Origin of the sequence: Pseudoalteromonas sp. SG44-5 (assembly GCF_014164175.1) — a bacterium.
In the GTDB taxonomy this organism is placed as follows: Bacteria; Pseudomonadota; Gammaproteobacteria; order Enterobacterales; family Alteromonadaceae; genus Pseudoalteromonas; species Pseudoalteromonas nigrifaciens.
Genome location: NZ_JACJES010000013.1, coordinates 1 through 57,671, shown reverse-complemented (window position 1 = coordinate 57,671; position 57,671 = coordinate 1). Strand labels below are relative to the sequence as shown.

The window sequence follows — 57,671 nt, the reverse complement described above, 5'->3', positions numbered from 1 at the left end:
ACACCCCACTGACATTATTTAGTTATTTTGCGGGTGCAATTGTATTAATGGGCGCATGGGAATGGTCTGCTTTTATGGGGCTGTGCAATAAACTTAAGCGCAGCGCTTTTGTACTTTTAGTTGCCGCTTTGCTAGCGTTACTAAACCTGCACTGGCCAATCGAATCACTTTGGCAAGATGGCAAATTGGTAGGTGATGCAAATTACTTATTTACGCTGTCGTTTGCATGGTGGATTGTTGCTAGTTATTTAGTATGGCGCTACCCAGAAATGGCTAAAGCATGGAACGAAGGCATAGTAATGCGCGGTATTGCCGGATTACTAACGTTAGTGCCTTTATGGTTAGCCCTAAATACGCTGCGCAGTGCGCAATATACCGAATCTAGTCATTTTGGCTCTATGCTTATTTTAGTGGTTTTAGGAATCGTATGGAGCGCCGATATTGGTGCCTACTTTACAGGTAAAAGCTTTGGTAAGCGTAAGCTCATGCCAAAAGTAAGCCCAAATAAAACTATTGAAGGTTTAGCCGGCGGCGTTGTCGCTGCAGTTATATTTGTGCTTACATTTTGTCATTTTACCGACGTAGATTTAATTGTATGGCCAATTTACGCCATTATGACTGTGTTTATTGCCTTGTTTTCAGCGGTGGGTGATTTGCTTGAAAGCATGTTTAAACGCGAAGCAGGACTTAAAGACAGCGGTAATTGCTTGCCAGGACATGGCGGGATTTTAGATCGTATTGATAGCCTAACCGCAGCCGCACCTATGTTTGTAATGTGTTATGCGTGGACTTTGAGTTTATGAGTGAAAAGCAGCAACTGGTAATTCTAGGGGCTACAGGCTCTATTGGCCTTAATACCTTAGATGTTGTGGCAAGAAATACTCAGCAGTTTAGTGTTTTTGCATTAGCTGCTGGGAAAAATGCTAAAAAAATGGCTGAGCTATGCATTGCGCATCAGCCACGCTATGGCGTTATGGCAACACAAAGCGCTGCTAAGCAATTGTCGTTATATTTAAGTAATACGCCATGTAAAACGCAGATAATGCATGGTGAGCAGGCTATGAGCGAGCTGTGTGGGCATCCAGAGGTTGATGCTGTCATGTCGGCAATTGTCGGTGCTGCAGGGTTATTGCCGACGTTAAGCGCAGTAGAAGCCGGAAAAAAAGTACTGCTCGCCAATAAAGAATCTTTGGTAATGTCGGGTCAGTTGTTTATTGATAAAGTAAAACAACACAAAGCGACATTGCTACCAATAGACAGTGAACATAACGCTATTTTTCAATGTTTACCGTACTCTCTACAAAATGCGCAAGGCGATCAACACCTGCAATCTCATGGCGTAAGTAAAATATTACTTACCGGCTCAGGCGGCCCATTTTTAACCCGTGATATAAATACCCTTAAAGATGTAACCATAGCAGAAGCCGTGGCGCACCCTAATTGGTCTATGGGACAAAAAATATCGGTAGATTCAGCCACCATGATGAACAAAGGGCTTGAGTTTATTGAAGCTAAATGGCTGTTTAACTGCGACCCGAGTGATATTGATGTGGTTATTCATCCACAGAGTATAATTCATTCTATGGTGCAATATCACGACGGCTCAATTTTAGCGCAAATGGGTAACCCTGATATGCGTACCCCAATTGCCCATGCATTAGCTTACCCTGAGCGCATAAATGCAGGGGTTAAGCCGTTAAACTTTTCAGATATTAGTGACTTTTCGTTCACTAAACCTGACTTTTCTCGTTACCCTAATTTACAACTAGCGATTGATGCGTGTAGCGCAGGGCAAGGCGCAACAACGACAGTGAATGCCGCAAACGAGATCGCGGTAAGTGCATTTTTAAATGGTGAAATTGGTTTTACCGATATATACACAATAAATGCACAGACTCTCGAAGCGGCCACGTACACCAATGTGCAAAGCTTAGATGAAATTTTAGAGTGCGATAGATTAGCGCGTTTAAGCGCATCGCAGTTTATAACAAAAGTGACGCATTAATATGTTCGATTTTTTTTGGAATCTCGGCTCATTTATTTTAGCGCTGGGCATTTTAGTTACAGTACATGAATACGGCCACTTTTGGGTGGCGCGTAAAGCCGGCGTTAAAGTGCTGCGCTTTTCTATCGGCTTTGGTAAACCATTGCTAAAATGGCGTGATAAATACGATACCGAGTACGTTATAGCAGCCATACCTTTGGGTGGTTATGTAAAAATGCTCGATGAGCGGGTTGATGAAGTACCTGCAAATCAGCGTCATTTATCGTTTAATGCTAAGTCGGTACAAGCGCGTATAGCGATTGTTGCTGCGGGGCCCGTTGCTAACTTTATATTTGCTATATTTGCACTTGCCGTTATGTATATGGTGGGTGTGCAATCAGTAAAACCTGTTGTTGGCAGTGTGGTTGAAGGCAGTCGTGCAGCGCAAGCGGGATTAATGCCGAGCCAACAAATTATTAAAATTGGTGATGATGAAATTACCACCTGGCAAGACGCAACCTTTGCGCTTATGTCGAGTTTAGGTGATAAAAGCGTTGCAGTAACTGTACGTAACGAAAACTATCAGCAGCAAACAAAAATGCTCAATTTAGACGGCTGGAAACTTGATCAGCAAGACGTGCCACCATTGAGCTCTCTAGGCATAGTACCATTTAGGCCACAAGCAACACTTAGTATTGCTGCGGTTACTAAAAGCTCTGCTGCAGAGCTGGCAGGGTTAAAAATAAATGATACTATTGTGGCTGTAAATGGCGAAACAATAAGCAATTGGCAGCAATTAGTTAATCTTATTACCCAATCGGCTAACAAATCATTACAATTTAGTGTAAAAAGACAGGACACTATAAAAATAATATCGGTAATACCTCAAGCTAGGGTTAACGCTCAGGGCATAGAGCAAGGCTTTTTAGGGGTTGCACCAATAGTAGAAAAATGGCCGCAAGGTTATATAGAAACTAGACATTATGGCCCGCTCGATAGTATTGTGCGAGGTAGTAAAGAAACGTGGCGATTAATTACCCTTAGCTTTGATATGATAGGTAATTTAATTACAGGCCAAATTTCGGTTAAAAATTTAAGTGGCCCAGTAGGCATTGCCGTAGGCGCGGGGACTAGCGTAAGCTACGGTTTCGTTGCGTTTTTAAGCTTTTTAGCACTGATCAGTGTTAACTTGGGTGTATTTAATTTATTGCCCTTGCCAGTGCTTGATGGCGGACACTTAATGTATTACATAATTGAACTTTTTCGTAAAAAGCCAGTCTCTGAAAAGACACAAGAGTTTGGTTTTAAAGTGGGTGCGTTACTACTCATTTTTTTAACATGTTTCGCTTTGTTCAATGATGTATCGCGTTTGTCGTTTTAACGTGACAATGACTAATTAGAACCACGATTGTACAGCTCGTAAGTTTACTTTTCGATGCTAAGCGGTAATACAGTTGTAAAGGATAAATATAATAAAATGGCTATAAAAAAACATTTGGTAGTTTCAAGTTTATTGGGTGCAAGCTTTGCAGCCCTAGGCCAAAACTCCTTTATTGTTGAAGATCTCAAAGTTGAGGGTTTACAGCGTGTAGCACTGGGTGCTGCATTAACGCATATTCCTATTAACGTGGGCGATAATGTTGATGAGTACACGATTTCAAAAACAATCAAGTCTCTCTACCGCTCAGGTCACTTTGACAATATAAAAGCGCTACGCGACGGTAATAACGTTGTTTTTAAAGTAACTGAACGCCCAACAATTAGCTTTATTGAGTTTGATGGCAATAAAGATATTAAAGATGAGCAGCTTAATCAGTCACTTGATCAGCAAAATATTCGCCAAGGCGAGCCACTAGATAAAACCGTTATTGATAATATAGAAAAAGGCTTAACTGAATTTTTCCATAGTATTGGTAAATACAACGCTAAAGTTGATATTAGTATCACTAAACTGCCGCGTAACCGGGTTAAACTTAAATTAAAATTTGATGAAGGTGATGCTGCATCAATTCGTCAAATTAACTTGGTAGGTAATGAACTTTTTTCTAATGAAGAGCTATTACAACTGGCTGAGTCGCAACAAGACTTACCTTGGTGGCAGTTTATGGGCAGCGACCGCTACCAAAAACAAACCATTGAAGGCGATTTAGAAAAAATTCGTAGCTTTTATTTAGACCGTGGTTACCTACGTTTTAACATAGACTCTACCCAAGTGTCGGTTAGCCCAGAGCGTGAGTCTGTATACGTTACAGCTAACTTAACTGAAGGCGTAAAATATAAAGTTAAAGGTTTTGACTTTATTGGTGACTTACTTGGTCGCGAAGACTTAATTAAAAGTGTTATTCCACTACGAGCGGGTGAGTTATATAACGGCTCAGTGGTTACCTCTTCAGAAGAATTTATAAAAAGCTACTTAGCGCGTTTTGGTTATGCCAATGCTGAAGTACGCACAATTCCGCAAATTGATGACGAAAATCAAGAAGTACAACTAACCTTATCGGTTAACCCTGGTAAGCGTGTTTATGTGCGCCGGATTATTGTTGGTGGTAACCAAAGTACTGCAGATGAAGTGCTACGCCGCGAAATGACACAGCTTGAAGGCGCATGGTTATCTAACCAAAGCTTAGAGCGTTCAAAATTACAAATTCAGCGTTTACCTTATATGGAAAAAGTTGATTTTAACGTTGTGCCAGTCCCAGGTGTTGATGACCAAGTAGATGTTGATTTTACGGTTAAAGAGCAGTCGGCTGGTAGCTTTAATGCCGGCTTAGCGTATGGCTCATACCTTGGTTTACAGTTTAATATTGGTGTAACAGAATCTAACTTTTTAGGTACTGGTAATCAAATAGGCTTTAATATTAATACCTCGCGTGGTTCTGAGCGTGTGAGCGTGTCTTATACCGACCCATACTTCACGCCAGATGGCGTATCGCAAGGTAGCAGTATTTTTTACAGTAACTACGATGCAAGTAAGTTTAGTTTGATCGACTATAAGTCGAAAAGCTATGGATTGGGGACTAATATAGGCTTCCCAATTGATGCGGTTAACCGCATTAACTTTGGTGTTCGTTGGATTCAAGAAGAGCTTTCAGATATTGCAGAGTACGAGCAAACGCGTGTACTGCGTGAAACCTTCTTAGACCAAGACAACCCAGATGCTGGTTTTGACTTTACTAAATATGAGTTAAGTGCTGGCTGGTCTCGCGTTACGGTAAACCGTGGTTTATTCCCAACAGCGGGCTCACGTCAAACGCTAAACTTAACAGCAACAACGCCGAATTCTGACTTAAAATACTTTAAGTTAAACTATGATTCGCGTTTTTACTGGCCAATATCGAACGACCATCGCTGGGTGTTCTCAACCCGTGCGGCGTTAGGTTACGGTAATGGTTATGGCTCAACTAACGGCTACGACCAAGTACTGCCATTCCAAGAATACTTCCGTATTACTGAAATGGAACTACGTGGTTTTGACCGAAATACAATCTTACCACGCGCAATTGCACGTATACCGCAATCAATTCCGGGTACACCTTTACCAGATGGCTCAACCACAGGTAATATAGGCGGCTCATCAGAATTTGATGTGCTAGTACCACAAGGTCGAATTGGTGGTAATGCTAAAGCGGTAGCAGGTATGGAATTAATTGTACCTACACCGTTTTTAGATGAAGAAAATACTAGCTCAGTACGTACCAGTTTCTTTGTTGATGCTGCTAACGTATGGGATACCGAGTTTAACGTAGACCGTTACCAAAATTTAGCAGCCGATGAGCGAGCTAAATTAGATGATTACTCTGATCCAATGCGTTTTAGGGTTTCAACCGGTTTATCATTACAGTGGATCTCTCCAATGGGTCCAATGCTGATTAGTTTTGCGTATCCATTGCAAAAAGAAGAAGATGACGATACGAAGACCATCAGTTTTAATATTAGTAACAGCTTTTAAAGGAGTTTTTTGTGAATAAATTATTTAAATCAACGGCAGTAGCTGTTTTAGCAACACTTATGATGGGCACCTCGGTAAGTGCATTTGCACATAAAGTTGGTATTGTAGACATGCAAGAAATCTACAAGCAAATACCACAAATGGCTAAAATTGAGCAATCTCTACAAACTGAGTTTGCAGAGCGCCGTCAAGAGTTAGAAAAGCTACAAGGCGATATTCGCTTTGAAGCTGAAAAGTTCAAGCGTGAAAGTACCACTATGAGCCAAGCGCAAAAAGATAAACTGCGTGACAAAATTCAGGGTATGCAAAAAAACCTTGCTGAAGTAGGTCGTCCTCTTGAGCAAGAAATTAAAGCACGCCAAAACCAAGAGCTTGCAAAAGTGCAGGGTTTAATTATCAAAACAATTGAAGACATTGCTAAAGATGGCGACTTTGATGAAGTTAAAGTTAAAGATACAACTATTTACTTTAACCCTAAAAAAGTAACTGATCTTTCTAATAAAGTAGTTGCTGCAGTGAGTAAGAAATAATTAAGTTATGCAAAATTATACGCTTTCGCAAATAGCGGAACTTCTAAGCGCCGAGCTGCAAGGTGATGGCGCTTTAGAAATAACAAAAATAGCAACACTTGCACATGCCCGCTCAGGGCATATTGCATTTTTAGCGAATAAGAAATATCGCTCGCAACTTGAAGCGACTCAAGCCAGTGCTGTCATTGTTAGTGAAGCAGATGCTCCTTACTTTAACGGCAATAAACTAATAGTTTCAAATCCGTATGTAAGTTACGCCAAGCTTGCGCAATTAATGGATACGACGCCACGCTCTGCCGCAACAGGCATTCATCCAAGCGCGGTTGTTCACCCAAATGCGACAGTAAGTAAAAGTGCCGCTATTGGCGCTAATACGGTAATTGAAAGCAATGCGATAATTAACGATAACGTACAAATTGGTCCGAACAGTTTTATTGGTGAAGGTGTTAAAATAGGCTCAGGCACTAAGCTTTGGTCGAATGTAACTATTTATCATAATGTTGAAATTGGCTCAGATTGTTTGTTGCAAGCCAATAGCGTTATAGGTAGTGATGGTTTTGGTTATGCTAATGAGCGTGGGCAATGGATTAAAATTCCTCAGCTTGGCTCTGTTATTATTGGTGATAAAGTTGAAATTGGCGCAAGTACTACAATTGATCGTGGTGCACTTGATGATACTATTATCCATAGTAATGTAATTATTGATAACCAATGCCAAATAGCACATAACGTTGAAGTTAACTCAGGCACAGCTATTGCTGGTTGTACTGTACTTGCTGGTAGCGTCACCATAGGTAAAAACTGCCAAATTGGCGGCATGACAGCAATTAATGGTCACATGAGCGTCTGTGATGGTGTTATAATTACGGGTATGAGTATGGTGACAAAATCAATCACCGAGCCAGGTATCTATTCATCTGGCATACCTCATACTACAAACAAAGAATGGCGTAAATCAATCGCTCACTTGCGTAACCTTTCTGAAATGAAAAGCCGTATTAAAGCACTTGAGCAATTAAATAAGCCATAAACGTTGAACACTAATGAGGATGCTATTTTGGCAAACGAATTAAATAGCCTTGATATTCAAGAAATTTTAAGTTTATTACCGCATCGCTACCCGATGTTATTAGTTGATAGAGTAATTGACTTTACACCTGGCAAATCTTTGCATGCTATTAAAAATGTGACTATAAACGAACCCATTTTTACCGGGCATTTCCCAAATCAGCCAATTTTTCCGGGTGTATTAATATTAGAAGCCATGGCTCAAGCAACTGGGTTACTTGGCTTTAAAACGGTTGAAAACCGTAGCGAAAATGAATTGTATTTGTTTGCAGCTGTAGATAATGCACGTTTTAAAAAACCAGTACTTCCTGGTGATACTATGCATTTACATGTTGAGTTTTTAAAAGAACGTCGTAATTTATGGAAGTTTGCAGCAGAAGCAAAAGTCGATGGCAAGCTAGTATGTAGCGCCGAAATTATGTGTGCGAGAAGAGAGTTTTAATTGTGATTCATCCAACGGCAATAATCGAACCAGGCGCGACACTAGGCAGCAATGTTTCAGTGGGACCATATAGTTATATTGGCAATGATGTTGTCATTGGTGATAACTGTATTATTGAGTCTCATGTTGTAGTTAAAGGCCCATCAACTATCGGTTCTGGAAATCATATTTTTCAGTTTGCGTCGGTTGGTGAAGCATGCCAAGACAAAAAGTACAACAACGAACCAACATCGCTCACTATTGGTGACAATAATATTATTCGCGAATGCGTTACAATTCACCGTGGCACAATTCAAGATCAGGGCGTAACCATTATAGGTAGTAATAACCTGTTTATGGCCTATACCCATGTTGCTCACGATGCAGTGATTGGCGATAATGTTATATTTGCTAATAACGCCAGTGTAGCAGGGCATGTACATATTGGTGACTGGGTTATTCTTGCGGGCAACTCAGGTATACATCAGTTTTGTAAGGTAGGCGCACATGCATTTGTAGGCATGTATTCAGCTATTAATAAAGATGTACCACCATTTGTTACCACTATAGGTATACCTGCAGGTCCAGTTGCAATTAATACTGAGGGCATGAAACGCCGTGGTTTTCAAAGCGATGAGATAATGGCTGTACGCCGTGCTTATAAAGTATTTTATCGTAAAAGCCTAGGTGTAGATGAAGCAATTGAGTCACTTAGCGAAGATGCGCAAAAGTATCCAGCAGTACAGTTAATGATAGATTTTGTTAAAAGCTCAGAGCGCGGTATCGTACGATAAACGCTTTTAGCTTATATAAAAAACCACCTAAGAGTAATCGATGGTGGTTTTTTATTGCTTATTATTTATAATTATTAGTGAGTAATTCAGGATCAGCTCAGGCAAGCAGCTGTAGGCTAGTTGCTAATTATATCAATTACATAAGCTATTAAATGATACTTAAAAAACTCACTGTTACTTTTATTGCTATTATCCTTGCAGGTTGTAGTAGTCAACCACTTGTAAAATCAAGCTCAGGGGAGCTGACACAGCTTGGCAAAGCATCATTTTATGCCGATAAATACCAAGGAAGAACCACCGCAAATGGCGAACGCTTTGATCAGCAAGCAGCAACGGCAGCGCATCTTAAGCTGGCCTTTGGTACTAAAGTGAAAGTAACAAACCTAGCAAATAATAAGTCGGTAATAGTGAGAATTAACGACCGAGGTCCTTATATACGCGGGCGTATTATAGATTTATCGAGCAGTATGTTTAAAAAGATAGCCGACCCTAAAGTCGGCGTTATTGATGTGCAAGTTACCGTAATAGATAAAGCGAATTAAAAACGGATAGTAAGTGACGTGTAAGCAGGATCGCTAAGTAATTGCTGATGGGTGCCTTGTGCTATTACGCGCCCATCCTCTAACCAAATAATATTATCCATATGCTCAAGCAGGGCTGGATCATGGGTAATAGTAAGTACACTGGCGTTACTCATAACTTGCATAATGGCATGCATTACACTTTGTTTAGATTGATTATCTAGCCCTTCTGTTGGCTCATCAAGCACTAAAATAGCGGGTTTTTGCAATAAAGCCTGCGCAATCGCAATCCGCCTCGACTGACCTTGTGACACATTACGCCCGCCGGTACCTAAGCGAGTATTTAACCCCGATTTTAACTCAGTAAACCACGGGCTAAGTTGTGCATGCGCTAGTGCATCTAGCATTTGCGCTTTAGTTGCATTAGGCGCTGCATAGCATAGGTTTTCTTTTAAAGTGCCATCAAAAATATGATGCTGTTGAGCCAAAATATTAATTAACCTTGCTCGATTATCATTACTTAATAAATGCAAATCAACGCAGTTGCCTTGCTCACTCAAGGTAATATTGCCTTGTTGCAGTGGCCATAAACCGGTGAGTAAGTTAACTAAGGTGGTTTTACCGCTGCCGCTTCTACCAACAATGGCCACTTTTTGCTGCGGCTTTAGCTCAAAACTCACGTCATTTAATGCTGGGTTTTTATCGTAACAATAACTAATGTTCTTAAGTGTTAGTGAGGGATTTTGCAAAGCCAAATTATTATTTATAGCGGCATCATATTGCGTATTAGCATTTACGGCTTTATCTTCAAGCGTAAATAAACGTTCAGCTGCTTTTAACACATTTGGTAATTCAATAAACGCATTTGGCAGGAGTAACACACTCTCAAAGCTGGCGAGCACAAATAGGCTTAGCATTGCCAGCTCAACATTAACCATGGCATTACTGTAAACCAGGGGCGCTATGGTCACAATACTTGCGATCATGGCCAGTTGTACAACTAATAAGCTTAAACCATCGGTATTAGCCAGCGCCTTGTGGCGAATAAACAGTTGCTGATTATACTGCTCGCTTAAATCATCGCACTTAGCAATTTGCTGCTCCCGAGCTTGGTAAATACTCAGTTCTCTAAGGCCGGTTAAAGTATCGGAAAGCTCAGAGCGCAGCTGTGCACTTAACTGTGTTTCTTTGTGGCTGTTTTTATTTAATTTAGCGCTAAGAAAAGCAGGTAAAACGACGCCAATCAGAACAATGCCAGTAAAACAAATAAGTGCGACATCGGCGTTGTATGCCGACATAAACAGCATAATAATAGGCACGCTTAATAGCGCAACTAACATAGGTAATAATACGTTTAAGTAAAACTTATCTAGCGCGTCTACATCGTTTTGGAGCCGATTAACTAAATCGGCGCTGCGGCTCATTGCTAAGTCAACATTATTGAGTTTACTGAGGGTAGAGAACACACTAACGCGAATTTCACTTAGCATTAAAAACGTAGCATTGTGAGTTACTAAGCGTTCGCCATACCGTGATGCGGTGCGTACAATCGCTAAAAAGCGAATAGTACCCGCTGGAGTAAAGTAATTCATTTGTGTACCGGCAATACCGGCTGCCGCCATTGAGGCTAAAAACCAGCCCGATATAGCCAGTAACCCCACATTAGCAAGTACTGTAAGTGTGGCTAAAAAGGTACCCAACAACATAGCTTTGTAGTGAGGACGGCACAGTTTTAGTAAGCGAATAAAATTATGCATGAACTGCTCCTTGCTGTGCTGTTTGCAGTAAAGTGGCAAACTCACCATCTTCAGCCGCTAAGCTATTAAAGCAACCTTGCTGAGCTATTTTGCCATTGTGCATTACAATAAGTTGCTCAGCATTTTTGACTGTATTGAGCCGATGGGCAATAACTAGCACTAAATTATTTTTTGCATAATCAGCTATAGCATGTTGAATAACTTGTTCGGTTTCGCTATCAAGGTGCGCAGTAGGTTCGTCAAGTACCAATACAGGTGCTTGTTTTATAAAAGCACGCGCAAGGGCAATACGTTGCTTTTGACCACCAGAAAGTCCCTCACCTTGCTCGCCAATTAAAGTATTAAAACCATCAGGCAGTGCCTTTATAAAGCTCAAAGCGCCTGCTTGCTTTGCTGCATGCTCAAGCTCTTGTTGCGTTGCATTAGGCTTTGCTAATTTAATATTGGCAGCAATAGTGTCGTAAAATAACGTGGCTGATTGCGGTATCCACGCAATGTGGCTTTGTAATTGCCCAATATGTGCAGTACTTAAAATTTGCTGATTAATACTTATATGCTTAATGACCTCGGGGTGAAACCCCAATAAACAATCAAACAGGGTACTTTTACCCGAGCCACTAGCACCAACAACGGCAATTAACCCTTTGTTGGGTAGAGATAAGTTTATATTTTTTATTCCTTCGTCACTATTTGGGTAGGTAAAGCTAAGGTTATTAACTGTAATTGAGCTAATAGTAGCGCTAATTTTGTCTGTGGTGTGTTCGCTTTGTTGCTCAGGCAATGGGGCATTTAAAATTATTAGCATGTCGGCGGCGGCACTTATACCTTGCAAGCGCGCATGATAGTGGCTGCCTAATTGACGCAGCGGCAAATAAAATTCAGGCGCTAACAGTAAAACCACAAAACCAGTGGCAAAATCAAGTGTGCCAAAAAACAATCTAAAACCAATAATAACCGCCACTAAGGCCACACTAATGGTTGCTAAAAACTCCAATGCAAATGATGATAAAAAAGCAATTTTTAATACGCTAAGTGTTGCGTGTCTAAAGTCATCAGATATTTTAGCAATTTGTTTTAGCTCTAAGCGAGTGGCGTTAAATAGTTTAAGTTGGGTAAGCCCTTGTACGCGATCAAAAAAGTAATTCCCTAATACCGTCAGTTGTTGCCAACGTTGTTGATTAAGCGCTTCGGCTTTTGAGCCAACTAAAATCATAAAAAAAGGAATAAGCGGCGCAGTTAATAAAAATATTAGCCCAGCTTTGTAATCTGTCGGAAAAATAACGATTAATATAGCCAGCGGAATAAGCGCACTGTAGGCAACGCCAGGTAGGTACTTAGCATAATAATCGTGTAGCGCTTCTACACCATTGTGCAATGTATTGAGGGTAGCACCTTGGCCATGTTGCTCTACATAGCTTGGCCCAAGCAGGCTGAGCTTATTAAGTAGGGTTTGGCGCATTGCCGACTTTATTTTAAGTGCAGCATAAGCGCTAAAGCGTTCACTTAGTGTTAAAAATACCGCGCGCAGTAAAATAATACCGGCCAAAGGCCATAATAAGTAGGTGATTTCAGCCAAACTATACTGTTCAAAAATTACATTATGAATAGCTTGAGCAAGTAAATAAGCACCTGCAATCATGAGTAATGCGTTAACAGTACCCAGTGCAATGCTTAGCTTTAATAGCATTGCAGCGGGTTTACTTTGACGCTTTAAAAAAGCGCGCAAAGACTGCTGTTGCGCGCGATCAGGGCGGGTGTTAGTCGTCATTTTTAGTTGTGTTAGTCTCTTTTAATAAATCATGCATTACTTGCTCGTCATCAGCAATACTGTCTTTATTTTGCTGAAACTCATACCACATTACATTTATTACACCTAAGGTACAGGCTAAAAGTACACCTAAAATCCAAGCGAAATACCACATAGTTTAGTCTCCTTAGTAGCTACCGTGAGGGTTGTTTTCTATTTCTTCTACCGTAACGCGGCGCCACATTTTTACGTAACACCAGGTGGTGTAAGATAAAATAATTGGCACAAAAATAACTACGGCAACAAACATAACGTTAAGCGTCATATGGCTCGACACCGCATCCCAAATAGTTAAACTAATATTTGGGTTATTACTCGATGGCATAATAAAGGGGAACAGTGATACGCCTGCCGTCATAATAATGCCTATTAACATTAAGCTAGTTGAAGCAAGCCCTAATGCGGGTTTATTTAATTTAGAGAACAACAATGCACTGAGTGCCATTGCAAACGCTAAAATAGGGAAGGTCATAGTCCAAGGGCGCTCACTGTAATTAGTTAGCCAAGCACCTTGCGCAGTTGTAACTACTTTTGCCAGTGGGTCGGCATGGCTTTGTGTATCCGGCATAGATACAATTTGATAACCCGTTAAATTAGCAACCCAAAAACCAGCTGCTGCAAATAGCACAATAAATAGAATAAGTGCATAACGACCATATTGCCCTGAGCGCTCTGCAACTAAGCTAGCAGTACGCAATTGTAGCCACATACCTGCATGAGCTATTAACATAGTAATACTAATTACACCTACTAACAGTGCAAATGGGTTAAGTAGTGCAAAAAACGAACCTTGGTAACTTACTCGTAAAAAGTTATCAATGCTAAAAGGCACACCTAAAAATAGGTTACCAAAGGCCACACCAAATACTAATGCAGGAATGGCACTACCAGCAAATAGGCCCCAGTCCCAGTTATTACGCCAGCGTTTTGAATCTACTTTACTGCGGTAATCAAACCCAAGTGGTCTAAAAAATAATGCAAACAATACCAGCATCATAGCAAAATAAAAGCCTGAAAAAGCCGCTGCATATACCATAGGCCACGCGGCAAATAGTGCACCACCGGCGGTAATAAACCATACTTGGTTGCCATCCCAATGCGGGCCAATAGTATTAATAACGGTGCGGCGCTCTGAATCAGTTTTACCCACTAGGCGCAGCAGCATAGCAACGCCCATATCCATGCCGTCGGTAATTGCAAAGCCAATTAGCAGTATGCCTATGATCAACCACCATAGCATTTTTAATGTTTCATAATCAAAAATCATGATTGCTCTCCTCTACCTTCAGTGGTGTTATTAGGTAGTTCAAAGTGATACTTACCGGTATGTAGTGAGCTTGGGCCTTGCTTAATAAAGCGTAGCATTAACCAACCTTCAACAATGGCTAAGCCGGTATAAAATACAATAAACCCAGTTAAGCTAATTAAAATATCCTTTACCGTTAGCGTAGAAGTTGCTAAAAAGGTTGGTAATATTTCAGAAATAGCCCAAGGCTGGCGACCATATTCAGCCACAATCCAACCAAATTCAATGGCTATCCACGGCAGTGGAATACTTAAAACAGTAGCCCATAATAGCCAACGTTTTTGCTCAATAACTCGCTGCGCGTTATAGTAAAAAGCAAGAATAAACACACCCAGCATTAATACGCCACAGCCAACCATAATACGAAAAGACCAAAACATTGGGCCCACTTTAGGAAAAGAGTCTTTAACTGCTTTTTGAATTTGCTCTTCTGTGGCATCTACTACATCAGATGTATAACGCTTCAGTAATAGGCCGTAGCCTAAATCGTCTTTTAGGGTGTTAAATTTAGCGACGTTTTCAGGTGTGTCATCACCAGCGCGCAGTTTTACTAGGTATTCGTACGCAATCATACCGTTACGAATTCGCACTTCGTGTTGTTTTTCTAGATCGTTAATACCGGTCACTTGCTCATCGAGCGAGCGCGTTGCAATAAGCCCTAATGCATACGGGATTTTTACAGCGCCGTGAGTTACCTGCTTTTCTGAATCGGGGAAACCTATAAGTGTAAACGCTGCTGGGGCTTCTTCGGTATGCCATTCTGCTTCAATGGTGGCCAGTTTTACTTTTTGCACTTCGCCTACTTCATAACCCGATTCATCGCCGAGTAAAATAACACAAAAAATAGAGGCTAAACCAAAGCCAGAGGCGACTGAAAACGAGCGTTTAGCAAAGGCTAAGTCGCGTCCTTTTAAAATATAATAACCACTAATACCGAGCACAAACATAGATGCAGCAACATAACCTGCAGATACAGTATGAATAAATTTAACCTGTGCTACAGGGTTAAATACCAGCTCTGCAAAGCTGGTCATTTCCATGCGCATGGTTTGGTAATTAAACTCGGCACCTACTGGGTTTTGCATCCAGCCGTTGGCAATTAAAATCCATAACGCCGACATGTTAGTACCAATTGCCATTAAAAAGGTAGCACCTAAGTGCTGGCGTTTAGAGAGTCTATCCCAACCTAAAAAGAACATACCCACAAAAGTTGATTCTAAAAAGAATGCCATTAACCCTTCAATTGCTAAGGGAGCCCCAAAAACATCACCTACGTAATGGGAGTAATAAGACCAGTTGGTACCAAACTCAAACTCCATGGTAAGACCCGTAGCCACACCAATTGCAAAGTTAATACCAAACAATTTCCCCCAAAACTTAGTCATATCGCGATAAATTTCACGACCGGTCATAACATAAACCGATTCCATAATAACTAAGATCCAAGTCATACCTATGGTTAAAGGTACAAATAAGAAGTGAAAGAGGGCGGTAACAGCGAACTGCAATCGCGATAGATCCACAAAGGTTTCATCTATCATGTTTAGCTCCTAAATATGTGATGTAGTTACAGCACAAAGCAATAATTTGACGGGTGCGTTGGTTTTATAAGGTTTCAGTAATTACTGAAAGTTGCGTTAGTATTTACTTTTGACCATTTGAAGTCAATATTTATATTAGTAAAACTCAATATAAGCGGTTAGTGCTTAATCAGTATCAAAAGCATACAGTACCTGGGCTATTTTTAGCAAATTTAAGCACTTAGTTTTAAGCATTTAATCCAATACGAAAACGCGGTAAACTAGGTTCAATTAACGCCCAGAGCCTGTTAACCCATAAAGGCAAACAGGCCCTAGTTTACGTGTGAAAAAATCAAATGAATAAAGATCAAAAACAACTACGAATTGGTATTGTGGCAGGTGAACTGTCGGGCGATATTTTAGGTGAAGGCTTAATTAAAGCACTTAAAAAGCATTTTCCCGATGCGATTTTTGAAGGTATAGCGGGCCCTAAAATGCAGGCGCAAGGCTGTAACACGCTTTACGACATGGATGAATTATCGGTAATGGGGTTGGTTGAAGTATTAGGGCGCCTACCACGCTTACTTAAAATACGTAAACAACTGGTGCAACATTTTATTGATAACCCACCCGATGTATTTATTGGCATAGATGCGCCCGATTTTAACTTGCGCGTAGAAAAACCCCTTAAAGACGCCGGAATTAAAACAGTACAATACGTAAGCCCCTCGGTTTGGGCATGGCGAGAAAAACGCATTCATACCATAAGTGCTGCTACTAACTTAGTGCTTGCATTATTACCGTTTGAAAAAGAATTTTACGACAAGCACCAAGTACCTTGTACATTTGTAGGGCACACATTAGCAGACGATATAGCGCTTGAGCACGACGATAGCAAAGCCCGCAAAGAGCTAGGTTTAAGCCCAGATGATAAAGTACTTGCCCTGCTACCTGGTAGTCGCGGCTCAGAAGTAGGCTTATTAAGCGAAACCTATATTAAAACAGCCGTGCAGTTACAAGCGCAAAACCCAGCACTTAAAATTGTGGTGCCATTGGTTAACGCCAAACGCAAAGCGCAGTTTACTGAAATTTTAAATGCTACTGCGCCAACGCTTAAAATTAGTTTGCTGGATGGACAATCAAAACAAGCTATGCAAGCAGCCGATGCTATTTTATTAGCGTCGGGTACTGCCACGCTTGAGGGCATGCTGTATAAAAAGCCCATGGTAGTGGGTTATAAAATTAAACCACTGAGCTATTGGATTTTTAAAACCTTATTTACCTTTAATATAAAGTATTTTTCATTGCCGAATTTATTGGCCGATGAAGAACTCGTACCCGAGTTTTTGCAAAGTGAGTGCAATGTAGCTAATTTAACGCAAGCACTTACGCCTATGCTAAATACCGATAACCAAGCATTAAAAGCACGCTTTTTAGCGATCCACAAAAAAATTAGGTTAAATGCCAGCGAACAAGCAGCCAATGCTGTAGCGGAGTTAATAAATGCAAATTGAACGACCCAATGTAGCCCTTATTGCCGGTGTTGACGAAGTAGGGCGTGGCCCCCTTGTTGGCGACGTAGTTACTGCTGCCGTTATTTTAGATCCCTCAAAGCCTATTGCAGGTTTAGCAGATTCAAAAAAATTAACGGATAAAAAACGCCAAGCGCTTGCCATTGAAATTCAAGAAAAAGCATTGTGTTACGCGTATGGTCGTTGCAGCCCAACAGAGATTGATGAGCTAAATATTCTGCACGCCACTATGCTTGCCATGACTCGCGCAGTAGAGGGGCTAAGCACGCAACCTGAATTTGTATTTATAGATGGCAACCGCCTACCTAAGTTAACCATGCCAGCGCAAGCAATAGTAAAAGGCGACAGCTTAGTAGCCGAAATTTCAGCCGCTTCTATTTTAGCTAAAGTAGCGCGCGACAACGAAATGGTAGAGCTAGATAAACGCCACCCAGAATATGGTTTTGCAGGGCATAAAGGCTATCCAACCAAAGCGCATTTTGCAGCACTTGAGCAATATGGCGCAATAAAGGAGCATCGTAAAAGCTTTAAACCAGTGCAACGTGTATTAGCGCAAGCCAAAGGTGAGGCGTAAACATGGCAGCTCCAGATTTTGTTCACTTAAGAGTTCACTCTGATTTTTCGATGGTTGATGGCCTTGCCAAAACCAAGCCAATTGTAGCCAAAGCACAAGAACTACAAATGCCGGCAATTGCTATTACCGACCAAATGAACTTATGTGGCTTAGTGCGCTTTTACGAAACAGCCCACAGCACAGGTATAAAACCTATAGTGGGTGCTGACTTTTGGCTACGCAGCCCTGAGTTTGAAAACGAGCCAAGCCGCATTACTATTTTAGCAAAAGACAATCAAGGTTATAAAAACCTCACTTTATTAATATCTAAAGCATATCAGCGCGGGCATGTATTTCATCGCCCGGTGATTGATCGTGATTGGCTAATAGAACTTAAAGCCGGGTTAATAATACTCTCTGGTGCAAAAGACGGCGATTTAGGTAAAGCGTTATTAAAAAATAATCCGAGTGTTATTGAATCGGTTGTTAGTTTTTATAAACAGCATTTTAGTGATAACTACTACCTTGAGCTGGTTCGAACTAATCGACCGCTTGAAGAAGATTACTTGCACATGGCGGTAGAGCTTGCTGCTAAAGAGCAATTACCCGTTGTGGCCACTAACGAAGTGGTGTTTTTAAAACCAGAAAACTTTGAAGCACACGAAATTCGCGTGGCTATTTTTGATGGTTATACACTGGATGATAAACGCCGCCCTAAACGATTTTCAGAAGAGCAATACTTAAAAACGCCAGAGCAAATGGCTGAGTTATTTAGCGACATTCCAGAGGCATTACAAAACACCGTAGAAATAGCCAAACGCTGTAATGTAACGGTGCAGCTTGGCACTTACTTTTTGCCAGATTATCCGACCGGCTCACTTAAAATTGAAGACTTTTTAGTTAAGGTGTCACAAGACGGTCTTGAAGAGCGATTGCAGTTTTTATTTCCTGATGAGCAAGAGCGTAAAGAAAAACGCGTTGAATACGATGAGCGTCTAGATATAGAGCTTGGTGTAATTAACGAAATGGGATTCCCTGGTTATTTCTTAATCGTAATGGAATTTATTCAGTGGAGCAAAGATAACAATATTCCAGTTGGCCCTGGGCGTGGGTCAGGTGCAGGATCACTGGTAGCCTACGCGCTTAAAATTACCGACCTTGATCCATTGGAATTTGACTTGCTGTTTGAGCGGTTTTTGAACCCAGAACGTATTTCAATGCCCGACTTCGACGTCGATTTTTGTATGGATAGGCGCGATGAGGTGATTGATCATGTATCGGCCTTGTATGGGCGTAACGCGGTATCGCAAATTATTACCTTTGGAACCATGGCGGCAAAAGCGGTAATACGCGATGTTGGCCGAGTGCTAGGTCACCCGTACGGTTTTGTTGATCGTATTTCAAAAATGATCCCAGGCGATCCTGGGATGACACTTGCCAAGGCATTTGATATAGAGCCACGCTTGCAAGAAGCCTACGATGGCGACAATGAAGTAAAAGATTTAATCGACATGTGTCGTATTCTCGAAGGGTGTACACGTAACGCCGGTAAACATGCGGGTGGGGTAGTAATATCGCCCACCACAATTACCGACTTTGCTGCTCTTTATTGCGATGACGAAGGTAAGTTTCCGGTTACTCAGTTTGATAAAAACGATGTAGAAACTGCCGGTTTAGTTAAGTTTGACTTTTTAGGCTTACGAACGCTGACTATATTGCAGTGGGCGCTCGACATGACCAACGAGCGCTTAGCGCGCACCGGTAAAGAACCAGTAGATATTAATACTATTCCGTTGGATGATAAAAAGAGTATTGAGTTACTACTGCGCGCCGAAACGACTGCGGTGTTTCAGCTAGAATCACGGGGCATGAAAGACTTAGTAAGGCGCTTAAAGCCCGACAGCTTTGAAGATATGATTGCTTTAGTAGCCTTGTTTCGACCCGGTCCGCTGCAATCGGGCATGGTAGATAACTTTATCGACCGAAAATTAGGCCGCGAAGAAATCTCATACCCCGATGCGCAGTATCAGCACGAAAGCTTAAAACCTATTTTAGAGCCAACCTACGGCATTATTTTGTATCAAGAACAAGTAATGCAAATAGCCCAAGTATTAGCAGGCTATACACTAGGCGGCGCCGATATGCTGCGCCGTGCTATGGGTAAGAAAAAGCCCGAAGAAATGGCAAAACAGCGTTCAACATTTGAAGATGGTGCGCGAAATAACGGCATTGACGGCGAACTAGCAATTAAGATCTTCGATCTGGTAGAAAAGTTCGCAGGTTATGGTTTTAATAAATCGCACTCCGCTGCGTATGCATTAGTGTCGTATCAAACACTGTGGATGAAAACCCATCATCCAGCAGAGTTTATGGCTGCGGTAATGTCGGCCGATATGGATAATACCGACAAAATAGTTATTTTGGTGGATGAATGTGAAAACATGAAACTCACCTTGCTCCCGCCTGATGTGAATGCAGGCGAGTTCAAATTTACAGTAAACCTGCAAGGCGAAATTGTTTACGGTATTGGCGCTATTAAAGGAGTAGGTGAAGCACCTGTAGATGCAATTTTAGAAGCACGCGCTAAGGGCGGACCATTTAAAGATTTATTTGATTTTTGTGCCCGTGTTGATTTAAAACGCTTAAATAAACGTGTAACCGAAAAACTTATTTATTCAGGGGCACTTGATCAGCTAGGCCCTGAAAAAACTCAATCAGGGCGCGCCACGTTATTGGCAAGCTTAAAAAGTGCCATGCGCGCCGCCGATCAGCACAATAAAGCAGAGTTATTAGGACAAAGTGATTTATTTGGCTTATTAGCCACTGAACCCGATGAAGTAGAGCAAGCCTTTATTAAAGCCACAGGACTCACCGATAACGAATGGCTCGATGGCGAAAAAGAAACTCTTGGTCTTTATTTAACCGGTCATCCAATAAATCAATATCGCCGCGAGCTAAAATATTATACCAGTGGTAAATTGGTCGATTTACAGCCTACTAATCGCGATGTAGTATCTACAGCTGCAGGGCTTGTAATTTCGGCCAGAGTGCTAATTAATAAAAAAGGAAATAGGTGGGCATTAATAACTTTAGATGACAAGAGCGCCCGCATTGATGTACGCTTATATTCAGATGAGTTTGAAAAATACCAAGATATGCTCCAAGTTAATAATATTTTGGTGATATCTGGACAGGTCAGCTTTGATAACTTCTCTGGTGGTATTACAATGACCGCCAGAGAAATAAACACCATTGCTCAAGCGCGTGAAAAACGTATTAAAGCGATTAAAATGACGCTGAACATGGTGCAAGTCGAGGCAGGTTTCTTCGATAAATTACAAAAAGTACTCGAACCATATAAAATGGGAACGTGTCCGATCAAGGTTTATTACCAACGCCCAGATGCATTGGCGCAATTAACCCTAGGGATCGAATGGTGTGTTACGCCAAGTGACGACTTAATTCATAAGTTATCGCTAATGGCAGCGCAAGATGTAGAACTAGAATTTAACTAATTAGGTAGTTTAGAGCATGAGCCTCAATTATCTTGATTTTGAGCTTCCGATTGCAGAATTAGAAGTGAAAATTGAAGAATTACAAAATGTAAGCCGCGCTGGCGAATTAGACCTTGAATTAGAAGAGGAAGTCAGCAAGCTAAAAGAGAAAAGCGACCGATTAAAAGAGAAAATATTCTCTGAACTTGGCGCTTGGCAAGTATCACAGCTGGCACGTCATCCGTTGCGTCCTTATACTCGAGATTATATCGAGCGTATTTTTACGGAGTTTGACGAGTTTGCAGGTGATCGTACTTTTGCTAATGATCCGGCAATTTTAGGTGGTATAGCGCGTTTAGATGGCGAACCAGTAATGGTTATTGGCCAACAAAAAGGCCGTGGTACCGCTGAAAAAATTAAACGTAACTTTGGTATGCCAAAGCCTGAAGGATACCGTAAAGCATTGCGCTTAATGGAAATGGCTGAGCGTTTTAAAATGCCAATTATGACCTTTATCGACACCCCTGGAGCTTATCCTGGTGTGGGTGCTGAAGAGCGTGGCCAGTCAGAAGCTATCGCCCGTAACCTTAAAGTAATGGCCTCTTTAAAAGTGCCAACTATTTGTACGGTTATTGGTGAAGGTGGATCGGGTGGTGCGTTAGCAATTGGTGTTGGCGATCGTGTTAACATGTTGCAATACAGTACTTACTCAGTAATTTCTCCTGAAGGGTGTGCGTCTATTTTATGGAAAAGCGCCGATAAAGCCCCACTTGCTGCTGAAGCTATGGGTGTAACTGCTAAGCGAGTTAAAGAGTTAGACCTAATTAACAACTTAGTAGATGAGCCATTAGGTGGAGCGCACCGTAATTATGATGCTATGGCACGTAATTTAAAAGTGCGATTAAAGCGTGACTTAGCCGACCTACAAGCACTTTCGCTTGAAGAGATGCTTGATCAGCGCTACAAACGCTTAATGTCGTTTGGTTATTGCTCTTAAATTCTTTTAATAATTAGCAATAAATATTTAAAAAAGCCGCTTATGCGGTTTTTTTGTTTTAAAATGGCTAAAATCAAGTACCTAAAACTTAGGGTCTGTTTATCTTTCAAGGTTAAATTTACAGCAGTGTGTTTGGTATTTAGGCAAGGCAGAGCCTATGTGGTGTGGTTATTCCCCATAAATAGGCGATAACGTAGGATCAATGCCAAACATGCGCTGCCCGAAGGGTTCTACCTAGGGGCGATTGACTCTTTGTTGCTCGGTTTTTACTTAGCCCACTAGGTTACAAACCTCGCGCCGTGATTAAATCGCCCCTAGTTTGAATAAATTTTAATCCGCAAAGGTCAACAGACCCTAGTATTTTAAAATTATTGGCTAAATTATCTGGAGCTCAGGTTAAATTAATGCACACATCGCTTATTTATCAACAAGTAAAACAATCATTGGGTCAATATATTGAGCAAGGTCATAGGGTGTTTACTGTGGCACTTTCTGGTGGCGTTGATTCTGTGGTGTTACTGCATTTAATGCATGCTTTACGAGTGCAGGATCCTGCACTGCAAGTTTCTGCTATTTATATACACCATGGTTTGAGCCAGTATGCCGACGACTGGCAGGTTTTTTGTCAAACCCTGTGCAATGAGCTAAATGTGCCATTTCAAACGGCTAAAGTAAATATAGAGCAGCAGTCACGCACGAGCCTAGAGGCGCAAGCGCGCGATGCTCGTTACCAAGCATTAGATGAGCTAAGCCCACATGGCAGCATTATTTTACTTGGGCAACATTTAAACGACCAAATAGAAACCTTTTTACTGCGCTTAAAACGTGGCTCGGGTTTAAAAGGTTTAGGTGCAATGCAGCGCGAGCGCACTTTAACCAGCGGGCGATTATGTTTCAGGCCGCTGTTAGCGGTAAAACGCAGTGATATAGAAGCCTTTGCGGCGCAATATGCACTTAACCATGTTACCGATGATTCTAATACTGATGAGCGCTTTGAGCGTAACTTTATGCGCCAGCAAGTTGTGCCAATATTAGCAGCGCGCTTTAATGGTTTTGAACAATGTACCGCTCGCAGTATTAGTTTACTGCAGCAGCAACACGCTTTACTCAACGAATATACTCACATTGATTTAACGCAATGCGTTAATTCTCAGCAGGCGTTAAATATAAGTGCTATTGCCAAATTTACTCCGATTAGAACAGCCAATGTAGTACGTGCATGGCTAGAGCTATTTACTCATGTATTACCATCGCAAAAGCAGCTGGAGCAAATAATTAATCAGGCTATTGCAGCTAAAAGCGATGCACAAATGCTTATTGAGCTTAGTGATGGACAAATACGCCGCCATCAAGGGCATTTATATTTTGTTGTACCAAGTACGCAAATATTAAACAACACACTAATTACTCGCAGTGAGCTAAAGCTTGCCGATGGTCGCTTACTAAAAAAACACAGTGGCGTAGGAGTCAGAGCGCCAACTGCAGATGAGCAAGTAAGCGTGCGTTTTAATTGTAATAGTGCGCGCATCAAACCTTTAAAAAAACCAGGAAGTAATACGCTCAAGCATTGGTTTAAAGATGCAAAAGTGGCTCCTTGGCTGCGTGCTAATGTGCCGTTAATTTTTTATAATGATGACCTAGTACAAGTGGTAGGCTATTTTATAAGTGCTAACCATAGTGATGAAAACGGTATTTATTGGGAGTGTAAATAATGAGTAAGGAGCCGCATGTAGGCTTATCGTTAGTAAATAAAGCACCACAAGGTATGCTAATTACAGCGGTTATTGCTGTGCTTGCTAATTATTTTTTAACGCTTGATATAGTGACATTAGGCTGCGCTATAGCGGGTGGAATAGTGTGCGCTAGTATTTTACTGGCTTATTGGTTAGGTAAAGGTGGGCTGTTTTTTATTTTAGGAGTGAGTGTACCGCTGTTGTTAGTGTTATTTACGCCACTTGCTAGCATTGCTGCATTACTTAATTTACTCAGTGGTTTCTTTTTTGGTTTTTGCATTGCGTTGGTTATGTATAAGTTTTTATCGGCAAAGTTGCTCCCTAAGTAGGTAGACTTATTAAAACTACTTAGGCAGCAATAAAAAGCCTAGCGGGGGAAGCTAGGCTTTTTATTTACAACAATATTAACCGCTGTACTTAATATGCTTTGGCGCAATTTCGTCCCGCTGCTTTGGCTTTATATAAACCCTTATCGGCTCGCGAAAAAACATCGTTTTCGGTGTCTTGGCTACTCGCTAAAGTAAAGCCAATACTGGTAGTAACTAAGTACTGCGCCATTATTTTTGAGTTTTTAACGCGTTGCATAATGCGCTCAGCTATTACTTTATTAGTAGTAAACTCAGGATCTTCAATGAGTATTGCAAATTCATCGCCACCAAATCTAAATACAGAGTCAGTGCCTCGAATAGAGCCATTAAGTACTAAGGCAAACTCTTTAAGTACATCGTCACCCACTTTATGACCAAAATTATCGTTTACTTGCTTAAAACTGTCTAAATCAAGCAACATTAAACTAAATGGGCGCTGGTAACGGCGGCAGTTTTCAAGCTTTTGCAGTAAGGTGTCATTAAATTGACTTCTATTGCTTAGTCCAGTTAATGCATCTTTTGTGGCAAGTTTTAATACCCGGTTATACATTATCGCATTACGTAAAGGGTAGAGCAGCGCACTATGAAAATATTGTAGTTTTTTTTCTATGGCCACACTCAGTGGGTATTTACTAAAGTATATTAATTGCCCTAAATTACTGTTCTCTACATTTAAATCAAAGGTATAAGAAAGCGTATCAATATCGCAATCAGGCGTTTGCACTGTACCTAGCGCCGACTTGAACTGTATTCCTGAAAAATTTAGCAGTTGTTTTGCAAATTTTGCATAAATAGCTAATATATCTTCGAGTATTAAACTGGTTTGTAATTTTGCAGCTAGCTCTTGCGTTGCTGCCGGTTCATTTTTACGATAATGCTCAGCCGAAAACGGCAAAAACTCTCCGCGTCCAGCAATACGTTGTGTCAATATATGCACATTTTCCATTGATTTATTTCCCCCGAGTATATGATCTTATAATACCAAGCGAATTTTATGCCACATTTAAAAACTGGCCGATAAATTGGTGATTGCTATAGTTAAGCATGGCTGTTTTTATAAGTAACGAGGTAATATTTGCAAAATATTAATACTCAAATTTTTACTTTATTAGTCGCTGCTGTCTTATTTGTATGGATTTTTAAGCGCGTAGGGCTACCTCCTATATTGGCTTATTTAGCAACAGGGGTTTTAGCGGGTAGTCACAGTGTTGGCTGGATGACGCAAACTCACGAAATGGATTTAGTAGCTGAACTAGGTATAGTATTTTTATTATTTAGTTTGGGGCTCGAGTTTTCTATTTCGCGCCTAATGGCAATGCGCAATATAGTATTTGGCTTAGGATCATTGCAGGTTGTAGTAACCAGTACAGTGCTTATTGTGATTTTATATTGCTTAAACTTTAGTTTGCTCACCAGTTTTACAATTGGCGTTATTATGATGCTGTCCTCAACTGCTGTGGTTGTTAAGCTATTAAAAGAAAACGGAGAGTTAAATAAACGCCGTGGGCAGCTCGCCATTGGAGTGCTTTTATTGCAAGACATTGCGGTTGTGCCTTTACTGATTATTTTACCTTTATTAGCCGCTACCGGATCGCAAAGTATTAGCTGGGCGTTAGCAGTAGCACTCACTAAGGGGGCGTTTGTTTGTTTACTACTTTGGGCTATAGGTAAATGGATTTTGCCTAAAGTATTTAATGAAATTGCGTTAGTACGTACCGACGAGCTATTTATGCTTACCACTTTGCTGGTGGCTTTATTTGCTGCCTTACTCACCTACTCATTTGGTTTATCTATGGCACTGGGCGCTTTTTTAGCAGGCATGATGCTAGGAGAAAGCCATTATCGGCATCAGCTTGAGGCAGATATTAGGCCATTTAGAGATATTTTAATGGGGTTGTTTTTTGTCACTGTCGGCATGCAGCTCAATGTAATGTATGTGCTTAATAATAGCTTACTTATTATTGGCGCATTAGTTGGGTTATTAGTATTAAAAATAGCGGTAATGGCAATAAGTGCTCAGCTAATGGGCGAGCGAAAACAAGACGCGCTAGCATGTGCATTTATGCTATGGCAAATGGGGGAGTTTGGTTTTGTACTTATAGCGCTAGGCGCTCAGCATCAGTTACTAACTAATCAGCAAGTATCGTTTTTAATTGCTTTAGGGGTGCTTTCTATGGCGCTTACGCCCTTTTTAATTGATAAAACACCTTTTATTTTAAAGCGTATTGGCGTGCTAGATCGTGCAAGCCAAGCGTGGGAAAGTGAACCTAAAAGCAGCACACTGTATAGTGATCATGTCATTATTTGTGGCTTTTCACGGGTGGGGCAAACGGTTGCACGTTTTTTAAAACCAGAAGCCATTGATTATATAGCAATAGAAAGTAATCCAATTTTAGTTCAAGAAGGTAAAGCGGCTGGTGAGCCTATATTATTTGGCCATGTTAAACAAAAAGATATTTTAAAATGTGCGGGAGTAGAGCGAGCACGTTTAGTCATTATTACCTTTACTGAGTTTGAGCAAACGCAAATAGTAATAGATGCAATCAAGCAAGTTGCCCCAGAGGTAAAAATACTAATAAGAACCAAAGACGACAGTCAGCTGGAGCGTTTAAAAGAACTGGGGGTTACCGAAGTTGTGCCAGAAACCCTTGAAGCTAGCTTAATGTTGGTTTCGCATGTTTTGTCTATGTCGGGGGTACCAATGAGCCGTATTATTCGCCGTGTTAGCACCGAAAGGCATAACCGTTATCAATTATTGCAACGCTTTTTTACCGGTGAGTACCTTGATGTAGACGAAGACGCGCATGAACGCCTTGAATACTTGCATGTAATAGCGCTACCCGATAAAGCTTTTGCGGTTAATAAAAGTATTGCGGCGCTTAATTTAGCAAAACGAAAAGTGTCTATAAAAGCACTGCGCCGACAAAATAATGAAATAGAGAATCCATCAGATCACACTATATTACTAGCCAACGATATTTTAATACTGCAAGGTAAACCAAGGCGCGTAGAGCGAGTAGAGCATTATTTATTTGATGGTATTGAGTAAGTTACTTAGATGATGCAGGGCGAGCATGCATCAGCGCCCTAATCTAGCTCTAAAAACTTACGTATTTCAGGTAGCTTTTTCATGCCATCCTCATAACCAATTTGTATTAAATGTTGGGTATAACGTTTTTCAAATAATAAATAGCTGGTTAAACTCGATTGCGAATGTTTTTTAACCCCTATGATCCTAAGCAACACTTTAATTGCCCATGGCATATCGTCGTAGTACTGCGCGGCAATAGCATTAAAGTTTTGTGATGGGTTGATCACGCAGGTTTCTATGCGCTTAAGTTCTTGGTGTTTATCGCGAGCTGGCAGCAAGCCTAAGGTGCGGTTAATTCGCTCTAGCCGTTCTAAGTCAGATTGCATAGTATCGGTAAACACGCTGTCGAGTAAATGCCCTGCAACCGAAGACAGCCCAGGGTAATGAGCAGAGTAACCCACAGGGTGTAACTCTTTAGGCTGCTCAACACCAATAATGAATATTTTTTCAGCGCCTAAATGTATTGATGGGCTTAGAGGCGATAACTGATGTATAGAGCCATCACCAAAGTAATGGTTATAAATATTTACACTAGGAAACACCATAGGAATGGCGCTCGAAGCCATTAAATGCTCAACATTAATACGCGTAGCGCGGCCCTCACGTTTAGCGCGTTGCCATGGTAGGCGTGTATTAGATTGATAAAACGCCACCGAATCACCAGTAGTATAACTAGAGGCGGTAATCGAAAGCGCTTCTAAGTAATTGTGATGTAAATTGCGTTCAATGCGATGTAAATCTAATATTTCGTTTAATAATTTACGCAGTGGCCGATTGTTTAATAAACTCGCAGGCGGATGATTTATATGTTCTGACTGAAAACTGGTTAAAATATTACGAGTAATATGACCAAATACACTTAAAAAATCACTTTTATACACCATAGAAGTAGAAAAGTTCTTCCATACAGACTCGAGCTTTCTAACTGCTAAGTGCGCGCAGGAGGCATAGCAAGCTAGCGCCGCAGAGTTTATAGCCCCAGCAGATGTACCATTTATTACTCTAAATGGCAGAGGCGCTGTTCTAGGCATGCTATGAGCTAATGCTTTAAGTACGCCTACTTGATAAGCAGCGCGTGCGCCACCCCCTGTTAATAGAAGGGCAACTTTGGGTTTGTTAGGATCAACTTGCTTGATTTTCATATAAGGGACTAAACTGTTCTACGTCTTTACTTTATTTATTTACTTTAAGTCTTTAAGCTAGAAGAATCAAAGGATACCTTAGCTGCTTTTAATATTATTTACTGTAAGCTATGAATTAAACTCATTTAGAATACTCTAAGTGATATTGCATTTTAATTTTAATGGAGTTCGTATGTCAGATAAACCATCAGCGTCAGATGTTCAAAAACGTCCACCTAATAACAATCTACTTTTTGCCATTATTATTTTAGTGGTACTCGTATGCGCCGCTGCATTTGTATTGCTTAAGCCAAGCAACGAAGCAGAAGTGCTTACTGAGGTTGAGCCAGCACCAGTAGAGCAGCCTATGATGGAGTTAAAGCCAGAGAATGATCCTGTTTTAGATGTTCCATCAGTATTGCCAGATAAACCACAAGATTATGAAATGCCAGCGCAGCGTGATGCCGAGCCAGCAGCCGTGCAATTACCACCACTTGATGAAAGTGATGCAGTTGTTGTGGCAAAAATGGATGAATACTTAAGTGATTCGGTAATGGAGCTAATGATTACCGATGATGTTATTCGCCGTGGTGTCGTGTTTGTTGATAATTTAGCAAAGGGCAAAGTTGCTACAAAACATACACCAGTAATAAAGCCAGAAGAAAAATTTAGTGTCACAGAAGGTGATATTTTAACTATCGATCCTAATAGTTATGAACGTTACACCCCGTATGTAAAAATATTTACTAGTATGAGCGCCGCCCAAGCCGTGCGTTTATTTGAAGAATATAAACCGCTTATTAATAATGCCTATACAGAAATTGGTTACGGCGATAATGAGTTTACGCAAACGCTTGAAGATGCAATCGACTTATTACTCGATACACCAGAGCCAGAAGGTAACTTACCATTACTGCGCGATTCAGTAACCTACCAATATGCATTTGCAGAGTGGGAGCAATTACCCGCTGCACAAAAACAGCTTTTACGTATGGGCCCAGAGAACATGAAAAAAGTAAAAGCGGCACTGCGTAATATTAAAGCGCAGTTAGAGAGCAAATAGTAAACATAAAACAGTTTAAAAGACCGCGATTGTATATGAAGTATGCAATCGCACTTTCTTTTTCGATTATCCCTTGAATAACGTAGCAAAAGTAGAGATAATCCTTCCCGCGCCAACCAAGGCCCTCAATGGTAGTCTTATTGGTCCTCTCGCAACACTAGCAGGCGAACCTGGTCAGGCCCGGAAGGGAGCAGCCACAGTTTGTGACGTGTGTGCCGAGATGTGGCTGGTAAGACTGCCACCCAAATTCCTCATTTGGGTGTTACAAATTTAATTTAATATACTTCATAAACATATCCTTTTTAAATAAAGCTATTAAAGCTTGCTTAACCATATTCTGATTTTTAAATTAGCTGTCTTAAGTATGATCATTTAAATGGAATTAAAAGCTTAATTTATGTCTACAGTTTCCAAAGTGTTTTTACCTGATGAGGGAAAAACTACACCTCTAATAAAATTCTATCTTTAGATGAAGCAAAACTATTCAAGCTTAGACGTTTTTTGAGAGAGCCTGAAGGGTTAGGTAGTATTTTATGTATTACATGTTTTGAGCCTTTAATTCTTGCTGGTACTCCACCTGCGGCAACTTTTTAATTATGAACCAAGTTCAGTTTAGCCTTTGAATTCTGTAAGTTTGACATTTTACTACGGGTGATCAAGTTAATCCCGAGTAACAGTTTGAATTGCTATACATAGTAAGCTTTATTAAAGACGGTTTTATTGTTTGCTTAAGAATAATTGAAATTACTTAGCAACAGTACTATACATTTATGAATTTTTTAGTGGTATGTTAGTAGTAGATGGAGTTTTAAATAACAAAATGGTGCCAACCATTTTTAAAGGGATGTTGCATGGAATTCGTTTTTATAATTGCAGTTGTTATATTGATAATTTGGTTAATTACAAGTTCACGCTCAGATTCAAAAAAAACAAAGCCTAGAGTGCTAGGTAACCCGAGTCAAAATATAAAAGAAACTCGTGATGCGGCTGCTTCTAAACATTCTTTATCTAAGCCTTCTTTATCTAGACCTTCGAGTGACGTAACTAGCTCGATAGCTCCTATTACAACTACAAAAGCATCAGTTAGTGTTGAGTTACACGAACAAGCTACTGAATTAACCACAGCAAAGCAGGCTAATCCAAAAACTCACACCACTGCTGTTAATAAACCTACGCCAATTATAGAGAGTGCCCATAGTGCAACACATTCTGAGGACGATTTTGCTACATTTAATATTTTTGAGAGCACAGAACCTCAAAATGCAAACATTAAAAGTACAAGAAAAGCCCAATGGCTTGATAAGAAGAAAGAAACTATTATACACAAGCGCAAGCTAAGAGGATTTATTTACTTAGGTGAAAAAATGGAGTCTCTTCGAGGTTATGACTCTGAGCCTGCATTATTAAACCCAATTTTACCCGCATCAACCCCTTTGGGGCATCAGCTAGGTTATTATACAGATGATTCACTTGGTTACTGGCCGAGTTATAACAGGCTTTCTAGACAGTGTAGAGGAGCCTACCTTGACTGGTTAGCAACCGACAGAAGCGCGGCCAATACCCCAGTAGGATTCGTGTTTTTGTACTTTTATGGACTTGAAAGATTTGTTATTGAAAATGGTCAAGTTGATAAAGTTGGAGATGAACAATTTGAAGACATTTTTTATGAAGTACTGCGTTTGCACAAGGTGTTTATTTCAAATCGTTCTTTTGCTGGTTACTCAGCAAACTTTTTGGAATTTATGTATTTACTTAAACCTGAATTATTTAAAAGTAAAAAACATATATTACCGAAGACGCGTCATTCACTACTTTTTAAATTACGTCTTTCAGAGCAAGTTGTTGCCACAGAAAGAGTGAGTGATGAACTAGCACTTGAGTGGATTAAAAATACAGACCAATACAATCTAAAAACAGCAGCTAGACGCTGCGATGTAGAGTTTGATTCACTTTTCAAACTTTACTACAAGCAAAAATTCCCAGAAGGGATGCAAGTAAAAGTAAATAAAACTAAATTAAACGCTGAGTACTTTGCTGCCAGTGGTGGCATCCCTAGCGTTAAAATTTTACTCGACGGTTTGCCTGACCCGAGCATATTAAAAGCACCTATAAAAAAGCTTATTCCAATAGCAGATATGGTCACTGAGGAACTAGCTAGCTATAGCCGTTATTTAGCTAAGACTAATACAAGCAAAGATGATTTAGCTGCATTAATACTGTTGCCTCGTGCCATCGCTAATAGCCAACCATCACCATTAATCGAAAAGTTTAAAACGTGGGCCCAAACTATCATTTTAGAACATGATGGGGTAACAAATGTAGCTGATTTTTGGTTGCAAACAGACTTACCAGCACCAAAAGCGATAAATAAGAAAGAAGGTGAGCTCATTTATAACTTAGCTAGCTTTGCTGATATTGGTATTGCGCCTGACTTACGTTATCACCATACAAAACCTAAATTAGATGGCAAACTTGTATTATTTTATCCAGGTCATGGGGAAGAGTTCGTCCCTAGCTATGCGTTTAATCAAGTCGGTGTCGCACTGCGCTTAGGTGCTATGGTTGCAAATATAGATGGAATTGTAGATGAGTCAGAAAGTTCAGAGTTAGAAAAGCTAATTGCTCATGATGAAAAATTAACGGATACAGAAAAGCGATCTCTAAAGGCTTATCTTACATGGCGATTAGTTACACCATCAGATAATACGGGGTTAAAAAATAGACTTAATAATTTAGGTGTAAAAGAAATAGAATTTGTGAAACGGTTTATTCTGTCTATTGCGCTCGCTGATGGCAATGTTGATAACAAAGAAGTAAAGCAAATCGAAAAACTCTACACAAATTTAGGGTTGAATAAAGAGTCTGTTACGAGTGATATTCATCAGCTTACTACAAGTAGTCACCAACCAGCACTAAGTAATCAAAACTCATCAGAATTTAGCTTAGATGAAACAATATTAGCCCTTCATGAAAGCCAAACAACAGAAGCAAAAAATATGTTGGAACAGATCTTTATCTCAGGTGAAGATGAAAGCGATTATATTGAAGTCTCAGAGCTGACAAACGAAGTTGATGGATTAGATCTGGCTCATAGCCAGTTGTTTGAAAAGCTATGTGCTAAAGCGCAATGGGGTCGCGAAGAGGTAGCCCAAATGTGTAGTGAGCTAAAATTAATGGTCGATGGTGCTATAGAAACCATCAATGACTGGTCATTTGATTTAGTGGATGCACCAGTAATCGAAGACGATGGTGATATATACATTGATGAAGAAATAGTCGAAGAGATAAGGGAGTTATAACAATGGCAGCAAAAAAAATTAGAGCAAAAGAGCGCGATGCAATTATACAGTCTCTTAAATCGGGTGTTACCCCAAAAGTCGGCATACAGCATATACAAGTAGGCCGTGGTAATGAACTTAAGGCGCTCATTAAAGATATCGACAGAGTGACAGAGGGCGGCTCTGCTTTTCGGTTAATTATTGGTGAATATGGATCAGGTAAAACATTCTTTTTAAGTGTTGTAAGAGCGATAGCATTAGAGCGAAAGCTAGTTACTGTTAATGCGGATTTATCTCCCGACCGTCGTATTCATGCATCATCAGGACAAGCCAGAAACTTGTATTCTGAGTTAATGAGAAACATGTCTACTCGTAATAAGCCTGATGGTAATGCATTGACCAGTGTGGTTGAAAAGTTTATTACCGAAGCACGAAAAGAAGCTGATAATACAAGCAAGGAAATAACCACAGTGATCCACGAAAGGCTCGCGTCACTCTCTGAGCTTGTAGGTGGTTACGACTTTGCAAAAGTTATCGAAGCATACTGGACAGGCCATGAAACAGATAACGAGCAACTTAAAAACAACGCTGTAAAATGGTTAAGAGCAGAATATGCTACAAAAACAGATGCTCGCAAAGATCTTGGTATCAGAAGTATTATTTCAGATGCATCGTTTTATGACTCTCTAAAGCTTATGAGCTTATTTGTAAGGCAAGCTGGCTACGAAGGGTTATTAGTTAACCTCGATGAAATGGTAAATTTATACAAACTCAATAGCACCCAAGCACGATTATCAAATTACGAGCAAATTCTAAGAATACTCAACGACTGCTTACAAGGATCGGCTGAGTACTTAGGGTTTTTACTGGGTGGTACACCTGAGTTTTTACTTGATCCAAGAAAAGGCTTATATAGTTATGAAGCGCTGCAATCTCGCTTAGCTGGCAATACATTTGCAAAACAAGCTGGTGTTATTGATTACTCATCTCCAGCATTACATTTGGCAAGTTTAACGCCAGAAGAGTTATTCATATTACTTAAAAACCTTAGACATGTTTTCGCATCAGGGGATGAATCGTTATATTTAGTGCCTGACGAGTCCCTAAAAGCATTTTTAGTCCATTGCAGTAAAACAATTGGAGACGCTTACTTCAGAACACCAAGAAATACGATCAAAGCGTTTTTAGATATGCTTGCCGTGATTGATCAAAATCCAAACATTTCGTGGGACAGCTTAATAGAAAATGTTAATATAGCACAGGAAAAACCTTCCGATGTAGAGTTAGATATTGAATCTGAAGACGATGAGCTAGCTGACTTTAAATTATGATCAACGCACACGAAAAGCTCGATTTTCGCATTCAGCAGTGGATTTTTAAACAAGGTTGGGATCGACTTAGAGAGATACAATGTTTAGCAATTGATCCTATCCTCTCAGGCAATACTGATGTGCTTATTAGTGCCTCTACTGCCGCAGGTAAAACGGAAGCATTTTTTTTACCTGCAATAAGTAGTATCGCAGATGAAGTAAGCGGTGTGGGCATTTTATATATCAGCCCGCTAAAGGCGTTAATAAACGATCAAGACCGAAGACTCGAAAGCTTGTCAGATTTATTAGGCATACAAGTTACACCTTGGCATGGTGATAGCTCGCAAGGTCGAAAAAATAAGCTGAAACGAAATCCATCCGGCATGGTGTTAATAACGCCTGAGTCCCTAGAGTCATTATTAATAAGAGACAGTGGTTGGGTAAAATCTGCTTTTCAGAATTTAAAGCATATAGTTATAGACGAATTTCACGCATTTATTGGTACTGAGCGTGGCCATCACTTGTTGAGTTTACTGCACCGCTTAGAGCATCTGCTTGGCCGCGTAAACTCGCCAATACCCAGAACGGCTTTAAGTGCCACTTTAGGTGACCTAGAAAGTGTCCCAGCATCTTTAAGACCAAATAAATCACTACCTTGTAAAATAATAAAGCAAACGCAGTCTTCATCATCGTTAAAAATGCAAGTGAAAGGATACATTGAAAGCGCTGTAGTAACAGATGAGACGCTTACTGCGGAGCAAAGAGTATGTAACGATTTATATGGCCTTTGCCGTGGTGGAAACCACCTAGTATTTGCCAACAGCAGAAGCCGCACCGAAAGCATTGCAACTACTCTTGCAGAGATGTGTGAGAGCAACATTGTGCCTAACGAGTTTTTTCCACATCACGGCTCGTTAGCCAAAGAAATGCGAGAAACACTTGAAGCTCGGCTTCAGCAAGATCAAATTCCAACAACAGCAATATGTACTATGACTTTGGAGTTAGGCATTGATATAGGTAAAGTTAACTCTGTTGTGCAAGTTACTGCGCCACATTCTATTGCAAGCTTACGGCAGCGAATGGGTCGTTCAGGCAGGCGTGGTGGCGCTAGTGTTTTGCGAATGCTGATAACAGAGGCCGACCTTACAGAGCAATCAAATATTGCAGATAAACTTCGGCTTGAATTAGTTCAATCGCTGGCGATGATACGGTTACTGGTTGCAAGCAAGTGGTACGAACCCGCAGACACTTCGCTTTATCACTTTTCGACATTACTACATCAAGTCTTAGCGCTCATCGCGCAATGGGGTGGTATAAGAGCAGATCAAATCTACGTATTACTGTGCAAAGATGGGCCGTTTCAGCAGGTTAGTATTACCCACTTTAAAGGTTTGCTGTCTCACATGGGAAAAGTAGAGCTTATTACTCAGTTAGGGAGTGGTGAACTCGTTTTAGGCCACATGGGTGAAAAAGTAACAAATCATTATACGTTTTATGCGGTGTTTAAAACCCCTGAAGAATTTAGAATAGTGACTGGTAGTAAAACACTAGGGACATTGCCCATAGACAGCCTAATTTTAGAAGGGCAACATATTATATTTGCTGGCAAGCGTTGGGTTGTTGAGTTGGTTGATGCTGACAAAAAAGTGATTTCAGTACAGCATGCAAAAGGCGGGAAACCACCTAAGTTCGGTGGTACAGGGATGGCTGTACATGATGTAGTAAGGCAAGAGATGCTGACAATATTGAGAGAAGGAGATTACAGAATTCAAGTTGGCGAACAAAAAATTGAGTTTGGTGATGAGGTTGCTCAATCACTTTTCAAAGAAGCAGCAGGTTTTTTTCAAACAGCAAAACTTGATAGTACGCATTTTATACAGCATGGCAATATAGTAGTTATTCTGCCTTGGGCCGGAGATAAAGTTTTAAATACACTTGTTGCTGTACTTATTAACAAAGGTTTTGGTGCTGGCGCATTTGCAGGGGTGATAGAGGTTGAAAATGCTTTAGTAGAAGATGTTATTGATGCGCTTAAAAGCTTTCAAAATAACGAAACAATATCAGCAATTGATTTAGCTGAAGTTATCTCAGAAAAGGCCATTGATAAGTTTGATGAATATTTATCACAAAATTTACTCACACAAGGATATGCCGCTAGAGCATTTGACGTTGAGAAGACAAGGATATTAGTAAAAAAATTACTCTAAAGAAATCTCGCATCATAAAGCTAGAGGGCGTTCAGAATTCTGTGTCACCTTATACTTCAAACGACATTGGGTGTATAAACTAATTACTTATAATTAAGCCAATTTTTAAACTACATTTTATTCAATTTATTTCTCTCTCATTATTCTACTTTTTTCTAATTTTAATCCCATACTTTAAATACTCACTTAAAACTTACGCTATATCAGCATATTAAATTTATATAAATGTTCGTACATTAAAGTAGATTGCTACCACCAAGGCACTTTATTCTGTGTTTGCGTAACTTAATTTAGTAAATGCGACCTAAGTCTAGATTGCGAAGTGCGCTGTAATACTTAAAATAACGCCAAATTAAAAAGGGGCTCAGTAGTATGCAGTTAGAACGTATCCGCAATAGCAATCTGCACCAAAAAGTAATGTCAGCAGAACAAGCTAGCCAATTTATTAAAGATGGAATGACAGTAGGCATGAGTGGCTTTACTCGTGCTGGTGAAGCTAAAGCCGTGCCAAGAGCACTGGTTGAGCGTGTTAAAAATAATCCAATGAAAATAAACCTAATGACCGGTGCGTCGTTAGGTAATGATTTAGATAAACTACTTACAGAAGCGGGTGTGCTAGCCCGCCGTATGCCTTTTCAAGTAGATAGCACATTACGTAAAGCGATTAATAACGGCGAAGTAATGTTTATTGACCAGCATTTATCAGAAACCGTTGAGCAGTTGCGTAATCATCAATTAACTATGCCTGATGTGGCGGTTATTGAAGCGGTAGCCATTACTGAAGAAGGCCATATTGTGCCTACTACTTCGGTAGGAAACTCTGCAAGCTTTGCTATTTTTGCTAAAGAAGTGATTATTGAAATAAATATGTTGCACAGCCCTGAACTTGAAGGCTTGCATGACATATATATTCCTTCGTATCGCCCTGTGCGCCAACCAATTCCTTTAACTAAAGTAGATGATCGTATTGGTAGCACGGCTATTCCAATTGATCCTGCTAAAATTGTTGGCATTGTTTTTACTAATCAGAGCGATTCGTTTTCAACAGTTACCGACCCTGACGTAGATACAGCGGCTATTGCCAGCCACTTAGTGAGCTTTTTTAAAGAAGAAGTAGCACAAAAGCGTATGGCAGAAAACCTAGGGCCATTACAAGCAGGTATTGGTAATATTGCTAACGCGGTAATGATGGGATTGTTAGATTCTGATTTTGAAGATTTAACAATGTACTCAGAAGTATTACAAGATTCGACCTTTGATTTAATTGATGCCGGTAAACTTAAATTTGCTTCAGGCAGTTCAATTGTTTTATCAGAGCGTTGTAATGCAAAAGTATTTAATAACCTATCAGAATATAAAGATAAGTTAGTGTTACGTCCGCAAGAAGTGTCGAATCACCCTGAAATAGTACGCCGTTTAGGGATCATTGCCATTAATACTGCGCTTGAGTTTGATATGTACGGTAACGTAAACTCAACCCACGTTTGTGGTACTCGCATGATGAATGGTATTGGCGGCTCGGGTGACTTTGCACGTAATGCGCATTTAGCGATATTTGTTACTAAGTCGATTGCTAAAGATGGCGCTATTTCGAGTGTAGTACCTATGGTAAGCCACGTTGACCATAACGAACATGACGTTGATATATTAGTAACCGAGCAAGGCTTAGCCGATTTACGCGGCTTAGCGCCACGTGAACGTGCTGTACAAGTTATTAAGCACTGTGTGCACCCAGATTACCGTGACGCCATGCTAGATTACTATGAGCGCGCTTGTAAGCGAGGCGGACACACACCTCATTTATTAGAAGAAGCGTTTAGCTGGCATATTCGCCTTGAAGAGCAAGGCAGTATGAAAAAAGCCTAATAAATATAATCCCAAATTGCACCAATCCATACAGTTAATCTGTTTTGGGTTTAATTAAACGCTCCTTTTAGGGGCGTTTTTTTAGCGCTATTCTACACAATTAATTAGCCACTTAGTCTTGAGTATTAAAAGGCCTAAATTCGGATAATAAGTGCTGGCTAATTACCTTTAAGTAATCCATTAACACCTGGTATTAATGGGTTACTTAAACAGCCTCTAAAATCAAACTTAAGTAAGCTTTTTAGTTAGCCACATACCGCCTAGCACGGCCGCAAAAAACAACAAAAATTCCACTTTAAGAGACACTAATTGAACCAAGCCAGGGCCTGGGCATATGCCACTTAAACCCCAGCCTAAACCAAAGAGTATTGAGCCAGTAATTAAGCGCGCATCAACTTTTTTCAAATCACTTAAGTTAAATGATCCTGAAAGGAGTGGCTTCTCTTTTTTTGCAACCCATAACCACGTAAGCATCATTATTAGCATGGCAACAGCCATCACTATAATTAAACTTGCGTCCCATTGGTTCCCGTAGGTAAGAAAGTTAATTACTTTAGCGGGGTTTGTCATACCGCTAATAATAAGCCCTAAGCCAAATATAAAGCCTATAACAACCATCATAATTGCTTTCATTACTTATCCTACCAGGTTTGCTGTAATAATGGCGACGAGCATAAATGTACACGTTGCAACCCAAGAGCGGGTAGAAAAACGCGACATGCCGCACACGCCATGGCCACTTGTACATCCATTAGCTAAAGTTGTACCTACGCCAACTAAAAGCCCCGCAACAATAATAAGCCAAGGCGACAACTGTAATTCGGCTTCTAATAAAGAAGGGGCAAATACTCTTACAGCTACACCTGCTAACAACAACCCTAAAATAAAGTATAACTGCCAACGAGAGCCCGAATTTGCTTTAGCAAATACAGACTTAACAATGCCCGATATGCCTGCAATTTTTCCGTATAAAACCAGTAATAACGTACACGCTATACCTATTAATGCACCGCCTATTGCAGCCGACACTGGGGTGAATTCTGTTACCATTTTTTAAATTTCCCAAACAATAGAAACACCTAAACCGGTTTGTTTCATTTCGATTGATACTTGCTGATTTGGCGCTAAGTAGTTAGCACCCGTTACTTTTTTTGCAGGCGAATAAAAAGCCATAGCGTTTAATTGTACCTTGTTGGTAAAAGAATGGCTAAAGCCCGTTGTAAAATGCCACTCTTGAACGCCCGGCGCTAAAATATTTAATATAACTTGGGACGAAGGAATAGGTTGCTCGGTGTAAGACACCCCAAAACGAATTTTTTGTTGCGGTGTACGCTGCCACTGATAACCAAGCTTATAAATAGTCATATCGTTCCAGCCAAATCCAGCGCCGGCGTTAGCTCCTAAAGGCGCTGACATTAAGTTATTGATTGGATTTGCAATACTTTTTACTTCGCTGTAATTGATTTTTTGCCAATCAAATACCACCTGATTACTAGGTGTAAGCTGATAAGCTGCACCAAGTTGAAACGAACTTGGCAGATCAAATCCGCCTTGCTCTGCAAACAAACCTTTATAGCTATCAAACTCTTCCATCGACACTGCTGAGCGGTAACTTGCGCCTAAACTAAGCGATGAGTTAATTGCATGGCTTATACCTAATTGAACACCAAACCCTGTACTTGTATCTGTGCCATTATTAGTAAGCGCTTCTGGTGATTGCGAAAAAGGAGCAAAGTTTTCAAGCCCTTGTGCTTCAAACTGTTGCACCACGTAAATGGGGGATACACCAAGGCGTGTTTGTTCATTCAACTTATAGCTTAAGGTTGGGCTAATAAAGAGTTGCTTTAAATCAACGCCTGCCGTACCAGCGTAAAAGGTGCCTTCAGGAGCGGACTCTGCGCTGTACTCGGTATTCATGCCGCCGTTGCCATACACTAATAAACCAATATTTACTTTTTCATTTAATTGATGACCAATAGCAAATTCTGGAATTGCAAACACGGTGTTGTCGCTTTTTTGTGTTTTTGCTGCAAGATAAAATGCGCCAGGGTAAAAAGTATCTACTTTTGATGCAGTGTATTTTCGCTCAGGAGAAAAAAGCTCTAAGCCCAGAGATAGCTGTGTTCCGTTTGGTAAAAAGGTTGCTGGATTATTAGCGCCAGACATTAGCTCTTCTGACAGCGCTACACCTGCGCCAGCCATACCTTTGTGGGTCATGCCGTAGCCGTGAGTAAAATAACCATTCGTCGCAAATGTACTAAATGAGCCCAACGCGCACGTTAAAGCTAAGCCTGATATTAACTGTTTTTTCATTTTGGTAGACACATAAAGTTGGAATTGGCGGACAATAGCTAACTTTTGATATTCTAAAAAGGAATTTAAATAGATTACTTATAATAAAAGGTAATAGAACAATGGCTATAAAGTTAAAATAAATGAGTATAGATTGCTATTTAACCTTTAGGTTATTTAAATCGCCATTATTAAATGGCACTATTGTGTGCAAAGGCAAAGCGGCGACTAATATCACCGCTTTTAAAAATCACATAGATTCGAGCGTTTTACCGCGGATTTCTTTAATATATTTAACAACAAAAAACAGGCTTATAAGTGCCGATAACGCATAAAATCCGTAAGCACCGGCAAGGCCTATATTGGCAAGCATAATAGGGAAGGTCATAGTAATTGCAAAGTTAGCAATCCACTGCGCACTGGCGGCCACAGCAAGGGCTGCAGCATCATAATTAGCGTAAGAAATAATATTATTAGCACTATTAATGGTGCTAAATCTTATCCTAATTAACGCCTGATAACTCAAAGCATTACTGATTACAACTTTAAGATTGAATAATAAGCATAAATGCTAGATACTGTTTTTATATACAGCTATGGCAATGTTATGAAAAAAGAATTACCAGCAAAATACTATTTAGCGCATTTTAGAGAGCTTATTGAGTTTGTAACAAGTAAATGTATGCATTTACTTGAGCCCAAGCACAGCGAATTTATTAAAAAAATTAATCAGCTTGATGAGCAAAGCCAGTGTATGTTGGCGCGCGTGTATTCGCGCAAACCCTATTTAGTACAAGCGCAGTCCCTCACTTATGAAGAAATAACCTCGCCGCATCAGGCTATTTATACGCTAAAAAAAGCAGGTATTTTATTTGAGCCGAACGAGCAGCATTATTCACAGCTTTTGGCGCACTTAACCAAACCTGCTTTACTAGAGTTACTAAGTAATTATTCTGATCAAATAAGCTATAAAAAGAGCGCCGCTAAAGGCGCGCTGGTGGATAGTGCACGTGAGTTTTTTAAAAGCTGCCCGCACGAGCTTGCACCGCTTTATAGCCAGTATGTAATTAATAACCGCAGCGATTATTATGAGTATTTTGAGTTTTTATTTGCAGGTAAACTAAGCAGTGGTGATGTGAATCATCAAAACCGTTTTGTAATGCGAGACTTAGGTTTAACCGCTACGCGTGAAGGGCATAGCGAGAGCTTATCGCGCTTTGAAACGAAGGCCGAGGCGCAATCAAACTATTTATTAAACCGTTACCGATTAGCATTTAAAAATATAACCGATGAGAGCGATTACGTTGCTTTAGCGCCGCAGGTTCTAGTGCAAGCTGCACATGGTGCAATAGCTGTTACGCTTAAAAATAAGTTATTAGTACAGCTTTTTAAACAGTTAAAAAACACCAATAGCGAACTTGCTTTTAGTTTACTTGAAGGGTGTGTTGATGATAGCGAAGCACACGAAATTCAAATAAGAGAGCAATACAGGCTTGGTAATAAACAGTGGGTAAAAGCACGCTTAGAAGCCATTATTGAAAATCCGCTAACGGATGATTTACTGTACTTTGCTGACGACTTTTTAATGCGTAAATTTAATAAGCAAACGCGTTCGCGTTTAAGCACTATGCTTGCTGACACTCAGTGCGTACTCGAAATTGACGAATTATACCGAGGTGAAGTAGAGCAAGGCGTAAACGATTATTACACTGGCCAAGGTATGCAGGTATTTAATACCGAAAACACATTGTGGCAAAGTTTGTTTGGTTTAGTATTTTGGCACGAATTATTTATTGATACCCCTTATCCGCCATGCAATGAGTTTGATATTTATCCGCAAGTATTAAGGCTTGGTAATTTTTATGCAGCGCAACCAGCACAAATAAATGAGCGCTTAGCACAGTGCCAAACACCTCAGGCATTACTTAAATTAGTATGTAAAAATGCAGCGCAATACTTTGATCAACCTAACGGTTTATTTAAATGGCATAACGAGTTATTACAACCACTAGAAGCGCTGATTTTAAATAGCCCAATTGAGGCGTTAATTACTCACTTAACTAATATGAGTAAACATTATTTACAGCTAAAAGACGGCTACCCCGACTTAATGGTTATCCATAACGGCAAAGTACATTTTGAAGAAGTAAAAGCCCCAGGCGACAAGCTAAGGCGAAATCAATTAACGACTATAGATAACTTAAAGAGCAGTGGTTTTGAGGTACATATAGCCGTTGTTAAATGGTTTATAGATCCCAACCGCATTTACAGCGTAGTTGATTTAGAAACGACAGGCGCATTAAAAGGCGGTAACAAAATAACCGAAATTGGCTTAGTTAAAGTACAGCATGGCAAAGTAATCGATACATGGACTACTTTAGTTAACCCACAGCGACATATATCAGGGTTTATCACGTCGTTAACCGGTATTAGCGATAGCATGGTAAGTAATGCGCCAGTATTTGCAGATATAGTAAAACCTTTAATGGCTAAATTAGCGGGAAGCATTTTTGTTGCGCACAATGTTAACTTTGACTACGGGTTTATTAAAAAAGAATGCGAAATGGCAAAGGTGCCTTTTAAAATGCCCAAGTTGTGCACTGTGGTGGAATCGCGTAAAGCCTTTGCGGGCTTAAAGTCGTACTCGTTGGGTAATTTGTCAAAGCACTTTAATTTAAACTTAACCAGCCATCACCGAGCGCTTGCCGATGCAACCGCCACAGCGCAGTTGTTACTGTTAATTCAAAAATCACAAAGCTAGCTTATTACTCTGCTTTTTTTCGAAGTCGATTTTTACTATTTCGAGTGCTTTAAGTACTTCATCAGGAGCAACGTCGTGTTGCTCTAGTAGCATAATTAAATCGACTGCGAGTTTTATATGGGTTGGTGCTTGTTGTAGATTATTGCTCATGCTGGGGTTTCTTTTTTGCAATTTGGCTAATTGCTACATCAATGGCTGTTTGCACCCGCTGTTGCATATGCATACGCTCTGTTTGTGATAAATAATAGGCCATATCTACGTCGGAGCGAATATAGCGCGCAGGCAGTTGATTTAAAACAGTACAGCAAAAATCGGCCATTACATCATCAGTATACTGTTCATTAAGTTTGCGATTAATTACTTCTTCTAAAACAAATTTTTCATAAAAGTTATGTATATCTTCGTGTAATTGCATATTCCACTCGCTCGTTTTTAATCCATTTAATTGAGTTTATACCAAGGAACAGTATAAATCGAGGGGATAGCTTTACAGCTATTTATTAACGGTTAATTAGTTAACGGCTTGATTGGCATTGTGAAACATACTTAAAGTGTTTAGCGAAGTTGTTGTTTTTCTACACGTTGTATTTTTTCTTCGGTGGCCGAAATCGCTTTTCTACAGCGCCCTAAGCGTGCATGCGTTGTTAATATTTCCATATTTAGCTTTTGTGCTTTAGCCGGGGTTGCTTTATCCATTTGCATTTTGCGCTCTTCAATCATTAACAATAATCGGCGTTCAAACTCGTGATTTTGTTTAAGTTCGTCATAAAGCTCATGAGAAGATTGTATTACTTGTTGCACGGCTTGTTTATAAACGGCTTGTTTGGGACGTGGTTTATAATGACTTTTATTTTCTTTTATCCAAATAGGGGTTGATTTAATAACATTAAAAACAGCTTGTACTTGTGTTGCTATACGCTCAAGTGCGTAGGTGTATGCATGGCGATGCTCACTTGGTGGTAAAGACGATACTTCGTCTTCTATTTCGGTTACATAGTCGGCTAGGTTCATACTTTTAGTACTAAAAACAGCACGGTCAAATAAGCTTGGTTGCGCTTGCATATAACGATTTTTAGAAAACAGTTTTGCTTTATCAAATTGCTCGGCTTGCTGCTTTAAGGTTGCAACTTGTTGGCGTAGTTTATCAAAAGCGGGTGAGTGCATATTAAAAGTAAGCCTCGTAAATAAGTTTTAGTGCTAATAATATAACCATAGTATTAAATACTGGGCGAATAAACTTGCTGCCAAAGCGTATTGCTGAATGCGCGCCAAACCATGCGCCTAGCATGATAAAAAAGCCCATAGTAATACCCAGTAAAAAGTTAACATGGCCTAATGCTACAAAAGTAATAAGTGAAATAAAGTTAGACACAAAGTTCATTGAGCGCGATAAACCACAATTTAGCAGTAGGTTCATTTTATATAGCATGCCGTTTGAGGCGGTCCAAAAGGTGCCTGTACCTGGTCCTGCTAAGCCATCAAAAAAACCTAAGCTTAAGCCTTGCAGCCACTGCTTTATTTTCATTGTTTGGGTAAGCTTTGGTAGTTCACTTCCCTCTGTGGTACTTAAACTACCAAACAAGCTATAACAGGCTACAACAATTATAATTATAGGTAATAATTTATTTAAGAAGTCGATACTTAAGTGATCAACTATTAAAGTGCCTATTAATGCGCCAATGGCGGTGGCAAAAATAGAGGCTAGCCAAAACTTAGGGTTAAATAAGTCTTTTTTATAATAAGTATAACTTGCAGTTAAAGAGCCAAAGCTTGCGGCTAATTTATTTGTGCCAAGCGTTAAATGCGGTGGTAAGCCTGCTGTTAATAAAGCAGGAACCGTTAACATACCACCACCACCGGCGATGGCGTCAATAAAACCTGCGGCAAGTGCAACGGCACATAAAATAGCCCAGGTTGTTGGATCGAGTGCAAGTTCAAACATTATTAATAATCTATCTGTCTTTTAAAAGGAGGTAAGGTGTCGAGCATTGCTTTGCCGTATCGCTTAGTGATCAAGCGTCTATCGAGAATAGTAATACAGCCAGCATCGCTTTCTTTACGCAGCAGTCTACCACAGCTTTGTACCAATTTCTTTGCCGCATCGGGAACGGTTATTGATAAAAAAGGATTGCCGCCTTTACTTTGTACAAACTCGGCTTGCGCTTCTTCAATTGGCGAGGTGGGTACGGCAAAAGGAATTTTTGTAATTATTAGATTCTCTAGGTATTTACCTGGTAAATCAAGGCCTTCTGATAGGCTTTGGGTGCCAAATAAAATACTACCTTTGCCTTCATCAATATTTTTAGTATGTAATTTAAGCATTGCCTCACGCGACATTTCGCCTTGTACTAATAAGTTAAAACCTTTTGTTCTAAGAAACTTTGATACATGGTCCATTTGCCAATAAGAAGCAAACAATACTAGGTTGGCTTTTTTGGTGTCTAAATACTCAGGTAGAGTATTGGCTAAGTGATCGCTAAATGCTTTATCGGTTGGTTCAATTTTAGAAACCGGAATACGCAAAGTTGCTTGATTAGGGTAGTCGAAAGGCGAGGGCACTTTAATAAATTTAACGCCTTCCTCTTTGGCCAGGCCTGTTTCGTAAGCAAAATGATCAAACGAGCCTAAAGCACTTAATGTAGCCGAGCATAAAACTGCGCCCGCGCACTCGCTCCATAGCTTGTCTTTTAAGTAGTAACCTACTTCAATAGGGCAGTCGCTTAATAAATGGTCATGGTGGTTTTTATACTCAAGGCGCTTTATCCATCTAGCATGCGGTGTACCTTCACCTTTATTTGCATAGCTAAACCACAGCTTATTTAATTGCTCTAAACGATTTATGTATTGCCCGCTCTCGCCTAAAATAGGGTCGGCTACGTAGGGTTTTATATCGCCGTCGCTTACATCTTGGGTTAGCGTGTCATGCATTTTACTTAAGCAGCGCAGTGCATCTTGCGTGGCTTCGCTTATATCTTTGGCTTTACTGTGTAGTGACTGTGGAATTTCGCCATTTTCGAACCTGTAAGTATCATCTTTTGAATATTCAAAGTCAGCATTATCGAGAATGTCGCGTACTACTTTTAAATCTTTGTTGGCGTCGTTAATGCTATCGCAAAGCTTAAAGTTTTGTCCTATCGCCTTTTGACCCACTATTACTTTAGCCATTTTTCCGCTAAATTTAGTGAGCTTATCGAGCCACTCTATGGTGCCTTTTATTGTCGCCGCCGCGGATGAAAAGTCGCGAGTAATATGTGCTAAGTGGTGTGCTTCATCAATTACATAAATAGTGTTGTCGGGTTCGGGTAAAATTTTACCACCGCCTAAGTCTAAATCTGCAAGTAATAAAGAGTGGTTGATCACCAGTACATCCATTTGCATTAATTGCTGACGCGCAAGCTGAAACGGGCAGGTTTGATGCGCTTTCATTTGGCGCTGGCACGAATGTTTATCGCAGGCTATTAATCCCCATACTTTATCAGGAACTGTGTCGGCCCAGCTATCTCTGTCGCCTTGCCATTTTTTTGTCGTATAAGCGGTGTAAAGCTCATTTAAACATTTGGTTTCCATTACGCTTAAAGGGGAGCTAAGCGTAGGCATAAATTCCATTTGTGTTTGGCTATCGCCGTTAACCGCATTGTGTAGTTTATGAGCGCAAATATATCGCTGGCGACCTTTTACTAAATCAAACTTAAAACTAAGCCCTGAATGCTTTTTAAAAAAAGGTAACTCTTTGGCTATTAACTGCTCTTGCAGCGCAACTGTGGCGGTTGAAATAACTAATTTCTTTTTTTGTGCTAGCGCAAGTGGCAGAGCGCCTAAACAATATGCCAGAGACTTGCCCGTGCCTGTACCTGCTTCTATAACGCAAATACGTTGTTTTTTGTGATATTCCCCCGCAAGCGTTTTTGCTATTTCGGCAACTAAGTAATTTTGGCTGCTACGTGGGCGGTAATCACTTAGGTTATTAGCCACATGCTGATGTACTTGCCTAATAGTTTTTTTTAGTGAGCTCGATAGCATGTGATGATTACCTAAAGTATGTATATAATTACAGTGTATATATTAAGTGGGATCGGACATTGACACAAGCAATCTATCAGGGCTTTATTTTATCAAGGCAACAATACTCGTCTAAAAACAGGCAGGGCCTTACTTTGTGTTATTGGTTAAGCTCTGAGTATGGGCCTATAAAGGTGGTTGTTGAAAACCAGCAAGCCGTATTTTTTATTGCGCAACAACAGCAGCCTCTTGCACAAACGTTATTAGCCAAAGCCAAAATAAAGGTAAGTTTTAAAGCGGTTAATATGCGCCACTTTAGTGGTGTTGACTGCACAGCTTGTTATTTTAACGACAGTAGTAGCCTTTATAAAGCAAGAGCCCAGCTTGAGGAGCAAATAAATATATACGAAGGCGATATTCGCCACAGCGACCGATTTTTAATGGAGCGCTTTATTAAAGGAGGAGTGTGGGTAACTGGAGAGGCGCTACAAAAAAATGGCTTTATCGAAATTACTCAAGCAAAACTAAAAGCTAACCCAAACTATACGCCACAGCTTGCGTCGCTTTCATTAGATATAGAATGTAACGCAGAAGGCGTGTTGTTCTCGGTTGGATTAGTTGGTAATGGCCTAGATTGCGTATTAATGATTGGTGAGCCACAGCCCCACAGTAACGCATTTAGTATTGACTGGTGCGTTGATGAAATAAATTTACTGCAAAAATTACAGTGCTACATTACTAGTAACGATCCGGATGTGATTGTGGGTTGGAATGTAATTGAATTTGATTTTAGCGTACTTAATGCGCGCGCAGAAGCATTAGGACTGGTGCTTAATTTAGGTAGAGATCAACAACCTTTAACAATTAGAACGGGTCATTACACCCGGCTTACTTTACCTGGGCGCAGCGTAATAGATGGTATAGATACACTAAAAAATGCCACTTATCATTTTGATAGTTATTCGTTAGCTAATATTTCTCATAAAGTGCTGGGCGAGTCTAAGTTAATTCAAGCTGATAATCGCCTTAGCGAAATTATTCGTCAATTTAATCACGACAAGCTCGCACTTGCCGCTTATAACCGCCAAGACTGTATATTAGTAAATAGAATTTTTGTTAAGTTAAAGCTATTTGAATTTGCCATAGTAAGAACGCAACTTACAGGGCTTGAACTAGAACGTATGGGCGGCTCGGTAGCTGCATTTACCAACCTATATTTACCCTTATTACATCGCAGTGGCTATGTTGCACCTAATTTAGGCGATCATGGCTTATCGTTTGAAAGCCCTGGCGGTTATGTAATGGAGTCGACTCCTGGTTTATATAAAAATGTATTAGTGCTCGACTTTAAAAGCTTGTATCCGTCAATTATGCGCACTTTTTGTATTGATCCATTAGGCCTTATAGAGGGACTAAACTCTCCTGAAAAAGCGGTAGCAGGGTTTAACGATGCACTTTTTTCACGCGAGCTGCATCACTTACCTAAATTAATTAAGCACTTAACCCGTACTCGCCAAAAAGCCAAAGACACCAACCAGCCAATGCTTTCTCAGGCAATAAAAATAATAATGAACAGCTTGTATGGCGTATTAGGCTCTAAAGGTTGCCGATTTTACGATCCAAGGCTCTCAAGTTCAATTACACTTAGGGGGCACGAGATCATGCAAACCACCCGAAAATGGATTGAAGAGCTAGGTTATGAGGTTATTTATGGCGACACAGATTCAATATTTGTAAAAGTAAATGAGCGCTTAAATGCCACACAGTGTAATGAAATAGGTAATGATGTGATGCAAGTTATTAACAAACGCTGGTCTGATAGCATTAAAACTCGCTTTTCGTTGACCAGTTATTTAGAAATAGAGTTTGAAACCCATTACAGCCCATTTTTTATGCCAACCATAAGAGGAAAAAAAATAGGCTCAAAAAAACGTTACGTTGGCCAAATTGATAAAAACAACGCCAAGCAGCTCATTTTTAAAGGAATGGAAACCGTGCGCAGCGATTGGACCCAGTTTGCACAAGAGTTTCAAACCGAACTTTTTAAAACATTATTTGATCAACAATTTAAAATAGAGCAATTAAACGACATTATAAAAAGCTACACTAAAAAACTATACGCAGGGGAGTTTGATAAAAAACTTATATACCGTAAACGTTTAGGCCAAAATTTAAGTGACTATGTAAAAAATATTCCCCCGCATGTGCAAGCAGTAAAAAAATATAAAGCGAATAACCCCGACTTTGATGTAAAGCGCGGCCAAATAATAGAATATGTTTATGCTATTAATGGCGCTGAAATTTACAATGCAAACAACACCCTCAATTACCCTCTTTATATACAGCGGCAGCTAGAACCAGTTGCCGATATGATTCTAAGCGCACTTGGCGTACAGCCAAACTCAACCCAAAGTACCTTGTTTTAAGCTTAATAATCAGTAAAAAATCAAAGTGTGAAACTGATTAAATAAACTGTTTACAAAAATTCACATGCCGAAAGTTAACAAGTATGATTTTAATTAAACTACAGTCGAAAATAACACTGAAGTAAACTAATTTAAAAACAATGGGTTATTTTTATTTTTTAATTTGTATCGCACTTACCAAAAGACTTTTTGTAAACGACCAGTACTAATAGCGGTGATTTAGTGTGATATATGATAATGACAGGTCACTTAAAGTTAATTTTATGTTGACCTTTCTGTTCTCATAGTATTATCATTGGTTGCATAATCATTGTTTATTCGTAATCAGATGATTAAATATAAAAAATAAAATAGTATTCTTGGGAGAATCAAATGTTAAATAATCAAGTTTCAAAAGCTGTTCGCTTAGCAATCGCTTTTGGTGCAGCTTCAACAGCTGTATTTTCAGCAAGCTCAATTGCTGCTGAAGAAGGCGTAGAAAAAGTAGAGCGTATCGCTGTTACTGGTTCACGTATTAAAAGAACTGACCTAGAAGGTTCTGTACCTGTAACTGTTATCGATCGTGCTGCGATTGACTTTTCAGGACAAACTTCTGTTTCAGACTTATTACGTAATACAAGCTTTAACTCGGCGGGTTCATTTCGTCCACAGTCTGGTAGTTCTGCGCAAGGTGTTTCGCAAATTAACTTACGTGGTTTAGGTGCTTCACGCTCACTAATTTTAGTTGATGGTCGTCGCTTACCTAAGTCACCTTCAACTGGTAACTCACAAGATTTGAACTCAATTCCAATGGCGGCGGTTGAGCGCATTGAAATTTTATCTGATGGTGCTTCTGCAGTATATGGTTCTGACGCTATCGCTGGTGTAGTTAACATTATTACCAGAAAAGATTTTAACGGTATTGAAATGCGTATCGGTGCTTCAGAAGTAAGCTTACCGAAAGACGGTGGTGACCGTGAAGAAGGCTCTGTAGTATTTGGTGCTTCAAGCGATAAGTCTTCTGTAATTGGTGGTGTTTCTTGGAACAGCCGTGACATTATTTATGAAAATGCTTACGAATGGGTACAACCTGGTGCTTCAAGCTTTGGCGCAAACTGGGTAAGACCAAGTGGCTACGATGGTATTGGTGCTGATGGCGAGCCAAGTGCTGGTGGCTTAAGTTCAATTTTATCAGCTAGCGCTTGTGATGGAATCGATAACTTCTTTTCACTAGGTGATGATTTCTGTGCATATAACTTTAACGCGACAAATGCTAACGAAGCTTCTACATCAAACACATCAGCGTTCTTAAAAGCTAATTATGATATTAATGATGACTGGAGAATCTTGTCTCATACTCTAGTATCAAAAACTAAGTCTTTTGGTCGTTACGCGCCAACATTGAATGACGCAGGTGTTGGTGCTTTCATGTCAGCTGATAGCCCAAATAACCCAACTAACCCAGCTAGCCCATTTTATGATGCTCCTTCAGATGGTCTAGGTGCACGTGAAGTTGGATATCGTCATCGTTTTGCTGCATTAGGTAATCGTGATAGTCAAGTTGATAACTGGTCTACAGACTTTATGATTAGTGTTGAAGGGCAAATCGGTAATGTTTTTGTTGATTTTGGTGCGCGTAAAAACCAAACAAAAACCTATGAAATTGGTCGTGGTTATTTAATGGGTTCAAATGCAAGAACAGCTGTTGATAACGGTGATTACATGCTAAATGACCCATTTGGCACACGTTTTACTACAGATGAAGAACGTAATAATTACGCTAAAGTACTAAACGGCTTGAATGTAACTACATCGCGAATTGGTACTTTCCAACAAGAAGAAGTGTTTGGTTCTGCTGCATTTGACGTAATGGAAATGAATGGCGGAACTCTACAAGCTGTTGTTGGTCTTGAGTACCGTAAAGAAGATTATTCTGATACGTACGATTCATTATCAGAAGCTGGTCAAGTAGGTGGTTCTGCAGGTAATAGTGCTGGTGGTGGTCGTAATTTAACAAGTGCTTACTTTGAAGCATTATTCCCAGTTATGGAAGGCCTAGAGTTTACATTAGCAGGTCGTTACGATGATTATTCTGATTATGGTTCAGATTTTTCACCTAAAGTTTCAGTAAAATACGATGTGAATGATGAACTTGTATTACGTGCATCATATGGTGAAGGTTTCCGCGCACCTACATTGGATATCCTTACAGCTAAGCCAGCTCCAGATAACCCAAGTGTATCAGATGATCCATCTTGTTTAAATTTAGGTTTGGCAGCAGGTTGTGACGTACAAGTAAGCGCGATTACTTTAGCAAACGCAGAAATGGGTTCTGAATCATCAGAGCAGATTTCATTAGGTTTAGCTTACCAACCAACAGATTGGTTAAACTTTTCTGCTGATTATTATGAGATTGAAATCTCTAACATGATCCGTTTCTTTGGTTCAGATACAATCCTAACTCGTGAACAAACAGGTGACCCAATTCCTGCAGGTTTAGGTGTTACACGTTTAAGCAACGGTGGTATTGACCTTATCACTCAGGGTTATGCTAACGAAGGTAAATGGGAAGTTAGTGGTTTAGATGTAAATTTAAACACAACATTTGACTTTGATGCAGCAGGTACGTTAAAGCAAACATTACAATTTAGTCACCAGTTTGAAAGTAAAATTGATGGTGGTCGTAATACACTTAAAGACACAGGTGAGCCACAGCAACGTGCTTCATTGTCAAATAGCTATGCAATACAAGACTTTGACTTTACTTGGAATATCAACATGATTGGTTCTCAGTATGAAGATGTAAGGCAAGTAGCTGGCGGTAATGTGGAACGTACAGGTAATATTGCAACGTGGATAACACATGATTTACAAGCAACGTATAGCTTCCCTACAGGCACTAAGGTTTCTGTTGGTATGCAAAATGCCTTTGAAAAAGAGCCACAGTTAAGCAGCTTTGGCGGTCGTAGCTATAACTTCGACCTTTATGATGCTTACGGTCGTGTTACATACTTACGTTTCTCACAATCGTTTTAATTTATAAAATAAGTTAAATAAAAAGGTGGGTTTAAAACCCACCTTTTTTTATGGGTAAAAAATGCAACATTGGAATTCATACTGGTCAAGGACCAAATCACTTAATAGTTTTGCAGAAGGGGAGCACAGCCAAGGTTATAAAGGCATTGTCGCCAGTTTTTGGCAAACTATTTTTAAATCACTACCTGAATCAACTACAATTTTAGACCTAGCTACCGGGAATGGTGGACTGGCTGTTTTAGCACAGCAATTTAATGCAAGTTTTGATGTTTATGCATCAGACGCGGCAAACATAGCACCATTATCTCAACATGCCCCCTCAGATTCTAATTACAAACACCTCGAAAAAATACATTTTTATGGCAATATGCCCTCTGAAACCTTAGCGTTTGAGAACGTTCAATTTGATAGTGTTATAAGTCAATTTGGTTTTGAGTATGCAGAGCCCGCCGCCGCTCTTTTAGCGGTAAATAAGGCATTAAAACCTAATGGTGAATTTATTGCGTTAGTACATCATCAAGACTCATTTATTTCTACAGATTGTAAAATTGGGTTAAAAGTACTCAAAGACTTAAGTAAAGACAATGGTTTGTTATTGCAACTTCAAGACTTCGCTGATTTTTGTCAGTCTATTACAAATAAGGTAGAGCCGACTGCTGAGCAACAAGTTCAATTTAAGCAAAAAAATGTAGACCTGTTACAGCAAGTAAAATATCAGCAGAGTAAATGCAACAGTGAAGATGAGTTAGACTGGTTTAATTTGTTAGTAAAAGAGCTACTTCCAGCGATCATTGATTGGCCGAAAACAGACAGTAAAAGAGTAGAAGAACTCCGTGATAATTTATATTCTTTTCAGCTTCGCTTACAAGATCAACAAGCCGCATCGTGGTCAAACTCAGATGTTGAGTATATAAAAACCCTTCTGCAAGATAATTGGTCCAGCTACGAGTTCGATGTTATGAAAATAGACGCAGGTATTTTTTGTTGGGTTATAAAAGCACGAAAGTAAATTTAACATTGAATGTATTGTACTAATTTAAAAGTGTAAATTAGTACAATAATAAATAGCTATGTAGTTCTTCATTGCTGTTTAAATTAAGTAAAAAAGAGTTGTAAATTACTATCTGCTTATTACAACCAATTATCTCTCCATTAATAACGCAACAGCCTGCAGGCTATTAATACTGTAGCGGTCTGTTTTAAATAGTTATCTTTCTGACTTGAGGCATATAAACCTCTGCCCCTTTGCTTATTTTATATAAGCTTTAAAGTTATTAATCCGCTAAGTGACTTTGTAGATATGTAGCAGCTACTATTACGCTTTTGTGCAGTTAAACTCAATTGTTCTATTTAGTTAGTAATATGTTACTGCTTTAGTATGGGCTGTTTTTCAATTTTAATGTAAAGCTAGCTTAATAATTACTAAACCAAACATAATACAGAGATTAATTATAAGTAATATTACCTTTACTTCTATACCTTTATTTTTGCTCTATGCCCCGCCAAATATGAAAAGCTGATTTTTATCAGTTGATTCATATACCCCTAAAAACTCAATTATAGATAAACAATAGTACCCACAATAAGTGCGGTAAATTGTTTATCAGATATTATTCATTGTGTTTATATGAATAAATGTGCTTTGTAAATGTATGTAAACAAGGGCTGTTTTATGTTAACTAGGTGTTGACCTGATGGTGTCCTTAGTAATACTCTTTAATTTGAAAATAGATGCTATGCATATATCGCAGCTTTATTTTTCATAAAAAATGATAAAAATAAAATAGAAATATAGGGAGAATCAAATGATTAAATAATCAAGTTTCAAAAGCTGTTCGCTTAGCGATTGCTTTTGGTGCAGCATCAACAGCTTTATTTTCAGCTAGTTCATTTGCGGCAGAAGAAGGTGAAGTTGTAGAAGAAGTAGAAAAAATTCAGGTTTTAGGCTCTCGTATCCGCACAGATAGTTTTGCTAGTGATACGCCTATTACTATCATTTCTGTAGAAAATGCAGCTAATCAAGGTATTACGTCATTAGGAGAGTTACTGCGTACCAGCACAATTGCTGCTGGTTCTAGTCAAGTTACCTCTGCATTATCAGTTGGCTATGTTACTTCAGGTGGCGCTGGCACAGAAACTATTTCAATGCGTGGCCTTGGAGCTAATCGTACATTAGTACTGTTGAATGGTCGTCGTGCTGGTCCTGCAGGTACGCGCGGACAAGTATCATCATTTGATATGAATGCATTACCAATATCTGCTATTGAACGTATTGAAGTTTTAAAAGATGGTGCATCTTCTCTTTATGGCTCTGATGCGGTTGCAGGTGTAATTAATATTATTACTAAAAAAGGTGATGATAAGTCTATTTCAGTTGACCTTTCGCAGCCATTTGAGTCAGGCGGTGAGCAGCAACGTATCAACTTCTCAATCGGTGAAGAGTTTAAAAAAGGCTCAATTCGAGTAGTTGGTGATTATAAAGTGCAGCATGAGTTACAACGTGGCGATCGTGAGTTTTTCGATTGTAGCGCCCGTAGATATTATAACAAAGATGGTGAGCGAGCTGATCCGATCGATCCACGAACAGGTAATTATCACTGTAATGAATCAGGCTATGGTTTGTGGTTGAGCAATGATGGCGCATCAAACTTTGACTCTGGCTATGGCTCTTACGATTATGATGGTTTTTTTGGTAACAATGGTTACAGTAGCTTTAATGATGCTGCTAGTGGTCCAGGCGATTTTACGACTCCAGATGGTTGGTATAATGTAGGGTTTGATAAAGAGTCTGATGGTTGGAGAAATCTAGAGCATCCATTTTCTGACAACGAATCAATGATACCTAAAACAGCTACTTATTCATTGTTTTTACAAGGTGACTATAGCTTTACGGATAGTATAAGTGGTTATGCAGAAGCCTTATATAGTTCTCGTAAAACTGAAACACAAGCATACCGTCAATTTTGGGTTGGTGATATAGCTCGACCTGATGCTGATTTATATGAAGGTTTTGGTGGTGATGTTCGAATTATGCCAGTTGCATTGACGGATCATTATGGTAGCGAAACGACGATCGACTACAGACGTTTTGTTCTTGGTTTGGAGGGTTCTTTAGGTTTTTGGGATTGGGACGTTTCTTATCAAAACAGCCATAGTAAAGGTGAATACCAAAATAAAGTAATTTACCGCGATTCAATGGTAATGGCCCAACAGCATTTAGGAAATGGGACATCATGTTCTGGTGAGGTTACTGCTAATTCAGGAAAAGCATGTGTTGATGTACCTTGGACAGATCCACAATTTTTATATGGTAATCCTTCAGATGAAGTTCGTAACTTCTTATTTGGTGAAGAAACAGGTGAAACCATTTACAAGCAACAAACGCTAGAAGCATATATTACGGGTGATTTATTTGAATTACCTGCAGGTGCAGTTGGCAGTGCATTTGGTATGTCTTATCAAAAAGATGAGCTAGATGATACGCCAGGAGTCGCTTCTTCTACTGGTAATTCTTGGGGTTTAAGCAGTGCGAGTCGTACAGCAGGGACACAAAATACTCGTGCCGTATTTGGTGAAATTCGAGTGCCACTTTTTCAGGGTGAACCATGGGCTGAGCGCATGGAGTTAACAACATCAGGGCGTTGGACTGATGTATCTACTTACGGTAGCGATAACACGTTTAAAGTAGGTTTAGTATGGGAAGTTGTTGATGGTTTCACACTAAGAGGTTCTCGTGGTTCATCGTTCCGCTCTCCAGCATTGTATGAGCTATACTTAGCAGGGCAAACGGGTTTCCTTGGTCAGAACTCAGTTGATCCATGTTTTGATTACGGCTCAGGATATGCAGATGGTACTGTTTCAGAACGTACCTATAACAACTGTTTAGCTTCTGGTGTACCTACTGATTATGATGGCTCTACTGCAAGTTCAGCTACGAGTGTAACAAGTGGTGGTGCAGGGCGTTTAACAGCTGAAACTTCGATTTCGGAAGGTTTTGGTTTTGTGTGGACAAGTCCAGAAAATACTTACGCATTCTCAGCTGATTACTACAAAGTTGATATTAGCAACCAAGTAGCTAATTTAGGTGGCAGTGATATAACTAGCACTTGTTATAACTCTGAAAACTTCCCGAATGATCCTATTTGTACTCAGTTCACGCGAAATGATGGAACAGACGGCAACTACGGTATTGATACTATTTACGGTGGTTACACTAACGTTGCGAATCAGAGCACTCGTGGCGTTGATTTAAACTTCACTTACCGTGATGATTTTGATTTTGGTTCGGTATACTTCAACATTGAGCATACTGTTCAGTTAGAGCGCACTTACCAGCTTTTTGCTGACAGTGAGCCAAGCCAATACATTGGTGAGATTGGTGATCCTAAACATGTTGGTAATATTTCAGCAACATTTAAAAAGGATGACTGGAGCTTAACATGGACTACACGGTATGTTGATGAAACGAATGATTATGAATATTACGATGATTCAAATGAATCAACTTACCGTGGTGAAGAGATTACTTTTGTAGCTGAAACACCTAAAGTATTTTACCATTCACTTTCAGGTAATTTAAAGCTTGACCAATTTGATGTAACAATGGGTATTGCGAACGTTTTTGATGAAGAGCCGCCGCAAGTATCACCTAGTTATGTTAGAGCTGTTGGTAATAGTGCGCTTTATTCACAATATGATAATTTAGGCCGTAGATTCTTTGCGAATGTTACTTATAATTTTTAATTAGCATTTAGATTAAAGTCTATTTATTAAGCCCTCGTAGGAGTAATGCCAGTCAGTTAAGCTGACTGGTATTTTTATTTTTGTTAGATGGGTATTTTGATGGTTTGGGTTTTAACCATCTTTTATAGCTTCTTTCTTCACGCCTTTGTGGCAATTTAAAGTAAC

At 39.8% G+C, this 57,671-nt stretch carries 41 protein-coding genes, 1 other RNA gene and 1 pseudogene (1 of these 43 running past the window's edge); 27 read left to right on the top strand and 16 right to left on the bottom strand.

Annotation, left to right across the window (positions count from 1 at the left end; genetic code table 11):
* The 9 genes from H5079_RS12890 to H5079_RS12850 form a co-directional block, all read left to right on the top strand.
* On the top strand, positions 1 to 803 hold the 3' portion of the coding sequence (locus H5079_RS12890; RefSeq protein ID WP_011328689.1) for a phosphatidate cytidylyltransferase. The gene continues 64 nt to the left of window position 1, outside the view; 803 of the gene's 867 nt are visible here — the last part of the coding sequence; its start codon lies beyond the left edge, outside the window; the stop codon is at positions 801 to 803.
* Positions 800 to 2,005 carry a 1-deoxy-D-xylulose-5-phosphate reductoisomerase gene (gene ispC, locus H5079_RS12885; protein WP_011328688.1) on the top strand — a complete coding sequence of 402 codons (1,206 nt, stop codon included), beginning with the start codon at positions 800 to 802 and terminating at the stop codon, positions 2,003 to 2,005. Before H5079_RS12890 ends, ispC begins: the two co-directional genes overlap by 4 nt.
* A gap of 1 nt (position 2,006) precedes the next feature.
* Complete coding sequence (gene rseP / locus H5079_RS12880; protein WP_011328687.1) at positions 2,007 to 3,365, top strand: sigma E protease regulator RseP; 1,359 nt, start codon at positions 2,007 to 2,009, stop codon at positions 3,363 to 3,365.
* A gap of 96 nt (positions 3,366 to 3,461) precedes the next feature.
* Complete coding sequence (gene bamA, locus H5079_RS12875; protein ID WP_011328686.1) at positions 3,462 to 5,933, top strand: outer membrane protein assembly factor BamA; 2,472 nt, start codon at positions 3,462 to 3,464, stop codon at positions 5,931 to 5,933.
* 11 nt (positions 5,934 to 5,944) lie between these two features.
* Positions 5,945 to 6,463 carry an OmpH family outer membrane protein gene (locus H5079_RS12870; protein ID WP_041454497.1) on the top strand — a complete coding sequence of 173 codons (519 nt, stop codon included), beginning with the start codon at positions 5,945 to 5,947 and terminating at the stop codon, positions 6,461 to 6,463.
* A 7-nt stretch (positions 6,464 to 6,470) separates the two neighbouring features.
* Positions 6,471 to 7,493, top strand: coding sequence for a UDP-3-O-(3-hydroxymyristoyl)glucosamine N-acyltransferase (gene lpxD, locus H5079_RS12865; protein WP_086995295.1), 1,023 nt, complete (start codon positions 6,471 to 6,473; stop codon positions 7,491 to 7,493).
* A 27-nt stretch (positions 7,494 to 7,520) separates the two neighbouring features.
* Entirely contained in the window at positions 7,521 to 7,973 is a 453-nt protein-coding gene (fabZ, locus tag H5079_RS12860) for a 3-hydroxyacyl-ACP dehydratase FabZ (RefSeq protein ID WP_011328683.1), read from the top strand.
* 2 nt (positions 7,974 to 7,975) lie between these two features.
* Positions 7,976 to 8,746, top strand: coding sequence for an acyl-ACP--UDP-N-acetylglucosamine O-acyltransferase (lpxA, locus tag H5079_RS12855; RefSeq protein ID WP_011328682.1), 771 nt, complete (start codon positions 7,976 to 7,978; stop codon positions 8,744 to 8,746).
* A 152-nt stretch (positions 8,747 to 8,898) separates the two neighbouring features.
* Positions 8,899 to 9,288 (top strand): septal ring lytic transglycosylase RlpA family protein, encoded by a 390-nt coding sequence (locus tag H5079_RS12850; RefSeq protein ID WP_089368555.1) that lies wholly within the window; start codon positions 8,899 to 8,901, stop codon positions 9,286 to 9,288.
* Here H5079_RS12850 and cydC read toward each other — a convergent pair.
* The 5 genes from cydC to H5079_RS12825 are packed head-to-tail and all read right to left on the bottom strand — an operon-like array spanning position 9,285 to position 15,678.
* Positions 9,285 to 11,024 carry a thiol reductant ABC exporter subunit CydC gene (gene cydC, locus H5079_RS12845; protein ID WP_182684244.1) on the bottom strand — a complete coding sequence of 580 codons (1,740 nt, stop codon included), beginning with the start codon at positions 11,022 to 11,024 and terminating at the stop codon, positions 9,285 to 9,287. The two genes, H5079_RS12850 and cydC, sit on opposite strands and share 4 nt — an antisense overlap.
* Positions 11,017 to 12,792 (bottom strand): thiol reductant ABC exporter subunit CydD, encoded by a 1,776-nt coding sequence (cydD, locus tag H5079_RS12840; RefSeq protein ID WP_182684243.1) that lies wholly within the window; start codon positions 12,790 to 12,792, stop codon positions 11,017 to 11,019. Before cydD ends, cydC begins: the two co-directional genes overlap by 8 nt.
* Positions 12,782 to 12,946, bottom strand: a complete 165-nt coding sequence (cydX, locus tag H5079_RS12835; protein WP_011328678.1) for a cytochrome bd-I oxidase subunit CydX — start codon at positions 12,944 to 12,946, stop codon at positions 12,782 to 12,784. Before cydX ends, cydD begins: the two co-directional genes overlap by 11 nt.
* A 12-nt stretch (positions 12,947 to 12,958) precedes the next feature.
* Positions 12,959 to 14,098 carry a cytochrome d ubiquinol oxidase subunit II gene (cydB, locus tag H5079_RS12830; RefSeq protein ID WP_011328677.1) on the bottom strand — a complete coding sequence of 380 codons (1,140 nt, stop codon included), beginning with the start codon at positions 14,096 to 14,098 and terminating at the stop codon, positions 12,959 to 12,961.
* On the bottom strand, positions 14,095 to 15,678 hold the full coding sequence (locus H5079_RS12825) for a cytochrome ubiquinol oxidase subunit I (RefSeq protein ID WP_182684242.1): 1,584 nt from the start codon (positions 15,676 to 15,678) through the stop codon (positions 14,095 to 14,097). Before H5079_RS12825 ends, cydB begins: the two co-directional genes overlap by 4 nt.
* Before the next feature lie 335 nt (positions 15,679 to 16,013).
* Here H5079_RS12825 and lpxB point away from each other — a divergent pair, with 335 nt between their 5' ends.
* The 6 genes from lpxB (at position 16,014) to H5079_RS12795 (ending at position 24,295) form a co-directional block, all read left to right on the top strand.
* Entirely contained in the window at positions 16,014 to 17,171 is a 1,158-nt protein-coding gene (lpxB, locus tag H5079_RS12820) for a lipid-A-disaccharide synthase (protein WP_011328675.1), read from the top strand.
* Positions 17,161 to 17,763 (top strand): ribonuclease HII, encoded by a 603-nt coding sequence (gene rnhB, locus H5079_RS12815; protein ID WP_011328674.1) that lies wholly within the window; start codon positions 17,161 to 17,163, stop codon positions 17,761 to 17,763. The genes lpxB and rnhB overlap by 11 nt, the downstream gene beginning before the upstream one ends.
* A gap of 2 nt (positions 17,764 to 17,765) precedes the next feature.
* The gene (dnaE, locus tag H5079_RS12810) at positions 17,766 to 21,257 is read left to right on the top strand and encodes a DNA polymerase III subunit alpha (RefSeq protein WP_086995284.1); all 3,492 of its coding nucleotides are present in this window, start codon (positions 17,766 to 17,768) and stop codon (positions 21,255 to 21,257) included.
* A gap of 16 nt (positions 21,258 to 21,273) precedes the next feature.
* A complete protein-coding gene (gene accA / locus H5079_RS12805) occupies positions 21,274 to 22,233 on the top strand; it encodes an acetyl-CoA carboxylase carboxyl transferase subunit alpha (RefSeq protein ID WP_011328672.1) in 960 nt (319 codons plus the stop codon).
* Between the two features lie 404 nt (positions 22,234 to 22,637).
* On the top strand, positions 22,638 to 23,945 hold the full coding sequence (gene tilS / locus H5079_RS12800; RefSeq protein ID WP_089368972.1) for a tRNA lysidine(34) synthetase TilS: 1,308 nt from the start codon (positions 22,638 to 22,640) through the stop codon (positions 23,943 to 23,945).
* Positions 23,945 to 24,295, top strand: a complete 351-nt coding sequence (locus H5079_RS12795; RefSeq protein WP_011328670.1) for a hypothetical protein — start codon at positions 23,945 to 23,947, stop codon at positions 24,293 to 24,295. Before tilS ends, H5079_RS12795 begins: the two co-directional genes overlap by 1 nt.
* Positions 24,296 to 24,383: 88 nt before the next feature.
* Here the strand turns inward: H5079_RS12795 and H5079_RS12790 are convergent, their stop codons facing one another.
* Entirely contained in the window at positions 24,384 to 25,280 is an 897-nt protein-coding gene (locus H5079_RS12790; RefSeq protein ID WP_182684241.1) for a GGDEF domain-containing protein, read from the bottom strand.
* Positions 25,281 to 25,409: 129 nt separating this feature from the next.
* Here H5079_RS12790 and H5079_RS12785 point away from each other — a divergent pair, with 129 nt between their 5' ends.
* Positions 25,410 to 27,383, top strand: coding sequence for a cation:proton antiporter (locus H5079_RS12785; protein WP_182684240.1), 1,974 nt, complete (start codon positions 25,410 to 25,412; stop codon positions 27,381 to 27,383).
* 38 nt (positions 27,384 to 27,421) lie between these two features.
* Here H5079_RS12785 and H5079_RS12780 read toward each other — a convergent pair whose 3' ends face one another.
* On the bottom strand, positions 27,422 to 28,567 hold the full coding sequence (locus tag H5079_RS12780; RefSeq protein ID WP_011328667.1) for a patatin-like phospholipase family protein: 1,146 nt from the start codon (positions 28,565 to 28,567) through the stop codon (positions 27,422 to 27,424).
* A gap of 172 nt (positions 28,568 to 28,739) precedes the next feature.
* Here H5079_RS12780 and H5079_RS12775 point away from each other — a divergent pair, with 172 nt between their 5' ends.
* The 6 genes from H5079_RS12775 to H5079_RS12750 all read left to right on the top strand — a co-directional run bounded on the left by H5079_RS12775 (position 28,740) and on the right by H5079_RS12750 (position 38,270).
* The gene (locus tag H5079_RS12775; protein ID WP_086999367.1) at positions 28,740 to 29,609 is read left to right on the top strand and encodes a DUF3014 domain-containing protein; all 870 of its coding nucleotides are present in this window, start codon (positions 28,740 to 28,742) and stop codon (positions 29,607 to 29,609) included.
* 138 nt (positions 29,610 to 29,747) lie between these two features.
* Positions 29,748 to 29,844: signal recognition particle sRNA small type (ffs, locus tag H5079_RS12770), an RNA gene on the top strand.
* A gap of 616 nt (positions 29,845 to 30,460) precedes the next feature.
* Complete coding sequence (locus H5079_RS12765) at positions 30,461 to 32,908, top strand: TerB N-terminal domain-containing protein (protein WP_182684239.1); 2,448 nt, start codon at positions 30,461 to 30,463, stop codon at positions 32,906 to 32,908.
* 2 nt (positions 32,909 to 32,910) lie between these two features.
* Positions 32,911 to 34,218: an ATP-binding protein gene (locus tag H5079_RS12760; protein WP_086999318.1), complete on the top strand. Its 1,308-nt coding sequence runs from the start codon at positions 32,911 to 32,913 to the stop codon at positions 34,216 to 34,218.
* Positions 34,215 to 36,404 (top strand): DEAD/DEAH box helicase, encoded by a 2,190-nt coding sequence (locus H5079_RS12755; protein WP_086999315.1) that lies wholly within the window; start codon positions 34,215 to 34,217, stop codon positions 36,402 to 36,404. The genes H5079_RS12760 and H5079_RS12755 overlap by 4 nt, the downstream gene beginning before the upstream one ends.
* Before the next feature lie 372 nt (positions 36,405 to 36,776).
* Entirely contained in the window at positions 36,777 to 38,270 is a 1,494-nt protein-coding gene (locus tag H5079_RS12750; RefSeq protein WP_011328660.1) for an acetyl-CoA hydrolase/transferase family protein, read from the top strand.
* A gap of 228 nt (positions 38,271 to 38,498) precedes the next feature.
* Here the strand turns inward: H5079_RS12750 and H5079_RS12745 are convergent, their stop codons facing one another.
* The 4 genes and pseudogenes from H5079_RS12745 to H5079_RS12730 all read right to left on the bottom strand — a co-directional run.
* Positions 38,499 to 38,903: a DUF6691 family protein gene (locus H5079_RS12745; protein WP_182684238.1), complete on the bottom strand. Its 405-nt coding sequence runs from the start codon at positions 38,901 to 38,903 to the stop codon at positions 38,499 to 38,501.
* A 3-nt stretch (positions 38,904 to 38,906) separates the two neighbouring features.
* Entirely contained in the window at positions 38,907 to 39,320 is a 414-nt protein-coding gene (locus tag H5079_RS12740; RefSeq protein ID WP_011328658.1) for a YeeE/YedE family protein, read from the bottom strand.
* A gap of 3 nt (positions 39,321 to 39,323) precedes the next feature.
* On the bottom strand, positions 39,324 to 40,583 hold the full coding sequence (locus H5079_RS12735) for an OmpP1/FadL family transporter (RefSeq protein ID WP_182684237.1): 1,260 nt from the start codon (positions 40,581 to 40,583) through the stop codon (positions 39,324 to 39,326).
* Between the two features lie 229 nt (positions 40,584 to 40,812).
* Positions 40,813 to 41,004: pseudogene (locus tag H5079_RS12730) on the bottom strand (MFS transporter); the annotation flags it as partial.
* Between the two features lie 126 nt (positions 41,005 to 41,130).
* On the opposite strand from H5079_RS12730, the gene H5079_RS12725 reads away from it, so the two are divergent.
* Positions 41,131 to 43,323: an exonuclease domain-containing protein gene (locus H5079_RS12725; protein ID WP_182684236.1), complete on the top strand. Its 2,193-nt coding sequence runs from the start codon at positions 41,131 to 41,133 to the stop codon at positions 43,321 to 43,323.
* Here the strand turns inward: H5079_RS12725 and H5079_RS12720 are convergent.
* The 5 genes from H5079_RS12720 to dinG all read right to left on the bottom strand — a co-directional run bounded on the left by H5079_RS12720 (position 43,312) and on the right by dinG (position 47,343).
* Positions 43,312 to 43,473 carry a YbaM family protein gene (locus H5079_RS12720; RefSeq protein WP_080516815.1) on the bottom strand — a complete coding sequence of 54 codons (162 nt, stop codon included), beginning with the start codon at positions 43,471 to 43,473 and terminating at the stop codon, positions 43,312 to 43,314. The genes H5079_RS12725 and H5079_RS12720 overlap by 12 nt on opposite strands.
* Entirely contained in the window at positions 43,463 to 43,738 is a 276-nt protein-coding gene (locus tag H5079_RS12715) for a late competence development ComFB family protein (protein ID WP_182684235.1), read from the bottom strand. The genes H5079_RS12720 and H5079_RS12715 overlap by 11 nt, the downstream gene beginning before the upstream one ends.
* A 140-nt stretch (positions 43,739 to 43,878) precedes the next feature.
* Positions 43,879 to 44,487: a primosomal replication protein gene (locus H5079_RS12710; RefSeq protein ID WP_086999300.1), complete on the bottom strand. Its 609-nt coding sequence runs from the start codon at positions 44,485 to 44,487 to the stop codon at positions 43,879 to 43,881.
* Between the two features lies 1 nt (position 44,488).
* Positions 44,489 to 45,265: a TSUP family transporter gene (locus H5079_RS12705; protein WP_011328650.1), complete on the bottom strand. Its 777-nt coding sequence runs from the start codon at positions 45,263 to 45,265 to the stop codon at positions 44,489 to 44,491.
* Between the two features lie 2 nt (positions 45,266 to 45,267).
* The gene (gene dinG, locus H5079_RS12700; protein ID WP_011328649.1) at positions 45,268 to 47,343 is read right to left on the bottom strand and encodes an ATP-dependent DNA helicase DinG; all 2,076 of its coding nucleotides are present in this window, start codon (positions 47,341 to 47,343) and stop codon (positions 45,268 to 45,270) included.
* A gap of 59 nt (positions 47,344 to 47,402) precedes the next feature.
* Between dinG and H5079_RS12695 the strand changes: the two genes are divergently transcribed.
* The 4 genes from H5079_RS12695 (at position 47,403) to H5079_RS12680 (ending at position 57,506) form a co-directional block, all read left to right on the top strand.
* Positions 47,403 to 49,748 (top strand): DNA polymerase II, encoded by a 2,346-nt coding sequence (locus H5079_RS12695; protein WP_182684234.1) that lies wholly within the window; start codon positions 47,403 to 47,405, stop codon positions 49,746 to 49,748.
* 372 nt (positions 49,749 to 50,120) lie between these two features.
* Positions 50,121 to 52,763 (top strand): TonB-dependent siderophore receptor, encoded by a 2,643-nt coding sequence (locus H5079_RS12690; RefSeq protein ID WP_182684233.1) that lies wholly within the window; start codon positions 50,121 to 50,123, stop codon positions 52,761 to 52,763.
* A 61-nt stretch (positions 52,764 to 52,824) separates the two neighbouring features.
* The gene (locus tag H5079_RS12685) at positions 52,825 to 53,772 is read left to right on the top strand and encodes a bifunctional 2-polyprenyl-6-hydroxyphenol methylase/3-demethylubiquinol 3-O-methyltransferase UbiG (protein ID WP_011328646.1); all 948 of its coding nucleotides are present in this window, start codon (positions 52,825 to 52,827) and stop codon (positions 53,770 to 53,772) included.
* An 836-nt stretch (positions 53,773 to 54,608) separates the two neighbouring features.
* Complete coding sequence (locus H5079_RS12680) at positions 54,609 to 57,506, top strand: TonB-dependent receptor domain-containing protein (protein WP_182684252.1); 2,898 nt, start codon at positions 54,609 to 54,611, stop codon at positions 57,504 to 57,506.
* Positions 57,507 to 57,671: the final 165 nt, after the last annotated feature.

Coding starts and splice junctions, on each gene's coding strand:
- ispC (WP_011328688.1), top strand. CDS start 800: ATGAGTGAAAAGCAGCAACTGGTAATTCTAGGGGCTACAGGCTCTATT.
- rseP (WP_011328687.1), top strand. CDS start 2,007: ATGTTCGATTTTTTTTGGAATCTCGGCTCATTTATTTTAGCGCTGGGC.
- bamA (WP_011328686.1), top strand. CDS start 3,462: ATGGCTATAAAAAAACATTTGGTAGTTTCAAGTTTATTGGGTGCAAGC.
- lpxD (WP_086995295.1), top strand. CDS start 6,471: ATGCAAAATTATACGCTTTCGCAAATAGCGGAACTTCTAAGCGCCGAG.
- H5079_RS12850 (WP_089368555.1), top strand. CDS start 8,899: ATGATACTTAAAAAACTCACTGTTACTTTTATTGCTATTATCCTTGCA.
- cydC (WP_182684244.1), bottom strand. CDS start 11,024: ATGCATAATTTTATTCGCTTACTAAAACTGTGCCGTCCTCACTACAAA.
- cydD (WP_182684243.1), bottom strand. CDS start 12,792: ATGACGACTAACACCCGCCCTGATCGCGCGCAACAGCAGTCTTTGCGC.
- cydX (WP_011328678.1), bottom strand. CDS start 12,946: ATGTGGTATTTCGCTTGGATTTTAGGTGTACTTTTAGCCTGTACCTTA.
- cydB (WP_011328677.1), bottom strand. CDS start 14,098: ATGATTTTTGATTATGAAACATTAAAAATGCTATGGTGGTTGATCATA.
- H5079_RS12825 (WP_182684242.1), bottom strand. CDS start 15,678: ATGATAGATGAAACCTTTGTGGATCTATCGCGATTGCAGTTCGCTGTT.
- lpxB (WP_011328675.1), top strand. CDS start 16,014: ATGAATAAAGATCAAAAACAACTACGAATTGGTATTGTGGCAGGTGAA.
- rnhB (WP_011328674.1), top strand. CDS start 17,161: ATGCAAATTGAACGACCCAATGTAGCCCTTATTGCCGGTGTTGACGAA.
- dnaE (WP_086995284.1), top strand. CDS start 17,766: ATGGCAGCTCCAGATTTTGTTCACTTAAGAGTTCACTCTGATTTTTCG.
- accA (WP_011328672.1), top strand. CDS start 21,274: ATGAGCCTCAATTATCTTGATTTTGAGCTTCCGATTGCAGAATTAGAA.
- tilS (WP_089368972.1), top strand. CDS start 22,638: ATGCACACATCGCTTATTTATCAACAAGTAAAACAATCATTGGGTCAA.
- H5079_RS12795 (WP_011328670.1), top strand. CDS start 23,945: ATGAGTAAGGAGCCGCATGTAGGCTTATCGTTAGTAAATAAAGCACCA.
- H5079_RS12790 (WP_182684241.1), bottom strand. CDS start 25,280: ATGGAAAATGTGCATATATTGACACAACGTATTGCTGGACGCGGAGAG.
- H5079_RS12780 (WP_011328667.1), bottom strand. CDS start 28,567: ATGAAAATCAAGCAAGTTGATCCTAACAAACCCAAAGTTGCCCTTCTA.
- H5079_RS12775 (WP_086999367.1), top strand. CDS start 28,740: ATGTCAGATAAACCATCAGCGTCAGATGTTCAAAAACGTCCACCTAAT.
- H5079_RS12765 (WP_182684239.1), top strand. CDS start 30,461: ATGGAATTCGTTTTTATAATTGCAGTTGTTATATTGATAATTTGGTTA.
- H5079_RS12760 (WP_086999318.1), top strand. CDS start 32,911: ATGGCAGCAAAAAAAATTAGAGCAAAAGAGCGCGATGCAATTATACAG.
- H5079_RS12755 (WP_086999315.1), top strand. CDS start 34,215: ATGATCAACGCACACGAAAAGCTCGATTTTCGCATTCAGCAGTGGATT.
- H5079_RS12750 (WP_011328660.1), top strand. CDS start 36,777: ATGCAGTTAGAACGTATCCGCAATAGCAATCTGCACCAAAAAGTAATG.
- H5079_RS12745 (WP_182684238.1), bottom strand. CDS start 38,903: ATGAAAGCAATTATGATGGTTGTTATAGGCTTTATATTTGGCTTAGGG.
- H5079_RS12740 (WP_011328658.1), bottom strand. CDS start 39,320: ATGGTAACAGAATTCACCCCAGTGTCGGCTGCAATAGGCGGTGCATTA.
- H5079_RS12735 (WP_182684237.1), bottom strand. CDS start 40,583: ATGAAAAAACAGTTAATATCAGGCTTAGCTTTAACGTGCGCGTTGGGC.
- H5079_RS12725 (WP_182684236.1), top strand. CDS start 41,131: ATGCTAGATACTGTTTTTATATACAGCTATGGCAATGTTATGAAAAAA.
- H5079_RS12720 (WP_080516815.1), bottom strand. CDS start 43,473: ATGAGCAATAATCTACAACAAGCACCAACCCATATAAAACTCGCAGTC.
- H5079_RS12715 (WP_182684235.1), bottom strand. CDS start 43,738: ATGCAATTACACGAAGATATACATAACTTTTATGAAAAATTTGTTTTA.
- H5079_RS12710 (WP_086999300.1), bottom strand. CDS start 44,487: ATGCACTCACCCGCTTTTGATAAACTACGCCAACAAGTTGCAACCTTA.
- H5079_RS12705 (WP_011328650.1), bottom strand. CDS start 45,265: ATGTTTGAACTTGCACTCGATCCAACAACCTGGGCTATTTTATGTGCC.
- dinG (WP_011328649.1), bottom strand. CDS start 47,343: ATGCTATCGAGCTCACTAAAAAAAACTATTAGGCAAGTACATCAGCAT.
- H5079_RS12690 (WP_182684233.1), top strand. CDS start 50,121: ATGTTAAATAATCAAGTTTCAAAAGCTGTTCGCTTAGCAATCGCTTTT.
- H5079_RS12685 (WP_011328646.1), top strand. CDS start 52,825: ATGCAACATTGGAATTCATACTGGTCAAGGACCAAATCACTTAATAGT.